At 51.7% G+C, this 57,671-nt stretch carries 44 protein-coding genes and 1 pseudogene (1 of these 45 running past the window's edge); 17 read left to right on the forward strand and 28 right to left on the reverse strand.

Annotated elements, in window-relative coordinates:
* Positions 1–473: 473 nt before the first annotated feature.
* From ACS5NO_RS23275 to ACS5NO_RS23290, 4 genes are all read left to right on the forward strand, one after another.
* Positions 474–860, forward strand: a complete 387-nt coding sequence (locus tag ACS5NO_RS23275) for a hypothetical protein (protein WP_439417356.1) — start codon at positions 474–476, stop codon at positions 858–860.
* On the forward strand, positions 857–1,408 hold the full coding sequence (locus tag ACS5NO_RS23280) for a hypothetical protein (RefSeq protein ID WP_439417357.1): 552 nt from the start codon (positions 857–859) through the stop codon (positions 1,406–1,408). The genes ACS5NO_RS23275 and ACS5NO_RS23280 overlap by 4 nt, the downstream gene beginning before the upstream one ends.
* A 29-nt stretch (positions 1,409–1,437) precedes the next feature.
* Positions 1,438–1,965 carry a hypothetical protein gene (locus ACS5NO_RS23285; RefSeq protein ID WP_439417358.1) on the forward strand — a complete coding sequence of 176 codons (528 nt, stop codon included), beginning with the start codon at positions 1,438–1,440 and terminating at the stop codon, positions 1,963–1,965.
* A 222-nt stretch (positions 1,966–2,187) separates the two neighbouring features.
* Positions 2,188–2,841: a hypothetical protein gene (locus ACS5NO_RS23290; RefSeq protein WP_439417359.1), complete on the forward strand. Its 654-nt coding sequence runs from the start codon at positions 2,188–2,190 to the stop codon at positions 2,839–2,841.
* A gap of 55 nt (positions 2,842–2,896) precedes the next feature.
* Here ACS5NO_RS23290 and ACS5NO_RS23295 read toward each other — a convergent pair whose 3' ends face one another.
* The 15 genes from ACS5NO_RS23295 to modA form a co-directional block, all read right to left on the reverse strand.
* Positions 2,897–5,308 (reverse strand): M43 family zinc metalloprotease, encoded by a 2,412-nt coding sequence (locus tag ACS5NO_RS23295; RefSeq protein ID WP_439417360.1) that lies wholly within the window; start codon positions 5,306–5,308, stop codon positions 2,897–2,899.
* Positions 5,309–5,377: 69 nt separating this feature from the next.
* Positions 5,378–5,893, reverse strand: coding sequence for a hypothetical protein (locus ACS5NO_RS23300; RefSeq protein ID WP_439417361.1), 516 nt, complete (start codon positions 5,891–5,893; stop codon positions 5,378–5,380).
* The gene (locus tag ACS5NO_RS23305) at positions 5,893–6,762 is read right to left on the reverse strand and encodes a DUF4843 domain-containing protein (RefSeq protein WP_439417362.1); all 870 of its coding nucleotides are present in this window, start codon (positions 6,760–6,762) and stop codon (positions 5,893–5,895) included. Before ACS5NO_RS23305 ends, ACS5NO_RS23300 begins: the two co-directional genes overlap by 1 nt.
* Positions 6,763–6,835: 73 nt before the next feature.
* A complete protein-coding gene (locus ACS5NO_RS23310) occupies positions 6,836–8,215 on the reverse strand; it encodes a RagB/SusD family nutrient uptake outer membrane protein (protein ID WP_439417363.1) in 1,380 nt (459 codons plus the stop codon).
* The gene (locus ACS5NO_RS23315; RefSeq protein ID WP_439417364.1) at positions 8,212–11,256 is read right to left on the reverse strand and encodes a SusC/RagA family TonB-linked outer membrane protein; all 3,045 of its coding nucleotides are present in this window, start codon (positions 11,254–11,256) and stop codon (positions 8,212–8,214) included. The genes ACS5NO_RS23310 and ACS5NO_RS23315 overlap by 4 nt, the downstream gene beginning before the upstream one ends.
* Before the next feature lie 345 nt (positions 11,257–11,601).
* Positions 11,602–12,999, reverse strand: coding sequence for a RagB/SusD family nutrient uptake outer membrane protein (locus ACS5NO_RS23320; RefSeq protein WP_439417365.1), 1,398 nt, complete (start codon positions 12,997–12,999; stop codon positions 11,602–11,604).
* 12 nt (positions 13,000–13,011) lie between these two features.
* A complete protein-coding gene (locus ACS5NO_RS23325; RefSeq protein WP_439417366.1) occupies positions 13,012–16,017 on the reverse strand; it encodes a SusC/RagA family TonB-linked outer membrane protein in 3,006 nt (1,001 codons plus the stop codon).
* A gap of 508 nt (positions 16,018–16,525) precedes the next feature.
* Entirely contained in the window at positions 16,526–17,302 is a 777-nt protein-coding gene (locus ACS5NO_RS23330) for a LytR/AlgR family response regulator transcription factor (RefSeq protein ID WP_439417367.1), read from the reverse strand.
* The gene (locus tag ACS5NO_RS23335) at positions 17,274–18,470 is read right to left on the reverse strand and encodes a sensor histidine kinase (RefSeq protein ID WP_439417368.1); all 1,197 of its coding nucleotides are present in this window, start codon (positions 18,468–18,470) and stop codon (positions 17,274–17,276) included. Before ACS5NO_RS23335 ends, ACS5NO_RS23330 begins: the two co-directional genes overlap by 29 nt.
* A gap of 21 nt (positions 18,471–18,491) precedes the next feature.
* A complete protein-coding gene (locus ACS5NO_RS23340) occupies positions 18,492–20,954 on the reverse strand; it encodes a TonB-dependent receptor (protein ID WP_439417369.1) in 2,463 nt (820 codons plus the stop codon).
* 71 nt (positions 20,955–21,025) lie between these two features.
* Positions 21,026–21,838: a patatin-like phospholipase family protein gene (locus tag ACS5NO_RS23345; RefSeq protein ID WP_439417370.1), complete on the reverse strand. Its 813-nt coding sequence runs from the start codon at positions 21,836–21,838 to the stop codon at positions 21,026–21,028.
* A 197-nt stretch (positions 21,839–22,035) separates the two neighbouring features.
* The gene (locus ACS5NO_RS23350) at positions 22,036–22,875 is read right to left on the reverse strand and encodes an MBL fold metallo-hydrolase (protein ID WP_439417371.1); all 840 of its coding nucleotides are present in this window, start codon (positions 22,873–22,875) and stop codon (positions 22,036–22,038) included.
* 591 nt (positions 22,876–23,466) lie between these two features.
* On the reverse strand, positions 23,467–24,342 hold the full coding sequence (locus ACS5NO_RS23355) for a sulfate/molybdate ABC transporter ATP-binding protein (RefSeq protein WP_439417372.1): 876 nt from the start codon (positions 24,340–24,342) through the stop codon (positions 23,467–23,469).
* Entirely contained in the window at positions 24,327–24,998 is a 672-nt protein-coding gene (gene modB, locus ACS5NO_RS23360; protein ID WP_439417373.1) for a molybdate ABC transporter permease subunit, read from the reverse strand. The genes ACS5NO_RS23355 and modB overlap by 16 nt, the downstream gene beginning before the upstream one ends.
* Positions 24,995–25,732: a molybdate ABC transporter substrate-binding protein gene (gene modA / locus ACS5NO_RS23365; protein ID WP_439417374.1), complete on the reverse strand. Its 738-nt coding sequence runs from the start codon at positions 25,730–25,732 to the stop codon at positions 24,995–24,997. Before modA ends, modB begins: the two co-directional genes overlap by 4 nt.
* An 86-nt stretch (positions 25,733–25,818) precedes the next feature.
* On the opposite strand from modA, the gene ACS5NO_RS23370 reads away from it, so the two are divergent.
* The 4 genes and pseudogenes from ACS5NO_RS23370 (at position 25,819) to ACS5NO_RS23385 (ending at position 30,062) form a co-directional block, all read left to right on the forward strand.
* Positions 25,819–26,370: a hypothetical protein gene (locus ACS5NO_RS23370; protein ID WP_439417375.1), complete on the forward strand. Its 552-nt coding sequence runs from the start codon at positions 25,819–25,821 to the stop codon at positions 26,368–26,370.
* 65 nt (positions 26,371–26,435) lie between these two features.
* Entirely contained in the window at positions 26,436–27,044 is a 609-nt protein-coding gene (locus tag ACS5NO_RS23375; protein ID WP_439417376.1) for a Uma2 family endonuclease, read from the forward strand.
* A 21-nt stretch (positions 27,045–27,065) separates the two neighbouring features.
* Positions 27,066–27,908, forward strand: a pseudogene (locus tag ACS5NO_RS23380) (leucine-rich repeat domain-containing protein); the annotation flags it as partial.
* 6 nt (positions 27,909–27,914) lie between these two features.
* Entirely contained in the window at positions 27,915–30,062 is a 2,148-nt protein-coding gene (locus tag ACS5NO_RS23385; RefSeq protein ID WP_439417718.1) for a COR domain-containing protein, read from the forward strand.
* A gap of 10 nt (positions 30,063–30,072) precedes the next feature.
* On the opposite strand, the gene ACS5NO_RS23390 is transcribed toward ACS5NO_RS23385, so the two are convergent.
* The 5 genes from ACS5NO_RS23390 to ACS5NO_RS23410 all read right to left on the reverse strand — a co-directional run bounded on the left by ACS5NO_RS23390 (position 30,073) and on the right by ACS5NO_RS23410 (position 34,475).
* Positions 30,073–30,276 (reverse strand): hypothetical protein, encoded by a 204-nt coding sequence (locus tag ACS5NO_RS23390; protein ID WP_124907399.1) that lies wholly within the window; start codon positions 30,274–30,276, stop codon positions 30,073–30,075.
* Positions 30,277–30,519: 243 nt separating this feature from the next.
* The gene (locus ACS5NO_RS23395; RefSeq protein ID WP_439417377.1) at positions 30,520–31,572 is read right to left on the reverse strand and encodes a sugar phosphate isomerase/epimerase family protein; all 1,053 of its coding nucleotides are present in this window, start codon (positions 31,570–31,572) and stop codon (positions 30,520–30,522) included.
* Positions 31,573–31,619: 47 nt separating this feature from the next.
* Positions 31,620–31,994, reverse strand: coding sequence for a four helix bundle protein (locus tag ACS5NO_RS23400; RefSeq protein WP_439417378.1), 375 nt, complete (start codon positions 31,992–31,994; stop codon positions 31,620–31,622).
* 43 nt (positions 31,995–32,037) lie between these two features.
* Complete coding sequence (locus ACS5NO_RS23405; protein ID WP_439417379.1) at positions 32,038–33,186, reverse strand: Gfo/Idh/MocA family protein; 1,149 nt, start codon at positions 33,184–33,186, stop codon at positions 32,038–32,040.
* A gap of 152 nt (positions 33,187–33,338) precedes the next feature.
* A complete protein-coding gene (locus tag ACS5NO_RS23410) occupies positions 33,339–34,475 on the reverse strand; it encodes a Gfo/Idh/MocA family protein (protein WP_439417719.1) in 1,137 nt (378 codons plus the stop codon).
* 268 nt (positions 34,476–34,743) lie between these two features.
* On the opposite strand from ACS5NO_RS23410, the gene ACS5NO_RS23415 reads away from it, so the two are divergent.
* The 3 genes from ACS5NO_RS23415 to ACS5NO_RS23425 all read left to right on the forward strand — a co-directional run bounded on the left by ACS5NO_RS23415 (position 34,744) and on the right by ACS5NO_RS23425 (position 38,852).
* Positions 34,744–35,976: an MFS transporter gene (locus tag ACS5NO_RS23415; RefSeq protein WP_225309382.1), complete on the forward strand. Its 1,233-nt coding sequence runs from the start codon at positions 34,744–34,746 to the stop codon at positions 35,974–35,976.
* A 212-nt stretch (positions 35,977–36,188) separates the two neighbouring features.
* Positions 36,189–36,434, forward strand: coding sequence for a hypothetical protein (locus tag ACS5NO_RS23420; protein WP_439417380.1), 246 nt, complete (start codon positions 36,189–36,191; stop codon positions 36,432–36,434).
* A gap of 150 nt (positions 36,435–36,584) precedes the next feature.
* A complete protein-coding gene (locus ACS5NO_RS23425; RefSeq protein ID WP_439417381.1) occupies positions 36,585–38,852 on the forward strand; it encodes an NADP-dependent malic enzyme in 2,268 nt (755 codons plus the stop codon).
* Between the two features lie 96 nt (positions 38,853–38,948).
* On the opposite strand, the gene ACS5NO_RS23430 is transcribed toward ACS5NO_RS23425, so the two are convergent.
* Complete coding sequence (locus ACS5NO_RS23430) at positions 38,949–39,443, reverse strand: DUF4385 domain-containing protein (protein WP_439417382.1); 495 nt, start codon at positions 39,441–39,443, stop codon at positions 38,949–38,951.
* A 146-nt stretch (positions 39,444–39,589) separates the two neighbouring features.
* Between ACS5NO_RS23430 and ACS5NO_RS23435 the strand changes: the two genes are divergently transcribed.
* From ACS5NO_RS23435 to ACS5NO_RS23445, 3 genes are all read left to right on the forward strand, one after another.
* Positions 39,590–40,078 carry an RNA polymerase sigma factor gene (locus tag ACS5NO_RS23435; protein ID WP_439417383.1) on the forward strand — a complete coding sequence of 163 codons (489 nt, stop codon included), beginning with the start codon at positions 39,590–39,592 and terminating at the stop codon, positions 40,076–40,078.
* Positions 40,079–40,089: 11 nt separating this feature from the next.
* Positions 40,090–40,716 (forward strand): hypothetical protein, encoded by a 627-nt coding sequence (locus tag ACS5NO_RS23440; RefSeq protein ID WP_439417384.1) that lies wholly within the window; start codon positions 40,090–40,092, stop codon positions 40,714–40,716.
* Between the two features lie 350 nt (positions 40,717–41,066).
* Complete coding sequence (locus tag ACS5NO_RS23445; RefSeq protein ID WP_439417385.1) at positions 41,067–43,637, forward strand: TonB-dependent receptor; 2,571 nt, start codon at positions 41,067–41,069, stop codon at positions 43,635–43,637.
* Between the two features lie 84 nt (positions 43,638–43,721).
* On the opposite strand, the gene ACS5NO_RS23450 is transcribed toward ACS5NO_RS23445, so the two are convergent.
* Positions 43,722–44,642 carry an ROK family protein gene (locus ACS5NO_RS23450; RefSeq protein ID WP_439417386.1) on the reverse strand — a complete coding sequence of 307 codons (921 nt, stop codon included), beginning with the start codon at positions 44,640–44,642 and terminating at the stop codon, positions 43,722–43,724.
* A 121-nt stretch (positions 44,643–44,763) separates the two neighbouring features.
* On the opposite strand from ACS5NO_RS23450, the gene ACS5NO_RS23455 reads away from it, so the two are divergent.
* The 3 genes from ACS5NO_RS23455 to ACS5NO_RS23465 all read left to right on the forward strand — a co-directional run bounded on the left by ACS5NO_RS23455 (position 44,764) and on the right by ACS5NO_RS23465 (position 47,649).
* Positions 44,764–45,501, forward strand: coding sequence for a class I SAM-dependent methyltransferase (locus ACS5NO_RS23455; protein ID WP_439417387.1), 738 nt, complete (start codon positions 44,764–44,766; stop codon positions 45,499–45,501).
* A gap of 172 nt (positions 45,502–45,673) precedes the next feature.
* Positions 45,674–46,267, forward strand: a complete 594-nt coding sequence (locus ACS5NO_RS23460) for a TetR/AcrR family transcriptional regulator (protein ID WP_421830308.1) — start codon at positions 45,674–45,676, stop codon at positions 46,265–46,267.
* 107 nt (positions 46,268–46,374) lie between these two features.
* A complete protein-coding gene (locus ACS5NO_RS23465) occupies positions 46,375–47,649 on the forward strand; it encodes an amidohydrolase family protein (RefSeq protein WP_439417388.1) in 1,275 nt (424 codons plus the stop codon).
* Positions 47,650–47,651: 2 nt separating this feature from the next.
* Here the strand turns inward: ACS5NO_RS23465 and ACS5NO_RS23470 are convergent, their stop codons facing one another.
* The 6 genes from ACS5NO_RS23470 to ACS5NO_RS23495 all read right to left on the reverse strand — a co-directional run.
* The gene (locus ACS5NO_RS23470; RefSeq protein ID WP_439417389.1) at positions 47,652–49,163 is read right to left on the reverse strand and encodes a sulfatase family protein; all 1,512 of its coding nucleotides are present in this window, start codon (positions 49,161–49,163) and stop codon (positions 47,652–47,654) included.
* 68 nt (positions 49,164–49,231) lie between these two features.
* Complete coding sequence (locus ACS5NO_RS23475; RefSeq protein ID WP_439417390.1) at positions 49,232–50,647, reverse strand: arylsulfatase; 1,416 nt, start codon at positions 50,645–50,647, stop codon at positions 49,232–49,234.
* Between the two features lie 106 nt (positions 50,648–50,753).
* Positions 50,754–51,701, reverse strand: coding sequence for a glycerophosphodiester phosphodiesterase family protein (locus tag ACS5NO_RS23480; RefSeq protein WP_439417391.1), 948 nt, complete (start codon positions 51,699–51,701; stop codon positions 50,754–50,756).
* A 208-nt stretch (positions 51,702–51,909) separates the two neighbouring features.
* A complete protein-coding gene (locus ACS5NO_RS23485; RefSeq protein ID WP_439417392.1) occupies positions 51,910–53,562 on the reverse strand; it encodes a RagB/SusD family nutrient uptake outer membrane protein in 1,653 nt (550 codons plus the stop codon).
* A 26-nt stretch (positions 53,563–53,588) separates the two neighbouring features.
* The gene (locus ACS5NO_RS23490; RefSeq protein WP_439417393.1) at positions 53,589–56,927 is read right to left on the reverse strand and encodes a TonB-dependent receptor; all 3,339 of its coding nucleotides are present in this window, start codon (positions 56,925–56,927) and stop codon (positions 53,589–53,591) included.
* A gap of 173 nt (positions 56,928–57,100) precedes the next feature.
* Positions 57,101–57,671: the 3' portion of a FecR family protein gene (locus ACS5NO_RS23495; protein ID WP_114407001.1), read on the reverse strand. Its footprint extends 512 nt past the window's final position; the window shows 571 of its 1,083 coding nt (coding positions 513–1,083); its start codon lies off the right edge, out of view — the gene reads right to left on this strand; its stop codon occupies positions 57,101–57,103.

The raw sequence follows: 57,671 nt of genomic DNA on the forward strand, positions 1-57,671 counted from the left end.
AGCTCCGGAGGAGCGGCCTGAAGATGTTTTTAGGCCGCTCCTCCGGAGCTACCACTAGCCGATGTAGGCGATTACCTATTGACAGGACAGGCCTCCGGCCTTAATTTAAACTCTTCTAAGCATTATTTATTTAAAAAGAGGCTGACCGGCTATTTAGAGATAGTCGATCTGCCTCTTTTCGATTTTTAACCAGATCCCGCATTCAGTACACCTTAAGTACCCTCTTTCACTTCGAATGAAAACCTGTTGTTCCCAAAGCTATTTTCTCGTAAACAAATTACAATTTACCAATATTTTATATAACAAAACATAAAAATATTTCTTGGAAAATACTTGGATGAATGTGGTTTGCTGTCTTATAATTGCTTGCAAATAAATATTACACCTTCTATTATTCAAGGATATGGATGTTTATAGAATTTAGATATAAGTCAATGCTGAAGTTTTTTTGGCTCATAATATCATTGTGTGCTTTGTTTTACCAAGAAATCCTAAGCAAATCACACAACAACGAATCTAGTTTTTCAAGGACCGATACTATAGCTAGTATTCAAACCGCCCTAGAAGATGTAAAACTCGGTTCAATCTTTAAAATGTCATTTCCAGGGAAGGAACTTAAGTTAGTACGTAATCAGTATGTTAAAGCGGACTACAAAGTGATCTACCGGGGAAAGCAGACGCTACTTATAGAGTATGACTCCTCGTATTATCACCCATCCAATGACCCAAAAGCGGCTCGCTTTTTTGGGGTTGTCAATCTGTTTAAGAGCATTTCGAAGGATCAGGCTAAAGTTGTATTGGTATTTCACGGTATAGGAATCGTAGCTGACTTTTTGGTTGATCGAGTAGATGAAAAATGACAGGTCAGCAAACGTGCATTGAGTCGGATTTAACACCATCAGTCGTTGGACACATCCTGAATGTCTTTCATTTTCATAACGAGTTAATGTTAAGATTGTCGAGAACTTTTGTATTGATTTGTTCCGCCTTTTCCTGGTATTCTTGCCAGGAAAAGGCGCATACTGACAAGATAGGTTTTACTCAAAAAGACACAATCGCAGTTATCGAAATAGCACTGGCAGATAGTACACTAAATGCAATCTTTCTTGAATCATTTCCGGGAAAGAACCTGAAAATAGTTAGTAATGAATTTGTGAAGCCTGATTATAAGATTGCTTTTAAAGATAAGCAGGTCCCGATCGTCAGCTATGATTCGACCCTCCACAATCCAACTTTTTACCCTATTCCAGCTCGTTTTTACGGAGAAGTCTTTCAATTTAAAGTACTTCCAGATCAACAAGTTGCTGTTTATTTATTATTTCGCGGCACCGGCCAAACTGCTGATTATACTGTAAGAAAATCAAATGGTAAATGGCAGATAACAAAACGAGTTTTTGGGAAAATTTAACGGTAGTTCAGGTTGCTTGATCAATCACTATGCAACAATTCTTTTTTACCTTGCTGATTTTGTTCGGCATCGGTCTCGGCACCAAAGCCCAATCAACACTTCAAGGGTTGAGAAAGTATGTGGACTTCAAACCAATCCTGCAAAGTCATTTGAAAGAGATGAAAAAGCTCAAAAAAGGCGGTTGGACTCCGGTTTCCGCTTTGCTTATCCGATCTGATACTTCTGAAGCGGTCATTTATTTAACATCAATAGCACTATTAAGTGAGTTAGAAAAGCACTTGCCTGCCAGCTATGAATTTATTGAAGGCCACCCTTTTATCATTTATGATGGATCCGAAAGATTGATCTCAGATACATTGAGCTGGTTCGGCGAATTGAAAAGTAAGATTGGCTACCGGCTCTGTGATAATGTAACGTATCTGGAAGAATATAAAAAGCCTGGTCCGAAGGAAGTCAAAATACCTTGCTCTTTTTTTTACGATTCACCGATCGAAAGGTTTACATTCAGAAAAGGGAAATTAATCGAGAAAAAAGTAGTAGCAGCGATGCCGTTTTAGAACAACAAAAACCGACTAAATGCAGTGCTTTATTTGATGGAGAATAACAATTCAAATGCCGGATGGAATGGTCTACTAACCACTTTACTGATCGGTATCGGAAGAAATAAACACGATCCATCACCTCTTATGAATATACAAATACCTTTTTACAAAATAGTTTTTGTGTTTCTGTTCGCAAGTTGTATAAATCAGGAAAAGCAGACTTCCACTCAAACACCCGTGCGGGATTCCACGACGTTCAAAGAAGAAATCGCCGTGATCAACCAGAGTCTGCGCTATCTGAACCCCGACGAGCCTAAACCCACGTGGGATTCTCCTTACCGTGGAGTCATGAGTCAGGGTCTGGACGGGGAACCGGTTTGGGTTGGCTTTATGTCCGGGGTTTTCATGCCGCCACCCGCTCATTTTAATGAACGGGTGGCACGAATGGAAGCGGACTGGAACAAGCGGTTCAAAGGGCTTGATACGGCCTACCGGGCGGTTTTCCGCAACTTGCTGGATTTCTGGAATCCTGACTTCCCGCCCAATCTGGATTCCATACCCGTCGATCAATTACCGCAAGGGGGACCTGATGATGTCGTGTGGCGGCATTGGAAAGGCTTCCCGGCATCTGACACTTACAGTATCTATGCCTTTGCAACCCCTTCCTGGCTGGAGTTACATGCGCTATCAGATGAAAAAATCCTTGGTTTCCCCTACCGGAAGTTAGGCACACTAAGCGTCTCTCATGTAGCTTTTTCACAGGATAAACAATTGGCCTGCTTCCTCTACGACATGTGGGGGTATTCCGTGCATCGCTACGGCGTTGTGTTTGCCCGGAAAGTCAACGGGAAGTGGAAAGCAGATGGCGATTATTACCTATCGATCAGCTAATGTAATTTCGATCAACTACCCTGTCAGGGTCTCCGACCGCTGACAGGGTAATTCTCTAATATTTCACCACCTTCTTCCGCACCACCTGCGACCCGATCCGGACCTCGACCAGATACAGTCCGCCCGGCACCGTTCGGAGGTCGAGCGTCCGTTCAAAACCATCGTCGATTTTCTGGTACTGCTGTTTCAGCACCTCCACCCCGGCCACATTCCGGACCGACAGCGTCAGGATGCCCCGGGACGGGTTTCGGAAGGAAACCGCCGTTAAACCGTCGCTGGGGTTGGGAGAAACCGTCAGGGCCTCATCCGGCAGCGCAGTAGGCACGCCGGTGATCGTGCCGGGTTGAACGTAAATCCGGGCCGTCGCTGTCGCATTGCACAGATCCAGACCGGAACCCGTCACGGTATACGAGGTCGTTTGTGTGGGCCGGGCAATGACCTGACCGCCCAGCGTACTGCTCAGATTCTGACCCGCCCAACTGAAAATACTGGCGCCACGGGCATTGAGCGTGACCGGTTCGCCCGGTAAAATAAACTGTTTGGATGCCGTCAACTGGACGGACGGTTTCATGCCGACCCGGGCCGTAATTTCGTGGGCAACGTTGAGCCCCTGGCGAACCCGGTACCGCTCCCATTCGCCATTGGCATTCTGCTCCCAGGAAGTTCCCAACAGCGATTCGCCGTCGCGGGTTGTGGTCAGGGCCACCGTATCTCCGGCCACATAGGTAAGCTCGATGCCGATGTGGAACGGCAAACCGCTCAACGGAACGTTCCGGTCGAAGACAATGCTGGTGGCGCGGTTGTTGGCCACATCCTCCAGAATGGTTCGGAGCGGCACTTCTTTCGTTTCCAATACCGCACCCGGTCCGTTCTGAAAACCACGGGCATTCCAAACGGTTACGGTGACGATGGATTCGGTTTGGGCACCCTGAGCGGCTTTCGCAACCCCAAACCGGAGCGAGGCTCCGTGCATGTTGTTATAACTCAGTGAATTGTCGAAGAATTCGGAAACCGCCCGGGTTCTTCGGCTGTTTTGCCCCGCTACATACCCGGTTCCGCCCGGTTGGCGCAAGACGGTTCGGGTGCCGCTGAAATTGGTCTGGTCAGCACACAGGCCGACGTTCAACACTTCGATGTACAGTTCTCTGACAAACGGGGCCGACGAACCGGCGGCATTGGAAGCCACCAGGGTCACCCGGAATTTGCCCGGCTGATTATAGGTTACTACCGGATTTTGTTCCGTCGAGGTCGAGGGCGTTCCGCCTTCGAACGTCCAGGTCCAGCTCGTCGGGAAGTTGGTCGACAGATCGGTGAAACGCACCTGACCACCCAGCAGAACCCGGAGGTTTTCGGCCCGGAAATTCGCCGTCGGACGCGCTACGACGGACGTACCGCAGACGTTGGCGTTCACCAGGTTGGCCCGACGAAGGGCCACTTCCATCACCGCCCGCATGCGGGTTTTCTGGCCGCGCGTGAAGATGTTGAAACAGGCGTCGTCGGAATAATCCATGTAATTTTCGACCATGTTGGTACCTCCGCAACTCACGCGCCCTTTCTGGCAACCCCGGCTTTCGGATGCCTGTGTCGGCGTGTCGTCCACAAAGTCATTCCCGCAGTTGGCGTCTCCCCAGATGTGAATTAAGCCCAGCCAGTGGCCCACTTCGTGGGTCAGCGTCCGGCCCAGGTTGTAGGGAGCCTGCATCACCGGGAAGTTGCCTTTCTCGGCATTGCCAAACGACTGATACCGGATTACCACGCCGTCGGTGCTGCCAGCCCCCGAATTGGGCGACAAACCCGGCAGGGTCGACTGGCTCGGAAACTGCGCGTATCCCAGCAGACGGTCGTCGGAGGCCGCGAAATCGACTACCCAGATGTTGAAGTATTTTTCGGGGTCCCAAGACGTGTTCGGTTTTAAAACGCCGTCGATATCCGCTTTGCTCCAGGTCGATTTGCCAAAATTAGACGCACCATTTACCCGGTCGATCCCCCGTTCCGTAATCGTTCCGCCCGTGGGGTTGATGGCGGCCAGGCAAAATTCGATTTCGATGTCGGCACCGTTGGGGTTGTCGTTAAAACCCCGGGTACCCGGTTTCCGGCGAAAGTCTTCGTTGAGCGTTTCCAACTGGGCTTTTACCTGCGCTTCGCTGATGTTACGACCGGTTCCGACGGCTTCGCCCGCGTGTACGACGTGGACCACCACCGGAATGGTCAGCACCACATCAGCCAGCCGACCCGTCCGTTCCAGTTTTTTGATCTGTTCAATGCGTTCCTGGAGTGTCTTTTCAAAAGCCGCCCGGCTACCCATTTCGGGATATTTTGCCCGTAAAGCACTGTCCATCTGCATGGTAGCACATTGCTCCCGAGCCGGCTGACTGGCCAGTTGCTGCCAGGCCGGGATTTGCTGGGCCGATCCGGGGTAGAATCCGCAAACAAGTAGGGCAACCGAAAAAAGTATACGTTTAAGCATAAAAGCAATCCAGTTAGGTCGGTAATCGATCTGGCGGTTTAGGCCGAAATTCATCACCGTATTTCTCCTTTATTTTGTGGTAGAATTGAACGTAAACCGGTAACTGGCGTCAATCGGTTCGACGTAAATTTTGTCGTAATAGATTTCCACTGTCATCGACGTTTCCGTCAGATTCTTGATGGTAAAGGGCAAAATGCTGCCACTGAAAACCGGAATGACAAATTCCAGGGTAGCGTTAGAATTGATCATCGTCCAGCTATCTTCAAAAAGCGTATCGGCTTCGGTCGTGCTGCATTTGGTAGTCCCATTGAGGTATTCGAGTTTGTGAGACTCGTCGGCATAAAAAACGTACCGATCGTCGCTCCGGCAGGGATCAAGTGCATTTTGAATTGGTATTACCCCGGATTTTTCGCCCTGATCCACCACTTCGAATGACACCAGCCGCCAGATTTTCTTTTCAGTTCCGGTCAGCAACTGGCTGTAGGTAATGGGTTTCGGTTCCAGCTTTTCGGAACACCCGGCAAACAGCCCCACCAAGCCTGCTGATAAAACCAGAAATCGGATAGATGTTTTGATGCTTTTCATTATTGTGGCGTATACGTGAGCGGAAACGTAATGGTCCCTACCGAATCCTGGCCGGAGGGGGTATTGAAAGTGGCTCTCCAGCGCAGACTCAGGGTGATCTGACGGTTTTGCGGATTCCATGAACCCGTACCCGACAGCGTATCTCCGCCCAGATCCGCATTGGACTGAACCGGAATCGTCAGGGAATTATCCCCGTTATCGACAAAAGTGAAGGTGGGTTTGATGGCGTTGAATCCAAAAAAATCAGCCATCCCGATGTTCCAGTTTCCGATGGTGTAGGTTTTGCAATCGAGACTGGAAATGGCAATATCGGGTAAGGTAGCGGTGTTGGTCGACAGTTGCAGGATGTTCACGTAAGCCCCATTTTGCCGGGCACCCGAATAGGTCCCGCTGAACAGACAATCATCCTCGATGGTGAACGTAATGCTTTTTCCCAGCAGCCCTTCTTTGCCAAAACCCACCCGCAGCGACGAAGGCTGCACGTCGGTCAGCGTAAACACCACCGTCTGGGATTCCAGAATGTTGTTGGCGTTGTTGATCAGCTTCAGATTGATGGTTCCCGAACTCTGCTTGGCCGGAATCGTCACCGTGCCTCTGGTGCCTTCAATGGCGTAATCCTTGCCCTCGCGGGCGGTTCCGCTGATGACGTAATTGATTTTAATGGCCTCGTCCAACTGCGGTCCGGCATTGTGAACCTTGATAGCAATCGTTTTGCTGTAACTTTCCTTGTAGGTCAGCGACGAGTCGGTAAACCGCACAAAATACGGTCCTTCAAACGTTCGGTCGATGTCCTGTTCCTCACAGGCCACCACCAGCCAGCCCGTGGCCAGAGCGATAATACAAGTCAGTAGGTATTTATAGTGTCTCATTTTCGTCAGAATTCAACCCATGCCGACAGTTCGACTAACTTTTAACTCTTAATTCTTAACTCTTAATTCAGACTCAGTATCCCGGATTCTGTGCGTCCTTCAACGCCGGATTGCGTTGAATTTCGCCATTCGGAATTGGCCAGCGGTCGTAAGTGGCTTTCCAGTTGGGCGAAAACGCCGTCATGACAGCCTGCAACCGGCCCGTCCGGATGAGGTCGAACCAGCGGTGGCCTTCAAAAGCCAGTTCATACACCCGCTCCCGCTCAATCGCCGAAATTGCTTCAGCCTGATTGGCAACCGACACATTCGGAGCTTTCGCCCGGGCCCGTAACACATTCAGGTCGGCAATGGCCCCGGCGGTTCCGGTCAGTTTGTTTTGCTGCGCCCGGGCTTCGGCCCGAATCAGGTACATTTCAGCCAGCCGAATCAGTACAATATTGTTATTATCGTTGTCTGCCGTGCCGTATTTCTGCATCGTCCAGCCGTTGTCGTCGCCCTGCAAATTTTGGGAATTAAACGCTACCGTGGCCCGGCGCGTCCCCGATTCGGTCGACAGCAGGGAAACCACCACCTGATCCGAAGGAATGACTTCCCGACGTCCCACAAAAAGGTTGGTCAACCCAAAGTTACTGGTTCCGGGGTCGTCGGACAGCCCGTAGCCGACCTCCAGAATAGACTCTCTCGTAAAATCTTTGCTCACAATGTCTTCGAAGTTGGTTTCCAGCGAATACACTTTGGCATCGATCACCCGGGTCGCATACACCTCTGCCTGGGCCCAGTTTTTCTGGTAGAGGTAATACCGGGCCAACATGGCCTGGGCAGTTATTTTGTTGGCGTAGGTGCCGTTTACAACCTGTGCCGTCGAACCGGCTTCGATGGTGGCCAGATCGGTTTCAGCCGCTCTGAAATCCTCCAGCACCGACGCCAGAATATCGGCCTTGGGCGTCCTCGGAATGTTCCGGTTGGTTCCCTGATCGGTGGTGGTTACTTTGGGAATATCACCGAACGTATTGGCCCCAATGAAGTTGGCATAGCCGCGTAAAAACCGCATTTCGGCCAGCACCTGCTTTTTGGTAGCGGCAGAAACGCCACTGATGGGTGGCAGCCTTTCGAGCACAAAGTTGGCAACGTAGATGGTCCGGTACAGGTTGCTCCACAGGGAAGCCGGTGCGCCGTTCGAGGAGGTAATCTGCTTGGTGCCCAGTTCGCGGTAATCATTGAAGGTTCCGTTGTGCCGGATGTAATCGGCCGTAAAATCACCAGCCATTATGTTCGTGGCCGCCATGCCCCGGAGCGCACTGTAGGCACCGATTCGGGCCGGTTCCACATCGTTGGGTTCGTTCAGAACCAGGTTATCGACCAGCAAATCGACCGGTTTGGGTTCCAGCACGGTCGTACAGGAAGCCAGCCAAACCGTGGCCAGAATGGCCGTATAGCGAATGAATCGGATCATAGATTTAAGGTGATTCCCACCATCATGGTTTTGTATTGAGGAATGGTGAAAAAGTCGATACCCTGAGCGGTGGTCGAACCGTCCAGCGTGCTCACTTCCGGATCGGGACCCGAATACCGGGTGAGCGTCCAGAGGTTGGTGGCCGAGGCAAAAATGCGGGCGGTTGACACAATCCGAAAGCGCTCGACGTATTTTTTGGGCAGGTTATAGCCCAGCGAAACGTTTTTCAAACGCAGATAAGAGCCATCTTCAATAAACCGGCTGCTGTGGTAGTTGTTGTACGTATTCTGGTAGACATACCGCGGTACACTGGTGATGTCACCCGGTTTTTGCCAGCGTTCCAGGGCCTTCCGCGACTGATTACTCTCCAAATCCGCCCCGGTGTTGATGCTAGACGTACTGGTAAAGTTCAACATCTTGTTGCCATACGAACCCTGAAAGAAGACGTTTAGATCGAAACCCTTGAAGGCAAACCGGTTGGTCAGACCGCCAAAAAGTTTGGGTTGGGCATTGCCAATCACCTGACCGTCATCGCTGTTGATCCGGCCGTCGCCGTTGAGGTCATCATAAATGGCATCGCCCGTCGCCGGATCAACCCCCAGGAACTTCAAGCCCCAGAACGTACCCAGCGGGTGCCCCTGCAAAACCACGTTTGTATTCCCGACCCCATTGGCGGTATAGCCCCGAAATAATGGACCATCGTTGGCCAGTTCAACCACCTTGTTGATGTTCCGTGATAAGTTTAAGTCCGTACTCCATTTAAAACCGCCCCGGTCGAAGTTGACCGTCGATACCATCAGTTCAATTCCCCGGTTCGAGATTTTCCCGATATTGCCCTGCAAGGTTCCAAAACCGGTCGTCGACGGAATGGGCTGGGCAAACAGCAGTCGATCGGTGAGGTTGTCGTAGACATCGAAACTGATACTGAGCCGTCCATTGTAGAGCGAAGCGTCCAGCCCCAGGTTGGCTTCCCGCGTCCGCTCCCATTGCAGGGTTGGGTTGGCCAGGGCCGCCGGGCCTAAGCCCGTTGCGCCACTGTAGGTCACCGAAGCCCAGGTTCCCAGAAACTGGTAGTCTCCAATCCGTTCGTTCCCCGTAAAACCGTAGCTGGCGCGGAATTTCAGGTCGTTCAGAAACCGGAACGATTCCATGAATTTCTCCTGCGAAATCCGCCAACCCACGGAGGCCGACGGAAAGAGCCCGAATTGCCGATCTTGACCAAAGCGGGATGAGCCGTCGTAACGGGCCGTCAGCGTCGCCAGATACCTGTCATCATAATCGTATCGCACTTCGCCGAAGGTGGAGATCAGCCCGCTTTTCAGCAAATTGGAAAAACCGTTATCGACAATACCGGCCGAGGTGATGTACGTAAAGTCATCGCTTGGAAATAACCGGCCCGTAACACTCCCCGACCGTTCCTGCCGTTGGAGAATTTCAAACCCCGCCAGAAAGTTAAACCGGTTTTTTTCGTTCAGCAGAACGTTGTAGGTCAGGGTGTTGGTATTGATAAAGGTGGTATAGGTTCCCGAAGTAAAGACCCCGTAGCCGCGCCCGCCCACGCTTTCCAGATACCCGCCAATGGCGGTTTGCGACGACTCGAACTGGTCTTCCGTCACCTGGTTGTAGTCGATGCTCACCTTGGACCGAAACCGGAGATTCTGGAGCAGTTCGTATTCGGCCCAAAGACCGCCCAGCATTTTTACGGTATAGGTGTCGAACCGGGGCAACAAGGCTTGGGCCACCGGATTGAAGTTTGGAAAACCGGCGTAATTCGGATCGTTGGGGCCATACAATTTTCCCTGTTCGTTGTAGGGCGAGTGAAAGGGCAGTGATTTGAGGGCACCGGAATAGACCCCATCCAGAAAGTTATCGCCCTTGACCCGCTTGTTCAGCGTTCGCGATAACGAAATATCCGTTCCGAACGACAGTGCCGAATTGGCTTTGTGATCGAAACTGAACTTGCCCGACATCCGGGTCAGGCGGTTGTTCAACTGAATCCCTTCCTCATCCCGGTAATTCCCACTGATGTAAAAATGGGTTTTTTCGGTACCGCCCGATGCCGAAAGCTGGTATTGCTGGTAGAGTCCTCTCCGCAAAACCGCATCGACCCAGTCCGTATTGATGCCGTCGGTGACGCCCTTGATCAACCCCAGTTTGTCGGGGTCCTGCCCGGCATTGATCACGGCTTCCCGTTGCAGATCAAGTAACTCGCTGGAGTTGAGCAGATCAGGTCGGCGGACAATTTCGGTCACCCCGCGCTGCACTTCGGCCGCGAATGTCGTTTTCTGATTGGCCTTTCCTTTTTTGGTGGTTATCAACACCACCCCGTTGGCGGCCCGCGACCCGTAAATGGCTTTGGCGGAGGCATCTTTCAACACCTGCAACGACTCGATGTCGTTGGGGTTGAGGAGCGAAAATGCATTGTCGTTTTGGCCCCCGAAATCGCGCGACGACAGCAAACCGTCTTCGACCGGCACGCCATCGACAATGAACAGGGGGCGGTTGCTGGCCGTGATGGAGGTGCTGCCCCGAACGCGGACGGTGATGCCCCCGCCCGGTGTTCCCGACGACTGGGTGACCAAAACCCCTGCCGCCTGGCCTTGCAGGGCCTGGTCGAAACTGGTGACGGGAATCTCCTTGAATTTGTCGGCGGTTACGGAAACCATCGATCCGGTAATGTCTTTCTTCTGCACCGAGTTATACCCGGTCACCACCACCTGCGCCAGTTCGTTGACGGCTTCGGCCATCTGAAGATTGATGACCGAACGGTTGTTGACCGGAATGTCCTGAGAAATCAGGGCGATGGATGAAAACGTCAGGATGTTTTTGTCATCGGGGACGTTGATGCTGTAATTGCCATCGGCATCGGTGCTGACGCCTATGGTGGTTCCCTTCACCACGACGTTCACGCCCGGCAGCGTCGATCCGTCCTGTACTGCGGTTACCCGCCCCGCTACCCGACGGGTCTGCCCAAAGGCCAGATTTCCCGACAGAATAATGAATAAGAACCAACAACTTAAAAAAGTATAACGTTTTCTCATCTACAAATACTGGGTGTTAGAACGAATCTCATGGGCAAAAACCGGTTACTTCTCATCCCCTTTGAAGGGTCAATATACTGATTTTTCAAACTATTAAACGCTGAACCAGGGCTAATCTATGTATACCAAATAAAAAAATATGTAACATATACCATGACGCTTTTTTTTTGTGCAGCGTTGTGCTTCTGCCAAATAAAAATGCCGTACCCAGTGGATACGGCATTTTTAAATAGAGTATTTCAAAATGTTGAATATCAAATGATAAATAATAAATGCAAAAGTACGCGGACGCTCCCACTTTTACATTCAACATTCATCATTTGATATTCGTCATTTTATATCACGTTAATACCCCGGATTCTGAACCAGCAGGCTATTGGCGTCGATTTCGCGTTTCGGAATGGGCAATACCAGCTTCGGATCGTTCCAGTTGAGGGTGCCGGTCATGCCTTTCGTGCGCTTGATGTCGTGGATGCGCAGGCCTTCGAAGGCCAGTTCCAGTTGGCGTTCCTTCAAAACCTGAGCCAGGGTAGGCGCGGCAATCGGAGCCACTCCGGCCCGCTCGCGAACGGCGTTCAGATCTTCAGCGGGTGTGGCCCCCGTGGTGGTCGAAAGCCGCAGGTTACACTCGGCGCGCGTCAGCAGCATTTCCGACAGACGAATCACGGGAATGTTGGCGTAAAAATCCGCCCATTTTCCGGTGTAATACCGGGTTCCGGCTCCTTTCACACCGATGTAATACAAATCCGTCCGGCGTGCATCCGTCGAATCATACGACTCGACAAAGCTGTTCAGCACCTGAACATCCCCCCGGCCAACGGCAGCCCCCCCCGCCGGAATGCTGGCGTACAGGGTTGTTAACCCATCATTGGTCGTTCCGGGGTTGTTCTGCGTATTTTCCTGAATCTCGAAAATACTTTCGGCCGTATTTTTGTTCCGGAAAACCGTCGTCACGTTGGCATTCAGTTGGTAATTCCCCGATTCGATCACCTGATTAACCGCAGCAAGGGCTTTCGCATAGTCGGACTGTTGCAGGTATACCCGCGACAGAAACGCCAGGGCTGCAAATTTAGACGCCCGCAACCCATTGTCTTCCGGCATCAGCGTCGTTGCCTTCGTCAGGTCATCGAGTACCTGCGTATACACCTGGGCTACGGTATTGCGCGCCCGGGTTTCGGCGGCCTGTTCCTGCCCCGTTGTGGCCCGCAGCACCAGCGGAACCCCCAGTTGATCATTGGCCGCCGTCGCTCCCCAGGGCAGGGCAAACAGGCGAACCAGCTCAAAATACATGATGCCCCGCAGGAACCGCGCTTCGCCTTCAAAGGCGGTTTTCTGGTCGGCATCCGTCACTTTGTCCAGCGACTCCAGAATATTGTTGGCCACGTTGATAACCTGATAGGCCGTAATCCAGGTGCGTTGCGCTTCGACGTTGGTGGCCAGCATCTGCCGGTTGGTCACTTCCCGATAGCTCGCAAACGTTCCGCGCCAGGATACTGAATTATCGGAAGCCAGCAGTTCAGGAACCAGGTTCAGGTTGGTTCCATACAACTCGCCATCGGCCAGCCCACCCCCGGTTCCGGTCAGAACGCCATAGGTTCCAATCAAGGCACTTTCAATGTCCTGCGCCGTCGATAAAGCCGTAGCAGCATCGACCGACTGGCGGGGCTCAAGATCCAGTTTGTTGTCACAGGCGGTTATGCCCATTATCATGGCCAGACTTACGGATATGATTATTTTTTTCATGTTCAGTTTCGATTAAAAGCCAAGATTCACACCAAACGTAAAGGTTTTCGCCTGCGGAGGAGTATAAAAGTCGTGCCCTAACGCAATGTTGGCCGTCTGGTTGGTCGAGTTGATGTACTGCGTGTTCACCTCTGGGTCATAGCCGGTATACTTCGTAAACGTAAACAGGTTCAGCCCCGAAACGTAAATCCGGGCGGTTTGAATGAAGGCTTTTTTCAGGAGTGAACTGGGCAGATTGTAGCCCAGTGAAGCGGTTTTCACCCGCAGAAACGAACCATCCTGCATCCAGCGGGATGAAATACTGGTTCCGTTGGCCGCGCCGAATTCAGCACGTGGAACATCCGTCACATCACCCGGTTTCTGCCAGCGATTCATCTGGTCTTTGGTCTGGTTATCAAAATAATCACCATTCACCGACTGGTAAATACCCGCTACGTTGAAGAGATCGTTGCCGGAAACAAACTGAAGCAGAACACTCAGGTCGAACCCTTTGTAGGAGAAGTTGTTGTTCAAACCGCCCGTAAAATCCGGGTTAGGATCGCCCACAAACAATTCCGGAGCCGAAGCGTAATCGTTCGTGGGTTCCCCGTCGGCCCCCTGATACAAGGCATCGCCGTTGGCCGGATCGACACCTACGTATTTCTTGCCGTAGAAAATACCCAGCGGCTGGCCCACCGTCACGTAGCTCAGGAAGCGGGAATTGGCCCGGATGGGCGACACATCCAGCCGCGTCACCTTGTTGCGGTTGAACGAGATGTTGAAGTTGGTTGACCAGCGGAAAGCGCCAACCAGGTTTTGCGAGGTAATGCTGAATTCAAGACCCCGGTTGCGCATGCTGCCGATGTTGCGGGCAATCGTTGAAAAACCGTTGATGGCCGGTTGCGGCACGTTCAGCAGCAGGTCGTCGGTGATCTTGTTGTAGAAATCAATCTGGCCGTTGATGCGGTTATTGCGAAAACCAAACTCCAGACCCAGGTCAAACTGCGTCGATTTTTCCCAACGCAATGCGGCATTGGCCACCTGCGACGGACGAATACCGACCTGGTCGCCATAATTGATGGTTCCGTACAACCCGCGTGAATCGAAGTTGCCGATTTCTGAATTCCCGGTCAAGCCGTAGCTGGCGCGCAGTTTCAGCAGGCTCAGAATCGGCAGGGCATTTTTGATAAACGGCTCATCGTTCAGAATCCAGCCCACCGAAGCCGAGGGGAAAAACCCGTAGCGATTGTCGGCCCCAAAGCGCGACGAACCGTCGATCCGGCCCGTAAAGCCCACCAGATACCGGTCTTTAAATTTGTAATTGGCGCGGGCCAGGTACGAAAGGATGCTGAAACCGGTTTCGGTCGAGCTGGCATCCGTTTTCTGGCTGGCACTGGCGAGTTCCTGAAACTTGTCGTTCGGAAAATTCCGGCCCGTAGCCGACACCACCTGAACATTCTGCTCCTGATACGTCATCCCGGCCAAAATATCGATCGTGTGGTCGGTACCGATGTTTTTCAGATAGCTGAGCGTGTTGTTGGTGGTCCAGTTGTTCACCCGCGTCATGGCCTGATAGCCGTAGCCGGTCGGAGCACCATCTTCCGTAACCCGGCCCTGGTAAATTTCTTCCTGCAAATTCAACACATCGAAACCGTACTCGCTCCGGAAAGTCAGTCCCGGCAGAAGCTGGTACTGCCCGAAAATATTTCCGAACGTACGGAAGGTGCGGGCGTAGTTGGAAGCGTTGTCGAGCTCCACCAGGTTGTTATAATACAGCGTCGAACGGTTATAGCCCGTCGGATCGCTGGGGTTGTAAATGGCCTGCAGGGGTGGCAGGGCGTTCAACTGAATCGGGTTTGAGAAGGCATTATCGCCCGATACTTTCTTGTTGTTAATGGCTGAGAAGGCAATGCTGGCGCCCACACTCAGCTTCTTGCTCACCGTGTGATCGACATTCAACCGCATGTTGTTCCGGCGGAAGTTGTTACCGATGATGAAACCAACCTGTTTGTTGGTCGCACCGCTCAGGCTAAACCGGGTTTTATCGTTCCCGCCGTTGATGCCGAAGTTGGCCTGATTGACGGCTCCCTGCCGGAAAGCCGCCCCCGCCCAGTCGCTGTCGATGCCGGAGTTGGGGTCAATCCCGTAGCCCGGAAAACCGTCGCTCGGATCGTTCGGATCGATGCCGGCGTTGGTGAGCGACTCCGTAAACAGTTCCTTGTATTCGGCCGAATTTAAAAACTCCCGTTTGCGGGTTGCGTTCGTGATTCCGGTGTAATAGCCAATCTGGATATTGGTCCGACCGGCTTTTCCGCGTTTGGTCGTAATCAGCACGACCCCGTTGCTCGCGCGTGATCCGTAAATTGCCGAGGCCGAGGCATCTTTCAGAATCTCAATGGATTCGATGTCGTTCGGGTCGATGTCGGCCAACGGGCTGAACAGTTCGGTGTCGGTTGTGTTGACATCCTGCGAGGTAATGGGAATCCCGTCCAGCACATACAGCGGTTCGTTCCCGGCGGAGATCGAAGCCGCGCCCCGAACCCGGATCTGCAAGGCCGAACCGAGTTTGCCACTTCCCTGCGTAATCTGAACCCCTGGTGTCCGGCCCTGCAACGCCGTTTCAAAGGTTTGTACCGGAAGCTTGGCAATATCGTCGCCTTTCACCGTCAGTTGAGACCCCGTCAGGTCACGGCGCTGTTGCGTTCCGTAGCCCACCACAACCACTTCACTCAGGGCGCGGGTGTCGTTCACTAGCTTCACATCGATGGTGCTGCGGTTGCCAATTTCTACTTCCTGCGTGGTCGTTCCAATGAAACTGAAAACTAGCGAACCACCCGATGTCGGTACGCTGAGGGCATAATTACCACTGGCATCGGTCTGGGTTCCCCGCTGGGTTCCCTTCAACTGAATGGATACTCCCGGCAAGGCCGACCCGTCCTCGGAGGAGGTGACCCTTCCAGTCACCTGCCGATCCTGCGCCATCGCCGAAGCCCACACCAGGGTGATTAGCAGACAGCTAAACAGTAATGATCTTCTCATACAAATAGGTTTGGTTTGTTGAAAAAATGAAAATGAAAAAAAACAATCCCCCGGAAAATGGGAATTTACTTAAACGCAATTTAATGCAATTCGGGTGATATGCAGAACCATATCATCAAAAAAAATGTATGCCTGCATACTATTTACCAGGTAATTTAGAATCCGGCAATCCATTCCCAATCACCAAAAATACAATAATTGCCTAATAATCAAAAGATTACCCATTTTTTCTGATTTATTTAAAATACCTTCCTGCGGCACAGGCAGGATCGGGTATTTACTCCGGTCAACTTTCCCAATGGGTGACTCCCGGCATCGATCCCTGGTTGGAATTACACTCATAATCCTATTAGAAAGATTAAATATTTTATTTAATCTTTACCAAAGACCGGTTAAATCGGAAGGTGTGCTTCCGATTTAACCGAATTGCCAGTCATAGAAACACTTAGTTTATGATTATCGATATTCAGTAACAAAGGAAAGCTGGAATACCCCGAACGCCGTTGCGTCAGACCGATTTGGAATAAAACGCTTTCAGGTTATCGCGGTAATTGCGTGTCCACTTCAGTTGCTGACCGGTTTTAAGTTTAACGATGTATTCCCCGTTGAAATAAGTTTCAACCTCGGCGATGAAATTGAGGTTGACGATGTAGGAGCGGTTGATTCGCACAAAGTCGGTCGGATCAAGCCGTGTCTCCAGGCTCGTCAAGCTGTCGTAAATCGTGTGCCGCTCCTGGGCCGTGTGCAGGGTAATGTAATTGCCATCGGCGTCCAGGTAACTAATGTCGTCGGCCTTCACCAGATACATCCGGCCGGTTTCTTTCACCAGAATCCGGCGCAGATAGGCCCCGCTGGGTTGCGCAGCCTGTTCGCTCATCAACTGACTCACCAAGGCCTCGATTCGGGGCTGGGTCCGTTGCGAAAGCCGCTCCTGCACCCGCCCCAGTGCCTGGTGAAAGCGCACTTCATTGAACGGTTTCAATAAATAGTCGATGGCGTTGACCTCAAAAGCCCGCAAGGCGTACTGATCGTAGGCAGTGGTGAACACCACAAACGGCTGGTGGTGGGGCCAGATTTCTTTCAGCACCTCAAACCCGTCGAGTTCGGGCATCTGAATGTCCAGAAAAATCAGATCGGGGCGGTGTTGAAGAATCTTGATGACGGCTTCGGTGCCGTTGCCCGCTTCGCCCAGTACCGTAACCGACGGATCGGCCTGCAAAAAGGTGCGAATGACACTCCGGGCCAGCATTTCATCGTCAATGATGAGCGAGCGATAGGTTTTCATGCGTAGAGTTGGTGAGCAAACGAGGTTCGCAGGGAAATAAAAGCGTTACGATGGTGCTGCCACCCTGCGGTTGTTCGATGGTAAAATGAGCCGCATCGCCGTAGGCCTGACGGAGTCGCAGACGCGTGTTATTCAGTCCAAGACCGCCCCCCTCCCGTCTTTTCCGGCGATGGCCCATCCCGTTGTCAAAAATCGAAATCTGGATTTCGCCGGGATGTCGGCGGGTGCTGATGCGAATCAGGGCGTCGGTGGTGAGCCCCGAAATACCGTGCGTCACGGCGTTTTCGACCAGCGGCTGTAGCAGCAACTGCGGAACCGGACAGTTTTCGGTGGACGGGTCAATGTCATATTCGATCCGGAGCCGATCCTGAAACCGGATTTGCTGAATCGCCAGATATTGTTGGGTCAGCGTCAGTTCCTGCCGCAACGTCAGAAAATTCGAATCCTGGTGCGCCAGCACGCCCCGCAGCAGATCGCTCAGGGTGGTGACCATGTCGATGGCTTTCCGCGTGTCGTTTTGGAGCATCAGACTCACAATAGCATGGTGCGTATTAAATAGAAAATGGGGATTTAACTGCATCTTGAGCGCCTGAAGCTGGGCACCCGCCAGTTGTGTCTTCAGTTGTTCATTGTTCAATTCATACGTTAGATTCTGTTCTTTCAGTGCCTGGTAGCGATGGGTGTAGGAAATAATGCTGTACCCGACGACAACCAGCAGGTAGTTGGTAACACGCAGTGAATACGACCAGAAAAACCAGAAAGGAATATTTTCGGGGCCAATCGGCTTTCCAATTTCGTAGGCATACAAGGGCGAAACGAGCAGATACGCGACACTGGAAACCAGCAGCGAAAAACCCGAGGCAATGAGCACGTGAATGGACAACGATTTGATCCACGCGCCTTTGCGTTCCAGCAGCCGGATCGGGAAACGCTGTGCGGCTTTCAGAATCAAGGGCGTAAATCCGAGCCACATCAGATACGTAATGAACCATTCGACCGATTCGGCGATGTACATTTTCGATTTACTGCCCAACAACCAAACCAGCGTACTCTGAACGTACGAGAATAGGGCCAGAACACCCCAGAAAACCAGCGAATAACGCCAGAACTGGCGGCTGGTAATCGGGATGCTGGCCTGCTGCAAAAGTTTATTGATGAAGTTTGTCATTGGGATTCGTATAGGTACGGGTTAATTCATCCGGCGTTGTTCCTCCTCAGAAACCGTCCGGCGGTTCCCGGCTCCTTTTAATTCCCGGTTTCCAAAATGGTAGGTGAACGTCAGGCGGGCGACGCGGGTTTCGGCGTAGGATGCAAACCGGAAATCCATTTGCTGGAACTGCAGCGTTCCCCGATAGCGCTGCGTCTGAAACAGATCGCCCCAGTTGAAACGCAGAACGGCTTTTTTCTGCCACAAACTTTTCTGGAAGCCGATGCTCACCTGACCATACGCCCGCATTTTGTTCTGGCTGTAGACGTACGGCGAATTATAAGAGGCCGCCAGTTCAGCCGACAGGCCGTGCGGAAAAACGAACGTATGGTGGCTGGTCAGATTGGCCGACGTCCAGGTCGTGTTCAGTGGTGTTCCGCCCACCCCGGATTGGTAGGAACTGTACGACAGATTAGCGGTATTGCGGGCCGACCACCAACGGGCAAATCGCACAGGCGTACTCAGATTCAGCCCCAAAACCGTTTGTTTCGCCAGATTGACGAGCGTAACCCGCGTGACGCCGGTGGTGTCATTCTGTTCGTTGATGTCGGCTATGACGTCCCGGGTCTTTGCATAACTCACACTCACCGTCGTTTCGTCCTTGTAGCTATAACCGAGCTGGAAAGCGTCGGTATATTGCGGTTTCAGGTACGGGTTGCCCTGCTGGTACATATACGGACTAAAAATCCGGATGAAGGGGTTCAGAAACTGGTAATCCGGCCGGTCGATCCGGCGGCTGAAGGTATACTGGAACTGGTGGTTTTTGCCCACCTGGCGGGTCAGCGATACATTCGGAAACAGGTTCAGATACGACCGCTTTACGGTATGATGGGCCGTTACGGAATAGGCTTCGGTTTGGGTCTGCTCCAGCCGAAGACCCACTTGCAGGGTCCAGTTAGCCCAGTTTCGGCGGCCCGTCAGATAGCCGGCGTGGATCGTTTCGCGGTATTCAAATTGGTTCGTGCGGCTGGTGTCGAGCTGCCAGGGTATGGTTTGTCCTGCCTCCGCGCGTTTGGTCTCGAACCGCAGATCATTTTTGAGCGTCACAAAACTGCTTTTCCAGCCGCCTTCCACGGTGGTCCGCCGGTCGACGGGATGCACGTAATCGGCTTTGGCAGCCCGGATCAGGGCTTTCGATACGGTATGGAGTCGCTGAAAATCCCGGGGACCGGTTTCGACGCCCTGCGGGTTCAGGTAGCGGTTTTCAAACTGTTCCAGCGGCCGAAACGAGGCATCGGAATAATCGACATCCAGCAGCAATTCGCGTCCCTTGCCACCCCGGCTCGTTGTGTCGAATCGATGGCGGTAATTCAGGTTGGCCGCCAGCCGGTCGATGTTGCGTTGGTTGTCGTTCCCGGTTTCCTCGGTAGAGGTCAGAATGCCGGCTTTGTACAGCACACTGGTGGTTCCGCCCTGCGAGCGGTTGCCAACGTTCATGCCGTTCAACAGCAATCCGATGGTCGAATGGCGGTTGGGCGCAAAATCGGCACCAAACCGAAACGAGTGGCTGGTGTTTTGAATGGGTCGGTAGGTATCCTGCCGGATCAATAATGGCTGTCCGTCCGGGGCCAGCCGCCGGTCAATGTTGGCCACCGACCAGTAGTCGCGCTGATCGAATGCGTAGGTACCATACCAACTCCACGGGCCAGTCCGGGCATTGAGTATCAGGCCCGTATTGTATTTCAAAAACCGCCCCTGACCCAATCCGGCAGTCAAATTTCCGTTGAGCCGTTGGGCCGACCGGTTGCGTTTCAGACGGATGTTGATGATACCAGCATTGCCGGCGGCATCATAGCGGGCGGGCGGATTCGGGATGAGTTCAATGGCTTCGATGGTGTTGCTGGGCGTGTTCCGGAGCAAATCCATCACCTGGGCCGCCGACAGATAGGTGGGCTTGCCGTCGATCATCACCAGCACATTGTCACGCCCTTTCAGGCTGATTCGGTCCGACTGCCCATCCACCACCACGCCGGGTGCTTTTTCCAGCACTTCAAGGGCCGTCCCACCCGTGGCCACAAGGCTGTTCTCAACGTTGAGAACCGTTTTGTCAAGTTGCTGCTCGATGAACGGTTTTTGGGCCTTCACCGTCACCTGGGACAATTGCCGGGTTTCTTCACGAACCACCAACGACGGCAGTTGGGAGTTCCACTGGATTTCGCCTACTGTAAAGACACGGGAATAGGTTTTCTGAAACCCTACCAGCGAGGTCGCCACCAGATAAGTTCCGGCAGGAATGGTCTCAAATTCATACACGCCCTGCTGATTACTCACCGTCCCTTTCACCAGGGTCGAGTCGGTCGCTTTCAGCAACAGCAAGGTCACCAACTCCAGCGGACTGCCCCCCGAATCGTGTACCAGACCCGTCACCCCGCCGAATTGCGGAGGCTGGGCCGTCAGGCCACCGGAAACAAAAAGAAGCGCAACAATCAGAACACGTTTCAACATTACGGTGCATGGAAAGCTGTTTTCTGATGAAAACTACGACTTCCCGATGCGTCTTCCCAGACTCAATTGGCTCAACCGGGGGTTTTATTGTTTGAATTGGGCGAGATCGTATCTGAAATGAATGCCGACTCCAGCGTCCTGATCAACTGGGGTTTGATCGTCTGGGTGTATTGATAGCCAATCCGGAAAAGATCCCGGGCGCGACGCCAGTCGAAAACATCGTAACGGCTCAATTCGGGCGGTTCGATCAGCAAGTGGCATTTGGCCAGCCGCTCCCGGGTTTTGCTGCGGACGGCCAGAATGAGACTGCGTTCCAAAACGCCTTTGACGGATGTAATCGGTTTTTGGGTTGCGAACGGGTTGCAATGAATCCCGACGATGAAATCGACTTTGTCTTCGATCACTTCAACCGGCATGTTGTTCAAAACCGCCCCGTCGACGTATTGGCGTTTGTTGATCAGGTAAGGTTCGAAAATACCGGGCAAACTGCAGGAAGCCAGAATGGGCCTGACGAGTTCGCCGGTATGGAAAACCGTCAGAACACCTTCGGTCAGGTCCGTCGCTACCACATGCATCGGGATTTGCAGACTTTCGAAGCAATCGTGCGGTAGATATTTCCGGTATAATTCCTCCGCTTTGTCGAGCCGCAACAGCCCCAGCCGGGTAAACGCGGGTCGAACGTGGCGATAAAAGGGCGTTGTCTCGATAATTTTCAGGATTTCGTCGGGCGTATAGCCATTGGCGAATAAAGCACCGGCAATGGCCCCCGCACTCGTTCCCGCAATCTGATCGAACACAAACCCTTCTTCCTGTAAGCCCTTCAAAACGCCCAGGTGCGCAATTCCCCGCGCCCCTCCTCCGGAAAGCACCAAGCCAATTTTCATTTTTTTACGACGATGACTTCACTTTTGCCCGTTCTTTAGGGGAACGGGGCAAAAGCGAAAGAATAAAGAATTAGTAGACGTATTAATGACGTTCAAATTCGAAAAATTGCGGAAAACCAAACTGAACTTCCTCTTTCAGGTAACGAAGCGCATGCTGGTTTTGCTACGGGATGTTACATATAAAATCTCGTTCCGGTTCATTCCAATAACGCGGCCAACTCTCCTTTCTCCCGGATTCGGATGCCTTTCTCAGTGGCTTCGACGGTGGCGGCTTCAACAACCGGATCGTGTTCGAACACCAAAATCCAGTTTTCTTCGGCCGCCTGCTTTAGCAAACGCGTTTTTTCTTCCATCGTCAACAGCGGGCGGACGTCGTAACTCATAATCCAGGGCAGGGGAACGTGGGCCGACGACGGAATCAGGTCGGCCACATAGGCCACTTTCCGGTTGCCGACCTGAAAAACCGGCAGCGTCATTTTCTCCGTATGACCATCGACCTGCACCAGTTCGACATTCGGAAAGGAAAAACCGCCCTGGTCGACAAACTTCAACTGCCCGCTCTGCTGCAAGGGTTCGATGTTTTCCTTCAAAAAAGACGCTTTTTCACGCGGATTCGGATTTGTGGCCCAGTTCCAGTGCGCACGGTGGCTCCAGTAGGTTGCGGATGGAAAGGTAGGTACGAGTTGATCGGAAGACCGGGAAACCGCCCCACCCACATGATCGAAGTGGAGGTGGGTCAGCAAAACATCCGTGATGTCCTTCTCGGAATACCCCGCCTGCCGAATGGATTTCAGCAGAGATGCCTCTCCGTGAGGTTCGTAGTGACTAAAAAACCGGGCATCCTGTTTGTCGCCCAGCCCCGTGTCCACCAGCAGCAGCCTATTGCCTTCTTCCACCAGCAAACAGCGCATCGCCCAGGTGCAGAGGTTACGCTCGTCGGCCGGGTTGGACTTGTTCCAGAGTGACTTCGGCACAACACCAAACATAGCCCCACCATCTAATTTAAAAAAACCGGTATCGATCGTTTGTACAGTCATAGTAAGGTCGCAGGGTTCTTGGAAAATGAATAATCAGACTTCTATATACACTATTATCGGCATACCATGTCCCATTGGATAAAGAATGGGTCATTAAAATGACATTAAACAGCACTATTTTATGCATTATAAACTAGATTTGCTTTGTATTTATCAGACATATTTAATACTTTTAGGCATTGATTGAATACTCAACGTGTATGAACTTAAAGAATCTCACTGCATACTGCACTCTCCGGGCAGGTAAGAACGCTGCCGTTTTTGGTGCTGCTGGTTTCGATAATTCATCCATATCCATCGTACGTTATTTGTTCCGTTTCGGGTTGTAAATAACCCTGTAAATGCAGGATGGATTCCTGGATTCAATGATATATAAAATTTCGCTTGCAAATAAGTGATCAACCGGAAAGTCCGGTATAGAGGTTCCTTCTATCTGTTTTCGGTTCGCCGAAGCGGTTGCATGGAATGGTTATACTGATCTTTTTTTGAGCCTTACTCTTAACCGGGTAAGGTAGGTAGGACAGAGAAAAATGGTAGCAAAGATCCCCGTACATTTCGGGGATTTTTCTTTTTAGGGCTATTCAGCTTTCTTTAGTCGGCTCTTCGGGTCAGCGTTTGGGGATTGATGTCTACGACTATAGTTTCTCCAATCTGCCATTGCTGCGTCCCTGAAGGCACATTGAGTACGACAAGGTTGTCTGTCAACCGAATCCGAAGCTGCGTTGTCGTCTCCTCAACCTGAACCTCCTGTATGGTACCCATAATGGGAACAGGCGTTATTTTTCCTGCAACTGAAGGGCTTCCAATATCCGTCACCTTTCCCTGGTTCAATTCCAGGATGCGGTCGGCAACCCGTTGAATTTCGTCCTGATGGTGACTCACCAGGACCGTTGTTGTGCCAAACTGCCGGTGTAATCGAACCAGTTCGTTGAGCAATTGCTGCCGGGTTTCGTAGTCCAGGGCCGAAAAGGGTTCGTCCAGTAACAAGACGTCCGGCCGACGCGCCAAAGCCCGGATCAACGCCACCCGCTGGCGTTGCCCCCCCGAGAGGGTTGCCGGTTTGCGATCGGCCAGATTAACCAGATTGACCAGTGACAATAGCTCATCCACCAGTGAATCCCGGCGATTTTCGGCCGCAAACTCAACGTTTTGTCGGACAGTCATGTTGGGAAATAGCGCAGCATCCTGAAACACCATGCCGACTTTCCGTTGTTGCACCGGCAACTGAATCCGTTCCGCCGTATCGAGCCAGATCCGGTCGCCCACCCGGATCAGACCGCTTTCCGGCATTGTCAGACCCGCCAGAATCCGCAGGAGTGTCGTTTTTCCCGAACCCGAAGGGCCACACAAACCGGTCAGGCTCCCGGTCGTCAGCTTAAAATCGACATCGAACAGAGCCGGACCGGTGGCAAACAACAAATTCATCCGGGCCTGTAGATGGAGCATCGGCATCAGAATATTACCCATTTTTTGTTTATTGCGTAAACTGTCAGCAGAATACCGAAGGAGATGACCAGCAGCAACAAGGCGTAGGCATTGGCCGCTCCGTAATGCAGTAATTCGACTTCGTCGTAAATCGCCACGGAAGCCACGCGGGTTTGTCCGGGCAGATTGCCTCCAATCATCAGCACCAGGCCAAACTCACCGATGGTGTGAGCGAAAGACAATACCAGGCCCGTTAGCAGCGACGGTTTGATGTTGGGCAGCAAGACACGGAAGAAGGTTTCCCGGCGGGATTTCCCGAGCGTATACGACGCTTCCCGCAACGACGCCGGCAGATTTTCCAAACCGGCCTGTACGGGGTGAACCATGAACGGCAGGCTGTAAAAAATGGATGCCACCACCAGCCCTTCAAACGTAAACAACAACCGCAGATCGAACCAGGCAAGCAATTTTTCGCCCAGAAAACCGGTCGGATTAAAGGCCAGCAAAAAGTAAAAACCGAGTACGGAGGGCGGCAACACGAGCGGTAAACTGATGATGGCTTCGACCACCGGTTTGAAACGGAAGCGGGTGAAGGCCAGCCAACCCGCCAGTGGAATCCCCACCAGCAGCAACAAAAGCGTTGTGGTGGTGGCCAGGCGAAACGTAAGCAGCAGGGGTTGCCAGTCGAAATCAGTCATCGGCGGGAAGGCAGTTGGTAGCCGTATTGTTGGAAAATAGCCCGTGCTTCCGGCGAAAATAAATAGTCATAAAATTTCTGCGAACCGGCGGTGGCTTTTTTGAGCAAAACCACGCCCTGCGCAATGGGTTTTGCCCCTTTCACATCCGCCCAGCGGCCTTTGCCCCGCAAAACCGGCTCCAGCACCACCGATTTTGCCGTAAACCCCGCATCGACCGCACCCGAAACCAGGTATTGGTTGACCTGTGAAATGCTTTCTCCGTAGACGATTTTAGATTGTAAGCTTTTCAGCAGGTTCTGCTGGGTCAGTGTGTTTACGGCCATGGCCCCATAGGGAGCGGTTTTGGGGTTGGCAATGGCAATCTTCGTAATGCGTTTGTTGGCCAGAACGGCCAGTCCTTGGGCGGGATCGATGTCGGCCCGCGTCCAAAGCACCAGCAAGCCATAGGCATACGTTGTCGGTTTCGCCTGCGCCAGCCCGGCCCGAAAAACCAGTTCGGGATAGTGGAGATCAGCCGACAGAAAAACGTCGAACGGGGCGCCATTCTGAATCTGGGCCGTGAGCTTCCCCGATGAGTTGACGATGGATTCGATCGTCAGACCGGTTTTGGTTTCAAAACCCGCTTTCAGTTTTTCCATGACAAACTGCGCATTGGCCGCCACCGCCACCCGGATTTTCTGGGCAGTAGCCGGGAGTGTCAATACAATAAAAAGCAGGATCAACCGGTGGCGCATGAACGATCGTTATAGTCTGGCAAATATAACGAGTTATTGGAAATATGAGCGGGAATAAGTAGGTTTATATTCCTTACAAAACAACCATGAAACATCTTTTATTTTTACTCGCAGGGTGTCTTTTTAGCTTCAGCGGCCAGGCGCAGAAACAACTGGAATGGGTTGGAAAACCGAATCCGGCATGGAAGGCGGAGGTAGTCAGCCTGCATCAGAAAGGAAGCTGGTTAACGGGTGCTGGCCTTACGGTTTTGGGCACGACCGCCAAAGTCGGTTATTTTGCCGCCAACCGGTGGTGGATTGGGGCAGAGGGAGAATTGCACAATTTGTTATCGACCCGTCTGGAAGGCGGTTTATTCGCCCGGTATTACCTTTGGAATAGCTCGCTCCTGAGCGGTTTTGCACTGGGTGGCGTATCCTACGGTCGGTTTCAGGGATGGGATTGGGACATTGACTTCGAAACGCCCGGTTCGCCAACGCGGTATTCCAGCGCCAAATTGAATGCCGGACTAGGTCTGGAAATGACGCTTTCCCGGCGGTTGGCGCTTGAAGGCGTCGGGAAGGTGGGCAAACTCACCGATGCGGGCTGGTTTCAACCCAGTGTTCAGATGTCGCTCAATGTGTATTTAGGTCGGCGGTAGAGCCCATCTGGCTTGAAAGTGCCGATTAAAATACGTAGTATTGATTTTATTGGATGAATAAGCGCATGGCAATACCCATTGTCTTCGAGGAGCCCAAACGCCGGAAACGCGTTCCCTCCTATCTGGTTTACGAAACACTCAACGGAAAGCCTCTGTATTACAAAGGCTACAAGGACGTTTTGTCAGGCAAGAAAACAGCCGCCGAGATTATGGGAAGCAGTTCGTTGCAAGCGGCCATTGTGACTGCTATTGTCATGTTTATAGGTCGTACGATCAATCGGAAAAGATATTTAGTCGTTTCAAATGAATCCGGCCTTCATGTCGATCATGGGAGTAATTTTTCGAATGATGTAGCCATTTTTGAAAAAGAAGGGCTCATTCTGACAAATAAATATTTCGATGTACCGCCTAAAGTTGCCATTGAAGTTGATGTACAGATTGATCTGGAGAATTTTTCGGCCCGTGAACAGAGCTACATTTACGCAAAAACCGAGCGGCTTCTCGACTTCGGCGTTGAACGGGTAATCTGGATTACGACTCAACCTCAAAAGATACTGAGTGCCAATCGCACTGGCGACTGGATTACCCACAATTGGGATATCGATGTTCCGGTACTGGATGATTGTGTACTGAATCTGGCGGAATTGCTGCGGGAGGAAGGGATTGGCTTATAACGCTTACGGTTTCTTCTTTTTATGACTCCCCCCGAAGCCCTACAACGCATTAATGAATGCAAAGCGAAGCGGGCAACCAGCCTGTATCTAAACGGACTGGACCTAAAGGAAATTCCGGCAGAAGTTTCCAATTTGAACTGGTTGACGGAATTGTACCTCGATTCGAATCAGATCAGTGAAATCAAAGGCCTTGAAAAACTCACCAACCTCACAAAATTATACCTCTCTAATAATCAATTAAAGGAAATCACAAGCCTTGAGACCCTTACTAACCTGACGGTATTGTACCTCTCTTCCAACCAACTTACGGAAATCAAAGGCCTCGAAAAACTCACTAACCTAATATTGTTGGACCTCCAATCGAATCAAATTGCGGAGATTAAAGGCCTCGAAATGCTCACCAACCTGATAGCGTTAGCACTTGGAGAGAATCAAATTGTTGAAATCAAAGGCATTGATACGCTTACCGGCCTGACGTTATTGTCTCTACCTCAAAATAAACTAACTGAAATCAAAGGCCTTGAAACGCTCATCAACCTGACGATATTGTATCTCTATTTAAATCAACTAACTGAAATCAAAGGCCTTGAAACGCTCACCAACCTGACAAAACTGTCACTATGGCACAATAAAATAACTGAAATTAAAGGCCTCGAACCACTTACCAAACTTGAAAAATTAGACCTCTCTCATAATCAAATTACGGAAATCAGCGGTTTAGAAGCTTTTACCAACCTGACGGAATTGAATCTCTCAAAGAATCAACTGACAGAAATTAAAGGGCTAAGCATAAAACAACTGGAAAAAATGACTACCCTTAAGTTAAATGAAAATCCAATTCAGGGAGTTTCATTAAGTGACTTTTCAGACTTGCAAGGAATAATTGGTTATCTCAAAAGTAAAGAAACCGATAAGTTGGTTAAAAACCGTCGTTTAAAGGTCAATATTCTGGGCAATGGCCGGATCGGGAAAACGCAGTTGTTGAATTTTTTTGAAGATCAGACCTTTCAAGAGGATGACCTGCCAACCCACGGAACAAATCAGGTGGCCTATGCGATACCCAACAGCGCCTACCGGGCCAAAGTCTGGGATTTCGGCGGGCAATCCTATCACCACGGTTTCCATTACCTGTTCCTGCGTCGCTCCGACTTTTACCTGGTGGTCTGGCGCAACAGTCACGTACAGCCATCCGACTACGGTTACTGGCTCGGTACAGCCCGGGCCTTTGCGCCGGAGTCGCCACTCCTGCTGCTGCAAAACTGCTGGGTAACGAAAAGCGAGCAATACCGCCAAAATATTCCCGACGACCGTCAGCCCGACGAAGTGGCTTATCCCGCCAGCGAGCGGCTGCAACGGTACGGGCTTGGCTGGTCGGATGTATTTGCCTTCGATGTCCGGCAACTCCCAAAGCCGGGTGCCCGCGAAACGTATTTTTTGACCGAACTGCACCACCGGATGCGGTTGCACGCCGACTCGTTTGGCGACATTTCTGAAAAATGGGTGAACGTCGCGGAGCGATTGGAAACAGAACCGTTGGATGCCATTTACCAGAAAAAAACCGCCTTTCAGAAAAAATATGCAGCCGATTTTGACGAACCGGCCTTCGAGGGGCTGCTCAACTTCCTGGAATTTACTGGAACAATTCTGTATTTCAGAGACCGTCCGCTGTTAAAGAACTATGTTTTTGCGAACCCGCCCCGGTTATCCGAATGGATTTTTCAGTTGGTTCGTGACAAATCCTATCCGCAACAGCAAACCGGAAAAATCAGCCGAAAAGAACTCCAGAAGGTACACCGGAAAGAAAAAACCGATGTCTTTTTTGCGTTGATGGACGAATTTCGACTGATTTTCGAGCAACATCACCGTGATGAACACGACGACCCAACGGATCAGTATTACATCATTCCGCAATTTCTACCCGAATACAAACATAGTTTCAAGCAGGTTTTGCTCGAATTATTGCCGTTTACGTTCAGTCTCCAGTTTCCGGATTTCATTCACGAGGGCCGGATTTTTCAGTTCATAGCCTCTTATGGAAAATACGCCAAAGACAACACCGGCTACTGGAAATACGGTTTATTGTTTGGGTATGAAACCAACCGGCAGCACCCCGGTAAAACACCCGAACAGCGGGACCAGGATACGTTGCAGGTGTTGGTCTATTACCTGGATGAACTCCGGCAGTTGATGGTACACATCGAAGACGGCAAAGGCCGCAGTGAAGTGGCTCGGGAAATATTCGATTATTTTGTTTTTGATTTCCAACCGTCCCAACCCGAAGATGAACCGACGAAAAAACCGGGTATAAAACGAAAAACCGAACCAGAAGCCGAAGAGCTGGATAAAAAGCGGTTTCTATCCCATCTTACCCGCCGAAACCGGGACGCGAAAGAACTGAAAACCGTCGTGTATCTTTCGACCAGTCGGCCTTACTTCATGGATGTGGCCGACACCATGCAGAATATCGAAGCCAAAAACTATTTCGGTACCTGCGTCGAAACCCGAAAACGAATCCCACTAAATTTTATGGCTATCAATCTGCTTTCAAAAGACGACAACCGAAAACTTCGGATTTTCTTTTCGTATTCTCACAAAGACGAAGTATACCGCAAGGAACTGGATGTACACATGGCCATGCTCAAACGTTCCGGACGGATCGAAACGTGGTATGATCGGGAAATAAAAGCGGGTGAAGAATGGAATGATAAAATTAAAGAGCAACTTGAATTAGCCGATATTGCTCTACTCATGATCAGTGCGGATTTTTTGAATTCCGATTACATCTGGGAACAGGAACTGGGGATTCTGCGAAAACGGCTGGAACAAAAAGACGGTATTGTTGTCATCCCCATTTTTACCCGTCCCTGTGATACAACTGACTTTGACATGATGCGTTTTCAGGGCGGACAACGGGATCACCAAAGCCGATTGCCCTGGATTTCTTCCAGTTCAGATAAAGATGAGGTCTATTCCGGTATTGTGAGTGAAATCCGAAAAACCATCAACTCAATGCGATAACCGCAAGCCCTTAACTCCCCGGATTAAACCGGGCCGCATCAATAATCGACCACAGGTGAATCAGCCAGCCGAGCAGAAAAAACCAGAGGACACCGGCCAGCACAAACTGAATGATTGCCATCAGCAACCGCCCTTGCAGCAACTGACCTAAACCGGGAATGAAGAAACTACAGAGAGCAGCCAGCACGTTGCCGCCCGATCCTTGACCTGCCATTGTTTTTGAGCGTTTAAAGTACGATTTCCACCGAAAAGTAGTGTGGTGGCGGATCAATCCGTTCGGTTTATGACAAACGGTGATTCCTGTCCTTTAAACTGCCAAAAGCCGGGTCCGGTTTTGAAAACTTCGCATCCGTTTCGTTCCGGCAGGGCCATTAACCGCCATTCTGAGATGACGATAAAAAAAACCTGCAAGGTCAAAAAAGACCTTACAGGTTTCGGAGCGGTTTCAAACCAGACTTTATAAGCCCAGTAATTTTTTGTTAAATTCCTCATCAGCGCCCGTTCCGGCGAAGTCGTCGAAGGCGCGTTCGGTGACGCGGATGATGTGACTTTCGATAAACGGTGCGCCTTCAGCCGCGCCCTGCTCGGGGTGTTTGATGGCACACTCCCACTCCAGAACCGCCCAGCCGTCGTAGTCATACTGCGACAGTTTGCTGAAAATCCCGGAGAAGTCGACCTGACCGTCGCCCAGCGAGCGGAACCGTCCGGCCCGTTCAACCCAGCCCTGGTAGCCGCTGTAAACGCCCTGTTTCCCCGTCGGATTGAACTCGGCATCCTTGACATGGAAGGCGAAAATCCGGTCATGGTAGAAGTCGATGAATTGCAGGTAATCCAGTTGCTGCAGCAAAAAGTGGCTCGGGTCGTAGTTGATTCCCGCGCGTGGGTGACCGCCCACGAAGTCGAGGAACGTCTCGAACGTCACGCCATCGTGCAGATCTTCACCGGGGTGCAATTCGTAGCCAACATTTACGCCGGACTCATCGAACGCATCCAGAATGGGCTTCCAGCGGTTTCCGAGTTCCTGGAAAGCCGTGGTGACCAAACCCTGCGGACGTTGTGGCCACGGATACATGTACGGCCACAGCAGCGCGCCCGAGAATGTTACGTGCGAGGTCAGGCCGAGGTTCTGGCTGGCTTTGGCCGCCCACTTCAGTTGCTGCACCGCCCATTCCTGCTGTTCTTTCGGTTTGCCCGCCAGTTCGGCCGGACCAAAACCGTCGAACATCGATGCATAGGCTGGATGAACTGCCACCAGTTGCCCCTGCAAGTGGGTTGACAGTTCGGTAATTTCCACACCGATGTCTTTCAGTTTGCCCTTCAGCTCATCGCAATAGGTGGTGCTTTCGGCGGCTTTTTTCAAGTCAATCACCCGGGGGTCCCAGGTCGGTAGCTGAATGCCTTTGTAACCCAGATCCGCCATATATTGGGCAATGGAATCCAATGAATTAAACGGGGCGGCATCACCCAGAAACTGCGCCAGAAAAACGGCGGGTCCTTTGATGGTTTTCATGATAATTGAGTGAGTTAGTGATTGAGTGATTGAGCGAAGAATATTCGTTATTTTTTGACACTGTTCCTGGATTTGGAAAGCATCTTCACTAGTTGAACTCCTTCACTTAGCAAATCACTTAACCGGATTTCTGTTACAATTTCGGTATCAATTAAAGTTTCAAGCCAAAAGAGCGATTCGTCTAATTCTTCAACAACAATGCTGATTTTAGCGAAAAACTCATTTTGACTTCGGGCTCTTCGCACCGCCCGATAATTGGCGGCTGACGAAGATGAACTTCGTAGAAGTTGTTTCCCAAAATGTTGTGCTTCAAACGAATCAGGCAATGAGCGAAAAACCTGAACACATCGTAACATGAATCCCTTCAGGCGTTTTTCTACACTATCTGCAAATTCGCCTTTATCAATCCGAATCGGCTCCATGTTCTGGCGGGACGGTTTTTCACTCAATCACTCATTCGCACATTCACTCAATGGTTACCCACGCCTGTTTCTTGTTCGATTCCAGAATCTTCTCGCAGATCAGCAGTTCGCGGTAACCATCGGCGAAGGTGGGGTACGTTGGATTTTCGGGCTGTTTGCCAGCGGCAACGGCTTCGTAGACTTCCTTGAACATCTGCTTCGAGGTGTCGGGAAAACCTTCGTTGTGACCGCCGGGGAACGAAATCACCGAGCGTGCTTCGGAATACATCAGCGACGGGTCGCGCATCAGGCTTTCGTTGTAGCCGTCGCGGTTTCCGATCCACATTTCGTTCGGCGCTTCGGAGTTCCAGGCAAACGTTTTTTTCGAACCAGCAATCTCCAGTTTCATCTGGTTTTTGCGACCCGCCGAGACCTGCGAAACCGTAATAACCCCCTTGTTACCGTTGTCGAACCGCAGCAACACGTTGGCGTGGTCTTCGGTATTGATGGGCACATCGGCGTAATCTTCCGGTTGCAGCATCTTGCCCGAATACGTTTCCACGGCTTTGAGCGGTTTTTTCCGGGTTTTGTGAATGGTATTGAAATCGGCCAGAACGGCCACGGTTTTCAGTCCGGTGATGTATTCCAGGATGTCCATCAGGTGGGAGCCGATGTCGGCAATGGCCCGCGAGTCGCCCGACTTATCGGGTTCGAGCCGCCAGTTGTAATCCGTTTCGTAAAACAGCCAGTCCTGCAAATACGACCCAATCACGGAATACACTTCGCCCAGATCGCCTTTCTCCCGCATCACCCGCATTTGGCGGGCCAGTGGGTAATACCGCAAATTGAAGTGAACGGCATTCACCAGGCCGGTTTTGGCCGCCAGTTCTACCAGTTCCTCGGCTTCTTTCAAATCTTTGGCCAGCGGTTTTTCGCAAACCACGTGTTTCCCTGCTTCCAGGGCGGCTTTCGATTGCGAATAGTGCAGGAAGTTGGGCGTACAGATGTGAATACACTGGATGTCGTCCTGTTTCAGCAATTCGTCAAAGGTGTAGGAACGGGCAATCCCCAGCGCGTCGGCTTTCTGTTTGGCCAGTTCGGCGGTGACTTCGCAAAGCGCGGCTACTTCGACGTTCGGAAGCCGACGCAGGGCTTCAATATGAGCCGGACCAATAAAGCCCGTACCAACTACACCAACTTTGATTTTTTCCATTTTTGAGAGTTAAAGAATGTATTTAGAGTTAAAAAAGAACACCGTGCAGGTTATTACACAGAGTTAATCAGAGAACATCAGAGGAAATCAAAGTTTCTCTGTTTACCTCTGATGTTCTCTGATTAACTCTGTGTAATAACATTTTCAATTTCTCATTCCACGAATTTCGTCCACTTTTCATTGGACTGGTTCGACTGGAGCACGGTTTCGATAAAAGCCAGCCCGCGAATGCCGTCTTCGGCAGAGGGGAAATCGGCGTAGATCGGGTCGGGTTCCTTGCCTTCCAGGACACTCCGGAGCGTGACGGCGAAATTGCGGTACAGATTGGCAAACGCTTCGAAAAAGCCCTCGGGGTGACCAGACGGAACCCGGATGTGCGCCTTCGCGGCTGCGGATAATTCGCCGACGGCCGGGCGGAAAACCCGCTGACCTTCCTGCGTTTTGTAAATCAGTGTGTTCGGCTCCATCTGCCGCCATTCCAGGCCACCGAGTTCGCCATAAATCCGGATGCTCAGCGCATTTTCTTCGCCGTTGGCAATCTGGCTGGCGTGCAGAACTCCTTTGACACCGTCTTCAAACCGCAGCAGTACGTTGCCGTCGTCGTCCAGCTTCCGACCCTCTACGAAGATCGTCAGGTCGGCACACAATTCAGTGATTTTCAGACCGGTAATGTATTCCGCCAGGTTCTCCGCGTGCGTACCGATGTCGCCCATACAACCAGCCGCGCCCGACTGGGCCGGGTCGGTCCGCCAGATAGCCTGTTTGTAGGAGGTCGCTTCTTCCAGCTTCGAAAGCCAGCCCTGGGGGTATTCCACCACGACTTTGCGGAGTTTGCCCAGTTTGCCGCTCCGCACCATCTCGCGCGCTTCTTTCACCATCGGATAGCCGGTGTAATTGTGCGTCAGGCAAAACAGTTTGCCGGTTTCTTTCACAATCTGAGCCAGTTCCCGAGCTTCTGCCAGGTTGAGCGTCATCGGTTTATCGCAAACCACGTGAAAACCGTTTTCAAGAGCCAGTTTTGCGGGTGGAAAGTGCATGTGGTTAGGGGTCACGATCGACACAAAGTCCATCCGTTCGCCTTCCGGCAATTCCTTTTCTTTCAAAATCATTTCCTCAAAACTGCCGTATACACGTTCGTCGGGCAGATAAAGAGCGTAGCCAGTGGCTTTTGATTTTTCCGGATTGGAGCTAAAAGCCCCGCAGACCAGTTCGATTTCGCCGTCGAAAACAGCGGCCCGGCGGTGGACGGCCCCAATGAAAGCTTCCAGGCTTCCGCCAATCATGCCCATCCGAATTTTTCTGTGCGCCATACTATTGTTGAACTGAAGGTTTGATTAGTTTGGTTGATTCTGACCGGATATTTTGGGTCTCTAAACGGGGAAGATTCAGAAAATCAGTTCCTACTACTCCCCGGTTAAAAATCTAAAAATATAAAATCAGAAGAATTTGGCCGGGAAATTAGCAGGTTTACTTATTTTTCGGAAATTTTGTATATTTCCATTCAATAAAACTTAGCTTTAACCACAAATTTTTCAACTAAACCCCTACAATACACTTATGGCGACACTCACGGCGACAATGCCTGTCAACCAGAGCCGACTTTTCAATGCCAGTTGCTTTGCGCTTATCACCACGGCCTTTTCCTTCAGCATCCGGGCCGGGATTCTGCCCCAGTTAGGAACGGAGTTCGGGTTGACAGCCACCCAACTCGGTGTGATCAATTCCATGTTCTTTTTTGGCTTCCCCATTTCAATGATCATTGGGGGTCTGGTTTATCACTCCGTTGGTCCCAAAATTATTATGATGGTGGCCGTGATTGCCCACACCCTGGGTATTCTGCTCACCATTTATTCCGGCGGCTACATCGGTTTGCTGGTCTCCACCTTCTTCATTGGATTCGGGAACGGTTGTACGGAAGCCGCCTGCAACCCCATGATCGCGGACATGTATACCGGATCAAAAATGAACAAAATGCTGAGTCGGTTCCACATGTGGTTTCCGGGCGGAATCGTGTTGGGTAGCTTAATCTCTAAATTCATGACGGATGCCGGCCAACCCTGGCAGGCGCAAATCTGGGTCATCATGATCCCAACGGTTATTTACGCATTCCTGTATTTCGGACAAACTTTCCCGCAACCCCGCGTCGAAGGCGTTACGTCACTCGGCAAAAATTTCGCGGCCATGTTGACGCCCCTGTATATCTTCATCTTCTGCTGCATGGCTTTGACCGCCATCACCGAATTCGGTCCACAGCAATGGGTCGGTTTGATCATGGCCAAAAGCGGTGCCAGCCCGATGTTGATTCTGGCTCTGGTGACGGGTTTGATGGCCATCGGCCGGTTTTTTGCGGGTCCCATCGTTCATAAATTCGACCAAACCGGCGTCTTGTTAGGTTCTGCGGTTTTTGCCACGATCGGTATCTACCTGTTCAGCACCCAAACCGGAACGTCGGCTTACATTGCGGCTGTCTTCTTCGCGATTGGCGTCTGTTATTTCTGGCCAACCATGATCGGCTTTGTCGCTGAAAACATTCCGTTGAGCGGAGCGCTTGGCATGTCCATCGTTGGGGGCGTCGGGATGTTGTCGACTTCCATTTTCCAAACCATCATCGGAGGCTGGATCGATGCTGAACGGGCCGAAAAATCAGCAGCCGGTCTGTCGGGCGATGCCCTGGAACTGGCCGCCGGGCAAGCCACGCTGGTCAAAATGACCACTTTCCCAATCATTTTGATCGTTGCGTTTACCTTGCTTTGGTTCTGGATGCGCAGTCGCAAAAAGAGCCACGCCTAATTTGCAACGGGACGAAAAAAATCCTACATTGATAGTGAAAAACTTCCAGCCTTGATTCGCCGACGGGCTGGAAGTTTTTTTTAGTAATTTTTAGAGAAAAATTGGCATTATTTATTAATTGTTTTTATTTTTGAATCAACTATAAAAAGCACCGATAAATAAGGTATTGACCGTAACACGACGTATTTTCCCTAAACCTTACCCTATCGCCAATGAATCAAGTAACCCAAACCCGTAAATGGCCTACTTTGAAATTATCGCGCTGGCAGATTATTCAGCTTTCGGTACTTTCACTCCTGATTACCGCAATGTCTTTCTGGAGGTTTCAATATGAACAGGTGCTGCCGAGAATTAACCCAGTCCAGATGATGATGATGCAGGAACATGGTGACTTGAATGGTCAGACGTTTGTCAAGAACACGCTGCCCCAGCCCCCGGTTTCTAAAGTCCAACTCTAAATTCTCCGATCCGATTTGACGTAACTTTACTACCTTCTCTGTATATCCGATGACCCGCCAATACAGCGGGTCATTTTTTTAGTTTTATTCTTACCTTAGCGCCCCAACAACGCTTCCGACTACCATCTATCACACTTGACCTTATTGTTTATGGAGAAGAAAATCCGCCGGGAAGATGCCCTCGAATACCACGCCAAGGGCCGTCCGGGCAAAATTGAAGTCATTCCAACCAAAGAGTACAGTACACAACGTGACCTTTCCCTGGCCTACTCCCCGGGCGTAGCAGAACCCTGTCTGGCCATCGCCGAAAACGTCGAAGACGTCTATAAATACACCGCCAAAGGCAATCTGGTGGCCGTAATCAGCAACGGAAGTGCGGTTTTGGGTCTGGGCGACATTGGCCCGGAAGCCGGCAAACCCGTCATGGAAGGCAAAGGGCTGCTGTTCAAGATTTACGCCGATATCGATGTCTTTGACATTGAGCTGAATACTAAAAATGTGGACGAGTTTGTCCGCACCGTTAAAATCCTGGAACCCACATTCGGGGGCGTCAACCTGGAAGATATCAAAGCTCCGGAATGTTTCGAGATTGAAGAGCGGCTCAAAAAAGAGCTGAACATTCCGGTGATGCACGACGACCAGCACGGCACGGCCATCATCTCGGCGGCCGCCTTGCTGAACGCACTGGAAATCATCGGCAAAAAGATCGATGAGGTTAAAATCGTGGTGAACGGGGCCGGAGCCTCCGCCATTTCCTGCTCGAAACTGTACATCGCACTGGGGGCGAAAATCGAAAATTTCGTCATGTGCGACAGCAAGGGTGTCATTCGGGCGGATCGCGCCGACCTCGACGAACGCAAAAGTCTGTTTGTAACCACCCGCGATCTGTACACACTTCAGGAAGCCATGACGGGTGCTGACGTGTTCATCGGTTTGTCGAAAGGCAACGTCGTTACGCAGGATATGGTAAGGTCGATGGCCAAAGACGCGATTGTGTTCGCGATGGCCAACCCGACGCCCGAAATTTCCTATCCCGAAGCAGTAGAAGCCCGTCCGGATATTATCATGGCGACCGGTCGTTCCGATTATCCCAACCAGGTCAACAACGTGCTGGGCTTCCCGTTCATTTTCCGCGGGGCGCTCGACGTTCGGGCCACGGAAATCAATGAAGCGATGAAACTGGCCGCCGTTCACGCCCTGGCCGATCTGGCGAAAAAATCCGTTCCTGATCTGGTCAACCTCGCCTATGGCGAATCCAACCTGATGTTTGGCCGGAAATACATCATTCCCAAACCGGTCGATCCGCGTCTGCTAACCACCGTGGCCCCCGCCGTGGCCCAGGCTGCGATGGATTCAGGCGTGGCCAAACACCCGATTACCGACTGGGATGCCTATGAACAGCAACTGGCGCGTCGTTTGGGTCAGGACAACCAGATTTCACGGGTCATTCTCAACAAGGCGAAGTCGGACCCCAAGCGGGTGGTTTTTGCCGATGCGGAAAATCTGAAAGTACTGAAAGCCGCTCAACAGGTTCGCGATGAAGGCATTGCCTTCCCTATCCTGCTGGGTGAAGTCGATCGGATTCGGGCTCTGATTACTGAAAACAACCTCGATTTAGCCAATGTCCCGATTCTGGACCCCCGCGCTCCGGAGCAGGACGAGCTGATCCAGAAGTTTAGCGAGCTGTATTACGAGAAACGCAAACGCAAGGGCAGCAACGCGATGGAAGCGAAAAAGCAGATGTATTACCGGAATTATTTCGGGGTGATGATGGTGGAAGCAGGTGAAGCGGACGCCGTTATCTCCGGTCTGACGCGCAACTACCCCGACACGATCCGCCCGGCTTTGCAGGTGATTGGAAAAGAAGTCGGCGTGAAAAAAGTGGCCGGAATGTACATTCTGCTCACCAAACGCGGTCCGCTGTTTTTCTCCGACACAACGGTTAACTTTAATCCGACGGTCGAAGAAGTGGTTGAAATCACGGAATTGACGGCCAAAGCCGTCGAACGGTTTAATATCAAACCCCGGATTGCCCTGGTTTCGTACTCCAACTTCGGAAGCGCGAAAGGCGACGATGCCCAGAAAATGAACCAGGCCGTTGAGATTCTGCAACGCAAACACCCGGACCTGATTGTCGATGGGGAGATTCAGGCCCACCTGGCGTTCAATACCGATCTGCTGAAACTCAATCATCCGTTCAGCAAACTGGTGGAAGAAGGCGCCAATACCCTGATTTTCCCGAACCTGTCGGCATCGAACATCGCCTACAACCTCATGACAGAGTCCGCCGGTTTCGACGCCATCGGCCCCATTCTGCTCGGTCTTCGCAAACCGGTTCACGTCCTGCAATTGGGCAGTTCCGAACGCGAAATCGTCAACATGGTTGCCATCGCGGTCGTCGAAGCGCAAGGGAAATGAATTAAGAATTAAGAATTAAGAGTTATGAATTAAGAGTTGGCTGACGCACGCTTCCAATTCGATTTTGTGCGTCAGCCAACTCTTAATTCATAACTCTTAACTTTCTTCCCACTCTTTCCGCATTCGCTGGTAGTCCGGGTCTTCGCGGGCGAGCAGGTATTTTTCGCGGAAGATGGCCGCGCATTCGGCTTTGACCGGATCGACATCGAGTGGTAACTGATCACGGCCGTGGCTTCCGCTGCGGCCTTTTTTATCGTCAGGAACCGGACCATCATATTTCTGACCGGTTCGGTGGTTGGCATAACGCCGGGAACGTGTCACGCCCATTTGCAGGAACTTCCGGGCCATGTCCATGCCAACAAAATCACCATTTTTTTTGTAGTCCAGAAACAGCGCGTAAATCTTGTCCGAAGATTCGCGGGCAATTTCCGGGGTTTTAAACCGCCAATGCGGCAGAATCTCCGATTTATACGGTTCTACCAGCAAAACGCCCTGTTCGCCAATTCCGACGCGGTACAACTCCGGACGCTCGCGCAGGTTCAATTCCTTATAGTTCAAATCGTAATCAAATTTCTTTCGCTCGTTCTTCATGAGGTGTGAAACAGGGAACAGAACCCAATACGAGTTGAATAAACCGCAACCGCTATTTTTAGTTTTTTTTCTTCTTTTTCGCTACCACTGTAATAAACCTCATCTTCCCGCGACTAACACCGTGAAAGCCTAACGATGTAATCCCGATGGAAAAGGAATTTGTCAGCCTGTTGAACCGGCACCCCGGTATTCTCTACAAGGTCTGTTCGCTGTATTGCAAAGATCGGGACGACCGGAATGACCTTTTTCAGGAGATCGTACTCCAGCTCTGGAAAGCCTATCCAACTTTCAAAAACGAGTCGGCGGTGTCGACCTGGATGTACCGGATTGCGCTGAACACCGCCATTTCAAATTTCCGGAAGAAGTCTGGAAAACCGCAACCCGTTTCGTTCTCTGATCTGGAGATCCAGATTCCTGATTTAAGGGAAGACATTGCTGACGAAGAAATCAGCCTGCTTTACGCGTCCATCGAACAGCTTTCTCCCGTCGAAAAAGCCGTCATTTCGCTCTACCTGGATGACAGAAGTTACGACGAAATGGCCACAATCCTGGGCATTTCCAAATCCAATGTGGGCGTCAAATTGAACCGCATCAAAACCAAACTCGAAAAACTCATCAAATCAACAACCCGTTAATTACCAAGACCATGAACTTAGAGGAACTCAAATCAACCTGGAAAGCCTACGACGAAAAAATACTGGCCAGCCAGAAATTAAGCGAACGCGTGGTGTTTATGATGATCAAGGACCGCTCGAAAAGTACCCTGGCAAAAATGGAGCGGAACCTAACGGGTGCCGGTCTCCTTATGACTGCCGTCGTGATCTTCTTCGCAGCCGCCATTGTTGGTAACGCCTTCGACTACACAAGTTGGTATTTCTACATTCCTTCGGTGCTGTACATCGGTTTAGCCCTCTTTGCCATCACCGTCGTTGTAAAAAATTACCGCCACCTCAGCCGGGTATCGCTCAGCCAGCAGAATCTGTATGATAGCCTGACAACGGTTTTGCAATGGCACGTAAAAACCCAGGCAGCGTTAGCCCGAGTCTGGCTTCTGTGCATGATGTCTGGTTTTCTGTTCGGCGTATCGATGGTGGCCCGGAAATTTGAAACCTACGGAACGACAAAAGTAATCCTGATGCTGGGTGGACAGGCGCTGATGATCCTGGTTCTTTACGCACTGGCTCGCTGGGTATTTGCTGTTTTTGAAGACCGGCTCGGGAAGGAATTGAAAGAAAATATTCAGGAACTGGATCAACTGAAAGCCATCTCTTAACGGATTCCCTTCCCACTCGTCCGGCTAAGAATCCGTCCAACCCCGACGCCGGATTTGCCCGTATACCCTACACCAAAATACGCAGTGTTTATCCCCAAAAAACGGCCATTCATCGAATATCCGGCCTGAAACCCTCTGCTTTGCCGTACTTTTGAGCGTGATTTATTAAAAATCACATGCGATCCATTCATCCATTTTCCGTACCATCCGCGGGCTTGATTTTACCGTTCCACATTTTCAGTCGAACAACGGTAAACCCGGTTGTCTTATGGATTGAAGTTAGCAATATCTTTGTTTAATTCTATTCGACCCCGCTATTTCCGCTTCCAACAGACTACATTCCCAGAATTATGAAAAAGTTTATACTTTTTGGTATTATTTTATGCTCCACCCTATCGTTCGCCCAGCCTCCCGCTGGCAATCCGCAGGGGGGTGCCCGTCCGGCTCCGGTGATTCCCGGAACGGTAAATCCCGACGCCCCGCGCGGCAACGGTAAAATTTCCGGCGTCCTGATCGATTCCACGACGAACAAACCGGTCGAATTTGCCACCATTGCCCTGTTAAGCATGCAAACCGGAAAGCCCATCGACGGTACTACCAGCGATGAGAAAGGTAAATTTGCGCTTACAAAACTCGTGCCGGGCGAATACCGGCTGCAGGTGTCGTTTCTGGGCTATAAAAACAAGGAAACCGGTAAGCTGAAAATCGAACGCGGGTCAGACATCAACGTCGGGAATGTCGCACTGGCACCGGACGTAAAGACTTTGCAGGAAGTGAACGTAGTCGGCCAAACGCAGATTGTGGAGGAAAAAGTAGACCGGCTGGTTTATAACGCCGAAAAAGACATCACCAACAAGGGCGGTGACGCGTCAGAAGTGATGCGGAAAGTGCCGATGTTGTCGGTCGATCTCGATGGCAACGTGACTTTGCGCGGGAGCAGCAACGTTCGGGTTTTGATCAACAACAAACCGTCGACGATTGTGGCCGCCAGCGTGGCCGACGCCCTCAAGCAGATTCCGGCGGATATGATCAAGTCGGTGGAAGTCATTACGTCGCCGTCGGCCAAATACGACGCGGAAGGGTCGGCCGGTATCATCAACATCATTACGAAGAAAAATACCTTGCAGGGACTAACCCTGAACATGGACGCGGGCGTCGGAAACCGGGGCTCCAACCTGGGTCTGAACGGAAATTACCGGGCCGGAAAAATGGGCTTTTCGCTGGGCGGTTTTGGCCGCGCCAACTACAACATCAAAGGGGGTTTTGAGAATACCCAACGCAGCTTTTTCGATGGCGTAACGACCGAAACCCGCCAGATTGCCGACACGAAAAACCAGTTTATTTTTGGCAACTACCAGCTCGGTTTCGACTACGACATTGCGAAGAACCAGAGCATTACGGCATCGTTGCGGTATGGTGCCCAGAATGGCAAAACGTCGCAGAATCTGGCTACGGTTTTCTTTCCGGGCGGCATCATTCCCGGACAAACCACCCGGCGCGATGTCGACATCAAAAACCTGTCAGGAACCGTCGATTTAAATGTCGATTATACGAAAACCTTCAAGAAACCGCAGCAGGAATTCAGCATTCTGACCCAGTTCAGCCGCAATAACCGCACAAACGATTACGAAGCCGATCTCTTCGGCAGTTCGTCGGACATCACGGGCCGCGACCGGAACGATAACCTGAGCTACAACCAGGAATCCACGATTCAGATCGACTACCAAACCCCCGTCAAAGCCAATCAGTTGGTGGAATTTGGGGGGAAAGGCATCTTCCGGCAAGTGGACAGCGACTATAAATACTTTATCTCGACCGGCCCAACCGGTGAATACACCCAGAATCCTACCCGCCCCAACAACGGTCTGGATTATGACCAGAATGTAGCCGCAACCTATTTTTCGTACACCTACACATCAAAAACAAAGTATACGATCAAGGCCGGTGCGCGGTATGAATACACGATGATCAATGCGAATTTCCGCTCCGAAATACCGGGGCAATCCATCGATATTCCGAGCTACGGCAACCTGGTGCCGAGCATCAACATCTCGAAATCACTCAAAGGTGGCAAGACAATTAAACTTGCGTACAACCGGCGGTTACAACGTCCCGGTATTCAGTTCCTGAACCCGAACATCAATGCGGCCAATCCGCAGAACATTACCTTCGGGAACCCGTATCTGGAACCGGAACTGACCGACAATGTTGAACTTAGCACGAGTGCCTACATCAAGAAAACGTACCTAAACTTTTCGTTTTTTGCCCGCCGGACCGATAATTCCATCGAGAGCGTTCGGACCACGAGCCAGGACGGGGTGATCACGACGACTTACCAGAATATTGGCCACAAGGAGAATTACGGAGCCAACGTGTTCGGGAACATCAGCCTGTTTTCGAAATGGCAGATCGGGGGCGGTGCCGATGCCTATTATTCGTACATCACCAACAACAGCCCCACGCCATCGCTTAACGCGAGCAATTCCGGGGTTGTGGTAACGGGCCGGATGTTTACGAGCTTGAGCCTGAAAAAGGGCTGGGGTGTGCAGGGTTTTGGGTTCGTTCAGGGCCGGAGCGTGCAGTTGCAGGGCTATCAGACCGGTTTTGCTTTCTACAGCCTGGGAATCAAGAAGGACATCAAAGACGACAAAGGCCAGACGAAGGGCAGTCTGGGTCTGGCGGGTGAAAACTTCCTGACCAATCCGTTCAAAATGCGGACGGAACTCAGCTCACCGACTTTCCAACAGAGCAATATCAACTACTTCTACAACCGGGGTATCCGGTTGACGTTCAGCTACCGGATCGGAAAAATGAGTTTCGACCAACCCCAGCGCCGGAAAAAATCCGTCAACAACGACGACGTAAAAGACGGCGGTGATGGCGGTGGACAACCCGCCGGCGGAGCAGCCAAGCAAAAGTAGTTAAGAGTTATGAGTTAAGAATGCAGAGTTTGCAGCCCAAGCGGTTAGCTGATCAACTCTTCATTCTTAACTCATAACTCTTAACTACAGCATCGCTGCGCCGAAAACGCCAGCGCTGTCGCCCAGTTTGGGTTTTAGGAAATGGGTGCTGAGACGGCCTTCGTTGAAGACGTATTTTTTGGCCCGTTCAACGCCTTCGGTATACAACAGGTCGATGTTGCCAACGCCCCCGCCCAGCACAATGGCGTCGGGATCCAGCACGTTGATAATGACCGAAATCGCTTTTCCGAAGTTTTCCAGCAGCCGGTCGATGGTTTGCGACGCGTAGGGATCGATGCCCGCCAGATGTCGGCTAACGATCTCTTTTAGGTTCCGCTTTTCGCCACTGATGTCGCTGTAATACCGTTGCAGGGCCGGGCCGGAGAAAACCTGCTCGTTGCAGCCGCGTTTGCCGCAATAGCACGGGTAACCGTTTTCTTCCAGCGTGATGTGGCCCCATTCGCCCCCAATGCCCTGCAAACCGTTCTGAACAAATGGCTGGCCGTCTTTTCCGCGAAAAACAACCCCGCCACCAACGCCCGTTCCCATGATGACACCAAAAACCGCCCGGTAGTCCGGCACGATTTCCGGCACCGCCCCCAGCGTGGCTTCCGCGAGGGCAAAACAGTTGGCGTCGTTGGCAATGCTCACCGGAATGCCCAGCACTTTCTCCAGTTCCTGGGGCAGCGGCATGCCGTTCAGGCAGGTGGTGTTGCAGCCTTTCATGACGTGCCGGGCCGGGTCGAAGGTTCCGGGCGTTCCGATGCCGATGTGGTCGGGTTGGTAACCGGTTTCGGCTTTTAATACCTTTACAAGGCTGGCGATCTGATTGACGATGTGTTGATAGCCTTTATCCGCTTCCGTATCGATGCGTTTCCGAATCACAACGGCGTCGGGGGAGGGTGCCGACAGCACGACTCCTTCAATTTTGGTACCGCCCAGGTCGATACCCCAATAGGTTTGCATGGAGATTTAAGAATTATTCTTCGCGAATTACGATAAAAGAATTAAAAGTTATGAGTTATGAGTTAAGAATTGGCTGACGCATTCTACTTTTAACTCATAACTCTTCATTCTTAACTCCCTTATGTGGTACGAGAATTTTTTCTACGGACTGGTTCAGGAAGCCTGGAAAGCCGGTCAAACCGACGAGCAAACGGAACTGGAATGCGATTTTCTGCACGATACACTGGATGTGCAACCCGGTGGACGTGTACTCGATATTTTCTGTGGTCACGGCCGTCATGCGCTCGAACTCGCCCGGATGGGCTATTCCGTCACAGGTGTGGACATTTCAACTGAATCCATCGGCGAACTCCGGGCGAATGCCAAACGGCAAAAACTACCCTTAGAAACCATCACCGGCGATTTTATGACGCTTCCAATCGAGGGTGTTTTTAAAGCCGCTTACTGCCTGGGCAATAGTTTTAGCTTTTTTCCGCACGACCAAATGCTGTTTTTTTTGCAAAAAATAGCCGGATTATTACCGGTGGGCGGGCGGTTTGTGGCCGACACGGCCATGATTGCCGAATCGGTCTTGCCCGATTTTGAGGAACGAAGCTGGATGCAGATCGGCGATATTACATTTTTGATGGAAAACGAATACGACGCCCGCGAGAGTTGCATTACGGCTCACCTGACCTATCTGCGGAGCGGCCAGACTCAACGCCAAAAGTCGCGGCATTACATTTACACCGTGGCCGAATTGCATCGTCTCTTCCAGAAAGCCGGGCTAACCATCACCGAACTACTTGGTAATCTGGATGGTTCCGATTTTTTATTGGGCGACGAACGGCTACTGCTGGTTGCCAAGAAAAAGAGATGAACTGATGAACAAAGCGGTTTTAAGCTACAAATTCCGGACGGCGGAACGATTAACTAGACAATTTATTGCAAAAATTGAATATTTGGAAGAATAATTGAGCCAGCGTTAGATCGTTTGCCTAGTAATGTGTAGTTTAACGCCGATTTAACACTGTTAACTTGATGTAAACCGTATGGAGACACTTGAGCGCAAGCAACGCAGCCGGGAGCAAACCCGCGCCGGAATTGTTTTGACCGCTAAGGACATCGCTCGCCGGGAAGGTTGGCAAGCCGTTTCGATCCGTAAAATTGCCGATGCCATTGACTACAGTGCCCCGATTGTCTATGAATATTTCGATAGCAAGGATATACTGCTCGACGAAATCCGAAACGAAGGGTTTCGTCATTTACGACAGGAATACGACCGTATAAAAAAAGTATACCGTGACCCGGAAAAACGCCTATTCGAAATGTCGGTGGCCCAGTGGCAGTTTTCCCTGGATCAGCCCGAGATTTACCAGGTCATGTATAATTTGAACGGTGCCTATTGCACCATTCCCGTTTGTGATTCCATCGAAATGGAAGATATCAGCAATATTATTCGGGAAATTATCTTCTCTTTCATTCCCAAATCGAAAGAGAGCATTCAGAAATTGTATTTCGAGTGGTGGTCGTTGTCGCACGGCATGATTACCCTGGCCATGATGCTCCGGGATCACCAGCCACTGGAACAGTCCGAGCAGGTGTACCGCGACTCGATTCGCCGGTTTGTCCGCGGGCTTCGCTAGATTAATCCTAAAAGCCTGACAATGAACGATGACTATCCCACTGCTTCGGCCGGGTCGATGGTCATCGTTCGTTTTTGTTTTCCCTAACCGACCCACCCGAAATCTGCATGCGCTGCCTATTTTCCTGTTTATTTCTTTTCATTTTTACTACCTCGCAGGCTCAAAAATCCAAGCAGTTCCTTTTTATCAAAGCCGGTAAATTATACGATTCCGAGAAAAACGTTTTTCTGATCAATCAGGACCTAGTCATTGAAGGTGATCGGATTGTTGCGGTGGGCAGTGGTTTGAAAAAACCGAAAAAAGCCCGGTTGATTGACCTCCGGAACAGCACCGTCACCCCCGGTTTGATCGATGCGCATACGCATCTTTTGATCAATCAGAAAATCACGAAGGATGGTCTGGAAGTCGCGTCGAAAGTTCCCGCCGACGAGCGAATGAAACAAGCATTGGGCTTTGCCAAAGCGAGTTTGATGGCCGGGTTGACCACCGTTCGGGATGTCGGCAATTCCGGGCAATTCCTGGATGTCAGGCTGAAACAGGAACTTGACCGGAGCGAAGTCCCCGGCCCTCGCCTGGTGGTTTCCGGGCCGATTCTGAGTCCGCCGGGTGGTCAGTTTGGACGTTTGTTTCCCGCCGACAGTTTCCTGATCAACCAGGAATACCGCGTGATCAAAGGAGCCGAAGATGCCCGAGCCGCCGTTCTGGCGCACATTCGGCGGGGAGTGGACGTGATCAAAGTCTGCATGAACACCGACAACCGGGTGCTGGCTCCCGACGAAATAAAAGCCATTGTTGAAACTGCCCACCAACAGAAAATTCCCGTCACCGCCCACGCCACCTACGACGAATCAGCGCGGGATGCAGTTTTGGCGGGAGTGGATGGCATCGAACACGGCTATTCCCTGTCGGACAGCACCTTGTCGATCATGGCAAAACGCGGAACGTACCTGGTGCCCACCGATGTCTCCCGCGAGCAGGGCAAGCTGCGCGTAGCGGCCATCGGGATGAAAGGTAAAGAGGGCGAAGATTATCTACACGGTGCGCTGAAAGGGTTTCATGACCGGCTTAACCGGGCCGTCAACCTCGGCGTCCCCATCGTCTCGGGTTCAGATTATTACAACGACATCCCCGGTATAGATCGCGGAAAAGGCTCGGTCGATGTGCTGCTTTCGTACGCCGAAGCCGGAATCCCCATTCCGACAGTACTTCGGTTTGCCACCCTGAATGCCGCCAAAGCGTTGGGGATTTCGAATCAAACCGGCACCTTAAAAAAAGGGATGAAAGCAGACTTGGCGGTTTTTAAAGGCGACCTGGAAAAGGATTTCTCAACCGCCCTTTTCGCCATCGAAATGGTGATTAAAGACGGTAAAGTCTACCCCTAGTTTCATTTCCCTTCCTTCACCGTCTTGAGCAAAGCCACCATTTCGGCGACGACCTGCGGGTTCTGTCCGGCGACGTTTTTCGTCTCTCCCAAGTCCGTCTTCAAGTTATACAGTTGGGGTTGAGGATTGTTCCCCAACTCGGTGTTGGTGTTTTTCTGTACCGCCGGTCCCTGGCTCGGTTCGATGTATTTCCAGTTTCCTTTCCGGATCGAAAGGGTGTTGTTCAACGCGTGTTCAATGACGTAATCGCGACCTTTCGGGTCTTTCCCAAGCAAGGCATTGAGGGTATTGAAACTGTCGGTGGCTTCCCCCTCGCCCACTTTCTGGCCCGTCAAAACCGCCAGCGAAGCCAGCAAATCGACCTGACTCAGCAGCGCATCGGAGGTTCCTACTTTCACCTTTCCCGGCCAGCGGACAATGAACGGCACCCGCGTTCCGGCATCGAACGCGCTATATTTCCCCCCGCGCAACGATCCCGCCGGGGTGTGCCCGCCCAGTTTCGCCACGGCCTCATCCCGGTAACCATCGTCCACCACCGGGCCATTATCGCTGCTGATAATCACCATCGTCTGGTCTTTCAGGCCCAGTCGTTCCAGGGTTTTCATAACCTCTCCCACGCAATAATCCAGTTGCAGAATGGCGTCGCCCCGCGGCCCCATACCACTTTTGCCCACAAACCGGGAGTGCGGCATGCGGGGAACGTGAATATCGTGCGTCGAAAAGTAGACAAAAAACGGGCTTTTCTGATTCGTTTCAATAAACCGATTCACTTTCCCGGTCAACACATCCGCCATTTCTTCATCGACCCAGCGCGCCGATTTGCCCCCGCTCATATACCCAATCCGGCTGACGCCGTTGATGATCGTCTGGTCGTGGCCATGGGAATACATCATCTTGAGCAGTTCCGGGTTTGCTTTGCCGGTGGGTTCGGTTCCAATCGGATCTTTGTAACTCACCTGAACCGGATCGCTGGGATTTAATCCGACAATGCGGTGGTTTTCCACGTACACGCAGGGAACACGGTCGCCCGTTGCGGGCAGCAAAAACGAGTAGTTAAACCCGATTTCCAGCGGCCCCGGTTTGATGTCGCCGTTCCAGTCCGGCCCGCCTTTGGGTCCCAGGCCCAGGTGCCACTTGCCAACTACGCCGGTTTGGTAACCCGCCCGCTGTAACATCCCGGGCAAGGTTACGCGGTTGGTCGGAATCAGCAGGGCCGCATCACCGGGGGCAATTCCCGTTCCGGTTTTTCGCCAGGCATATTGGCCGGTCAGAAGCGAATACCGCGAGGGCGTGCAGGTGGCCGATGCGGCGTGGGCGTTGGTAAACCGCAACCCTTCGGCGGCAACCCGGTCGATGTTCGGTGTTTTAACTTTCGTTGCGCCGTAGCAACTCAAATCGCCATAACCCAAATCATCCGCATAAATCAGCACGACATTGGGTTTCTGCTGTGCCTGAGCGGCCAGTCCGGCAAAAACGAAAATACTGCAAAACAGGGAAAAGAATCTATTTTTCATCGGTTTAGGAAGCTGATTGCGTCAGGCATTGCACCATCGGCCGCGCTCAAAGTAGGGAATTCCCGGTTTTAATACAACGCTTTGCGCTTCGTCAGCGGAAATTCCGGGTGTTCGGTCCGGGTTTTGGTCATGAAAGTCTTCATTTTTGCGACAATTTCCGGATGTTGATCGGCCAGGTTCGTCTTCTCGCCGATGTCATCGGTCAGGTTGTACAGTTCAAAAGGTTTTTCGTACAACTTGATACCTTTCCACGGCCCCATCACTACGGCCTGAATCGGCCCTTCCCGCTCGTTGATTTCCCAATACAAAGCATCATGAACCTGCTGGTTTTTCGGTTTTCCCAACAGCGTCGGCAGGCACGAAATTCCGTCAATTTTAGCGGTCGGTTTAATTCCGGCTACTTCACAAGCCGTTGGCAGAAAATCCCAGAACGCACACGCATGACCCGACACCGACCCGGCTTTGATTTTCCCCGGCCAGCGAACCACAAACGGCACCCGAATACCGCCTTCATACAATTGCAGTTTCCCGCCCCGAAACGGGCCGTTGCTGTCGAAGAAGCCGTTGTCGAAACCGGGTCCGTTGTCGCTCGTAAAAACGACCAGCGTATTCTCATCCAGCTTCTGCTTTTTCAATTCGGCCATGATCTGCCCCACGTAGCGATCCAAGCGCGACACCATACCGGCATAGGCAAGATTACCGTCGGGATCGTGGTGATAGTGAGCCACTTTCATGGGTCGCTGGGGCCAGCCCAGATTCTGGTAGGGCTGTTTGGAATCGTCGGGTACGGTTAGCTCATTGTGTGGCAGCGTGAACGGCAGGTACAGAAAAAACGGCCCGTTTTTATGTTCCTGAATGAAACCCAGTGTCTGACTGACAAACGAGTCGTTCGAATACGTCCCAACTTTTTTCGCACAGTCATTGTCCGGCAACAGCACCTTTTCCCGGTTTTGCCAGATGTATTCGGGGTAGTAATGGTGCGCTTCGCGGTGGGTTTTGAAACCGTAAAAAACATCGAACCCCTGATCCAGCGCATGGCCCGTCGTGCCGCCTTCGTCCAGCCCCCACTTGCCGATGATGCCGGTTTGGTAGCCCGCCCGCTTCAATTCTTCGGCCACCGTCACATCCGTCGGAATCAGATTGGCCGGTTTTCCGGTCAGGCTCCATTCCGAGAGTTCGCGCACGGTGGCGTGGGCGGTGTGAATGCCGGTCATCAAAGCCGCCCGCGACGGTCCACAAACGGAGGTGCCGCAATACTGCTGCCGAAAGTTCATGCCCTCGGCTGCCAGTCGGTCGAGGTTCGGCGTTTTGATTTTGGTTTGCCCATTAAATCCCACATCGCCGTAGCCCAGATCATCGGCCACGATCAGAATGATGTTCGGTTTTTTCGGGGCGTTTTGTTCGGTTGGTGTAAAGGAAAGGAAAACCAGCAACGGCAAAACCGCCCCCAAAGCCACTAGTGAATAGAGTTTCATATTTTTCATGTTAGTAAGGCTTTCGTTTGTTGCCCCCAACCCCCTAAAGGGGGCTCAAACATCCGGATTTGAAAGCCCCCTTTAGGGGGTTGAGGGCAAAAAGCGAACGTACTGATTACCTGAAATAAGACGCTTTGGAAGAAGAACGAGCGGTTTGCAGCGGTTTCAGCGCCATGCCGGCTTCGATGGCGAGGTCAGCTTCGATAATATCCGCTCCGCTGTCGATGATGCCGAGGTAACCTTTCGTCAGTTCGTCGGTGGTTTTGATGGTGCCTTTGGTATACTGGATGTCGTAGTTGCGCGAACTTCCCACCATACACATCGCTCCTCGTTTGTGAATTTCCCGGAACAGTTCCGGATCTTTCCCCAGCATGTGGCTCACAAAAACGACGACGTTCTGCCAGGGCACCCCCGTTTTGTCGAACTCCCGGACTTTCTCCATCGTCCCCAGCATCACTTCCATCAGAATCGATTGATTCAGTTGGTAACATTTCACCGCGTCTTCGTTGCTGTACGCCATCACAATCGCGTTGGCTTCGGCCCGGTGTTCAACAATTTTTCGAACCCGGGCTTCAATAGGAACATCTTTCATGTCCAGCACCAGCACGGTTTTGCCTTTCGCCCATTCCAGCGCTTCGTCGAGCGTCGGCATCGCGTAGGGTGTCACATGGCCTTCGGTATCTTTCAGTTTCAGACTTCTCAATTCGCTCAGGGTGAAATCCGAAACCTTGCCGTGGCCGTTGCTGGTGCGGTCGAGGGTGGCGTCGTGCATGAGCACAATGGCGCTGTCTTTGGTGTAATGCGGATCGATTTCCAGAATGGCGTGCACCTGCTTGAGCGTATTTTCAAACGTAGGCAGGCAATTTTCCGGAAAGCCTTTTCGCGCCCCGCCCCGGTGGGCGCTGACAAACGGAAGCCGGTCGGGCGAATAGGCAAAGAAGGTCTTTAAATCCGCACTATTTTTAGCCCGAATCGTATGAAAACCAGGTGCCGGATCAATCAGTGAAAAACCGCATAACCCGGCGGTAAGGATTAGGGATATGACGAAGAAGGAATACCTCATGGAATGTTTTTTTTAAAATGAAAGGCGATAGACTAGGCTTTTGCCCCTAATCCCCTAAAGGGGACTTTCAAATCCGGATTAACCGCGTCCAAGTCCCCTTTAGGGGAACGGGGCAAAAAGCGAAAGTCATAAATAGACCAGAGAAGCCAGACAATAGAATACCATTCGTCTTGCGTCTCACTTCTCTGGTCTTTACTCTACAAAAACCTCAATACCCCGGATTTTGAACGATTTTCGGGTTCTGGTCGATCACCGCCTGTGGAATCGGCATCAGGTAGTTTTTGGCTGGATCGAACTTGATCGTGCCACCACCTACGTTGACGACTTCATACGTCAGTGCCCCATTGACCGTCGAAATTTTCATGGCTTTCAGCGGTTTGCTGAACACGTCGGGTGCAATCCGCCACCGCCAGAGATCAAACAGCCGCTTGCCTTCGAACGCCAGTTCCACCCGGCGTTCCCGGCGAATTCGCTGGCGCATCTGCTCCTGACTCAGGCCTGTGGGCAGGTTTGGCAAGCCGGCGCGGGTACGGATTTTATTCATCGCATCATACACCGTCTGATCCGGCCCCGACAGTTCATTTTTCGCTTCCGCGTAATTCAACAGCACCTCGGCGTAGCGGAAAACGATGGAATTGGAACCGCCCGTGGCATTATTAAGGTTATCCCGGCTGGGCATGACGGCCGGATCGAGGAGCTTTTTCAGGAAATAACCCGTCCGGTTTTTTCCGCCCGAGCCCGACGCATCGAAGGCATTGTTGTTATTCGCGATCCCCAGCCGGGTGTAAATCACCTGTCCGCCAATCCAGGGTGTTCCGTCGTACAAAATGGAAGCCGCAAACCGCTTGTCCCGGTTGGCGTACGGATTTTTTGGATCGTACTGAGCCGAACCCTCGGCGGCCGTTTTGCCATCCAGAAACTCGTAATCATCCACCAGATTCTGCGTTGGGTTGACACTGCCCCAGCCCAAACCGTTCGTCAGCATCGTTACGCCCCAGTACGTATCCCGCGCGTGGCCTTTGATGTTCGGCGCATACTGCACATCGAAAATCACCTCTTTATTGTTCTCATTGGCCGAATAAAACAACCCGCCGTAATCCGCAAACAACTCATAAACATTCAGTTGCATGATTTGCTGATTGGTAGCAGCGGCATCCGCCCATTTGCCCGCGTAGAGTTCCAGCTCACCTTTCAAGGCCAGAGCCGCACCTTTCGTAACTCTTCCCAAGTCCACACCAGCAACGGTGGCGGGCAAATCAGCGGCCGCTTTCGTGCATTCTTCCTGAACAAACGTGACGCATTCGGCGTACGTATTTCGCGGATAATTGATATCCTCCTCCGCATTCCGGTTTAGGACTTTCGTGATCAGCGGAACCCCGCCGTAGAGATTGATCAGGGACGTGTAGAAATACGCCCGTAGAAACCGGGCCTGCGCCAGCATCGATTTTTTAGTAGCCTCATCGAACGACGAAACCGCTACTTTTTCGAGAAACAGGTTGCACTTGCGGATGTTGGCGTACATCCGGCTCCATTGCGGGCCAAAAATCTGCGCGTTCGGACCGTAGGTATTGTTGGCAAACAGCGTGTACGATGGAATACCGGCCAGGTTTCCATTCACCGAATTATCGGAATAGTTGTCCAGCGGGTCGTTGCTGACTTCGGTGGGCACGTTGGTAAAGACCGACGACCAGGGCCCGGCGTTCAGCGAATTATAGACGTCATTTAAAAACAGACTGGCATTTTGGGGCGTGCTCCAAACCGTTTCGTTCGTTAGCTGGTCGGTCGGCATCACCTCCACCGTCTGGTCGCTGCACGACAGGCAAGTGAGGAGGACAAAACAGGAAATCAGTATTTTTTTCATGGTTGAATAGGCAAGTTGAGCATGCGTTAAAAACCGATCGTCAAGCCGACCGTATACACCTTTTGCTGGAAATAATACCGCGCCCGGTTGCTGGCCAGTTCGGGATCGAGAAAGGGCACTTTCGAAAACGAGAGCAAATTCTGACCGGAAACATACACCCGCAGCGTCTGGGCGTTCAGTTTGCTGAGAACCGCTGGCGAAAAACTGTAGCCGAAATCCAGGGTTTTTAATCGCAGGTAACTGCCATCCCGAATCCAGAAGGACGACACCTGGCTGTTGTTGGTCGTCGGTGAAGGCGTCACGCGCGGGTAAGCCGCATTGGGGTTTTCGGGTGTCCAGTAATCCAGTTGCTCCCGAAACACTTTGGCCCCGTTGAAAAACGGCAATTGCGCTTCGTTTTCCAGCAAAAGCGTGCTCGATGCGGCCCCCTGCCACAACAGATTCAGGTTGAAGCCCTTCCAGGTCAGATTGGTCGTTAAGCCCAGAATCATCTGCGGCTCCAGCGGTTTTCCGATAAATACCTCGTCGTTGCCGTCAATTTTGCCGTCTTTGTTGATGTCTTCGTACTTGATATCACCCGGTTTTAGCGCGCCGAACTGCGTGGCCGACGCCTTGATTTCTTCTTCCGACTGGAAAAAACCGATGGCCCGGTAGCCAAACCGCGCGTTGTAGGGCCGCCCCGTCCGGCGTCGGTTGGGATTGTTGAAAGTCGAGGCATTCTCGAACGTCTGGACAAGTTTGTTGGCGGCATACGTAAAATTGAAGGTCGCGTCCAGCTTCAGACCACCCCGGAACGACTGCCGGGTGTTGATCGACAGATCGACCCCCCGGTTGCTCATTTCACCCGCGTTGACCTGCGAAATACCGATGCCGTATTCCACCGGAACCGTTTGGGCAGGCGACACCAGCATGTTCGACCGGCGTTCGTGGAAATAATCCGCTTCCAGGTTCAGCCGACCGTTCCACAACGACGCTTCGAGGCCGATGTCAAACTTTTTGGCGGTTTCCCAGGTAATGTTCGGGTTGGCTTCGTTGCGTTCAAAAACACCCTGCGTCTGGTAAAACTGGGTTCCGCCAAACACGTAGCTGTTCGCCAGTCCGTAGGTACTCAGGTACTGAAACGGACTCCCCGCCAGATTGCCTGATTTGCCGTACGACGCTCTGATTTTCAGGTTATTCACCCACAAAATCCGGTCTTTGAAGAACTTCTCTTCCGAGATCCGCCAGCCTAAGGAAGCCGCCGGAAAGAAGGCAAACCGCTGGCCGGGCGCAAAATAATAGTGTCCATCGTACCGCCCGGCCAGTTCGACCAGGTACTTTTCGGCATAATTGTAACTGGCACGACCCACAAAACCGACCTGCTTACTCGAACTGGCCGATCCTGAATTGTCGTAATTGGTTTTGTTGGTACTACCCGTCGAGAGCTGATCCAGATACACCGCATAGTTCAGCCGGGAAGCCGCAAAGTCATCATTCTGGCCGTTGCGCTGCTCAACGACACCCAGCACGTTGACCGCGTGTTTGCCGAATGTATTTAGGTAGGTTATGTACCCTTGCAAAGTCGTTTTCGGACTTTGGCTGAAGGCCTGTGACAACTGCGGAGCGCCCACGCCCCCTTTGGTGGTCACAAACTGATCCTGGGCATTCAGCGTATAATACGTAAAAGGCGTTTGCCAGATCTTGGAGAACGAGTAGTTTTTATCGTAAGCAGCCACGCCCTTGATCGCCAAACCGGGAATGAACGGCAGTTTCTGCTCGATGGTCAACTGCGTAAACAGGATGTTGTTGGTCATCTTGTTGTAGCCGCTTTCGTAGATCGACGGCAGCAACTCGTTCCCCGGCAGGCCATTGCTGAACGACAACTGATTGACCAGCAGGGGTGGATTTTTGGTAACCGACGTAAAAATACCGGTGCCGCTCGATGACCCGGGGTTGTTGGTATTCTCCAGCGTGCCCTTCACATCCAGCGAAATCGTGGTGGTCGGCGTCGCATTCACATCAATGTTGGAAGCCAGGTTGACCCGCGAGAAATTGATGGTTTTCACCGCCCCCTCCTGATACATGTAGCGCAGTGATGTAAAAAACCGCACCTTGTCGGAACCGCCCGCCAGCGTCAAATCATGGTTGGTCATCGGTGCCTGAAAATTGATCACTTCCCGAACCCAGTCGTGATTGGGGTAATGGTCGGGGTCGGAGCCATCCCGGTATTTCTGCAATTGCTCGTCGGTGTAGGTGGCCGGCAAACCCGCGTTTTTGTTGGCAGTATTCAACAACGAGGCAAACTCATACGAGTTCAAATAATCGGGATAGCGCGTTGGTCGCTGCATACCCACCCAGCCGTTGTAGCTCAACGAAATCCGCCCGGATTTACCGCGTTTGGTCGTCACCAGAATAACGCCGTTGGCACCCGCCAATCCGTAAGGAGCCACCGCTGCGGCATCTTTCAAAACCGTAATGCTCTCAATTTCATTCGGGTTCAATTGCGCAAACGGACGCGGAATGCCGTCGACAATCGTTAGCGCCCCGTTTTGCGACCCGGTGGTTCCGAGGCCCCGCACCCGCAGGGTCGACGCATCTTTCCCCGGCTCCCCGCTGCCCTGAAACGACAACACCCCGGATACACGCCCGCTGATGCTGTTGTTAATGTTGGCGACCGGCGCGGCTTTCAACTCATCCCCTTTGACGGTCGAAACCGCAGCCGTGGTCGAGGTTTTGCGTTGCGTGCCGTAGCCCACCACCACCACTTCGCTCAGGGCTTTGATGTCGGGTTTGAGCGAAACCGCGATGGTCGTGCGGTTGGCAATGGTCACTTCCTGTGGTTCATACCCGACAAAACTGAACACCAGGGCCTGATCGGCGTCGTCGACGCGCAACGAATAGAGGCCATTCCCGTCCGTGGCCGTGCCTTTGGTGGTGCCTTTGACCACAACCGTCACGCCCGGAATGGGCTGCTTGTTTTCAAAATCCGTGACCGTACCGGTGATCGTACGCGCCAGAGCTTCCAGGGCAATAGGTTTAGTTCGAAGTTCCACCTGCCCGGTTTCCGGAGCTTTGTCCAGCAGAATCTGCTTCCCTTTTACTTCATAACTGACATTCAGCGGTTTCAGCAGGCTGCTGAGCACGTCGGCCAGCGACTGATTCGTCACGTTCAGCGACACTTTCCGGTTGGCCGGAACCACCTGCGGGCTGTACATAAACCGTACATCGGCCTGTTTTTCAAGCTGCCGCAAAACCGTCTTTACTTCCTGCTCATCGACCTGCAGCGAGATTTTTCGGTTGAGCAAATTCTGGGCAACCACGTCCCCGGCGTAGGCCATACCGGCCAAGGCTGTTATCAGGACAAGTTGAATGAAACTGACACGCATGATTTGGTAGGTCAAAGGGTGCCTGCGTATTCTTTTTTTCATACTTTTGACTGTTTGGTTAGTTTTCAACTGGCAAAACAATCCCGCCCTCTCTTCCGAAGAGGTCTTCACAGGCAGGCGGGTACTTTTCGGGTCGGTAATGCTGGTACCATTACCGACCTTTTCTACGCGTACTACTTACATCCTTTACTATAAATAACGATTTGTGTATCAATCACTTCGTAAGTGGCATGGATACTGCGACAAAGCAAATCGAGCTTCTCGAATAAGGATTCGTCGGCCAGCGTTGCCGTAATCTGGCAGTGCTTCAGCAATTCGTCGTCATACAGAATGTCGATCCCGTAGGTCTGACTCAGTGCCTGAAAAATCTGCGGTGCCGGGGTTTCTGCATAGCTGATTTCCGATGGCTGACCGGCGGTTTTAATCGGCACCGGCTGGGCAATGAGCGACTTTGCGAACCGGTTATCGGCTTCTGTCAGGGCCACCTGCTGATTCGGCGTCAACACCACGCCTTCCGGTTTGGCCTGCTTTTGTTCCAGATCACGCGTCCGAAACACCGACACTTTACCGGTTTTGACAATCACCCGACTCTCCGGCATCCCGGCCTCCGCTTTCACCCAGAAACTGGTTCCCAAAACCCGCGTCACCAATTTTTCCGTGATGACCAGAAAAGGCCGGGCCGGATTGCGCGCGACTTCAAAAAAAGCCTCCCCTTTTAAAAAAGTCCGGCGTTCCGTTTCTGTA

Source organism: Larkinella fluvii (genome assembly GCF_051857545.1).
Taxonomy (GTDB): Bacteria; Bacteroidota; Bacteroidia; order Cytophagales; family Spirosomataceae; genus Larkinella.

Excerpts from the sequence above, each read along its gene's own strand:
- ACS5NO_RS23455 (WP_439417387.1), top strand. The coding sequence starts at position 44,764 with ATGTGGTACGAGAATTTTTTCTACGGACTGGTTCAGGAAGCCTGGAAA.
- ACS5NO_RS23400 (WP_439417378.1), bottom strand. The coding sequence starts at position 31,994 with ATGGAGCCGATTCGGATTGATAAAGGCGAATTTGCAGATAGTGTAGAA.
- ACS5NO_RS23295 (WP_439417360.1), bottom strand. The coding sequence starts at position 5,308 with ATGCTTAAACGTATACTTTTTTCGGTTGCCCTACTTGTTTGCGGATTC.
- ACS5NO_RS23435 (WP_439417383.1), top strand. The coding sequence starts at position 39,590 with ATGGAAAAGGAATTTGTCAGCCTGTTGAACCGGCACCCCGGTATTCTC.
- ACS5NO_RS23330 (WP_439417367.1), bottom strand. The coding sequence starts at position 17,302 with ATGAAAACCTATCGCTCGCTCATCATTGACGATGAAATGCTGGCCCGG.
- ACS5NO_RS23340 (WP_439417369.1), bottom strand. The coding sequence starts at position 20,954 with ATGTTGAAACGTGTTCTGATTGTTGCGCTTCTTTTTGTTTCCGGTGGC.
- ACS5NO_RS23420 (WP_439417380.1), top strand. The coding sequence starts at position 36,189 with ATGAATCAAGTAACCCAAACCCGTAAATGGCCTACTTTGAAATTATCG.
- ACS5NO_RS23300 (WP_439417361.1), bottom strand. The coding sequence starts at position 5,893 with ATGAAAAGCATCAAAACATCTATCCGATTTCTGGTTTTATCAGCAGGC.
- ACS5NO_RS23285 (WP_439417358.1), top strand. The coding sequence starts at position 1,438 with ATGCAACAATTCTTTTTTACCTTGCTGATTTTGTTCGGCATCGGTCTC.
- ACS5NO_RS23370 (WP_439417375.1), top strand. The coding sequence starts at position 25,819 with ATGAAACATCTTTTATTTTTACTCGCAGGGTGTCTTTTTAGCTTCAGC.
- ACS5NO_RS23320 (WP_439417365.1), bottom strand. The coding sequence starts at position 12,999 with ATGAAAAAAATAATCATATCCGTAAGTCTGGCCATGATAATGGGCATA.
- ACS5NO_RS23395 (WP_439417377.1), bottom strand. The coding sequence starts at position 31,572 with ATGAAAACCATCAAAGGACCCGCCGTTTTTCTGGCGCAGTTTCTGGGT.
- ACS5NO_RS23490 (WP_439417393.1), bottom strand. The coding sequence starts at position 56,927 with ATGCGTGTCAGTTTCATTCAACTTGTCCTGATAACAGCCTTGGCCGGT.
- ACS5NO_RS23440 (WP_439417384.1), top strand. The coding sequence starts at position 40,090 with ATGAACTTAGAGGAACTCAAATCAACCTGGAAAGCCTACGACGAAAAA.
- ACS5NO_RS23310 (WP_439417363.1), bottom strand. The coding sequence starts at position 8,215 with ATGATCCGATTCATTCGCTATACGGCCATTCTGGCCACGGTTTGGCTG.
- modB (WP_439417373.1), bottom strand. The coding sequence starts at position 24,998 with ATGACTGATTTCGACTGGCAACCCCTGCTGCTTACGTTTCGCCTGGCC.
- ACS5NO_RS23350 (WP_439417371.1), bottom strand. The coding sequence starts at position 22,875 with ATGACTGTACAAACGATCGATACCGGTTTTTTTAAATTAGATGGTGGG.
- ACS5NO_RS23355 (WP_439417372.1), bottom strand. The coding sequence starts at position 24,342 with ATGGGTAATATTCTGATGCCGATGCTCCATCTACAGGCCCGGATGAAT.
- ACS5NO_RS23460 (WP_421830308.1), top strand. The coding sequence starts at position 45,674 with ATGGAGACACTTGAGCGCAAGCAACGCAGCCGGGAGCAAACCCGCGCC.
- modA (WP_439417374.1), bottom strand. The coding sequence starts at position 25,732 with ATGCGCCACCGGTTGATCCTGCTTTTTATTGTATTGACACTCCCGGCT.
- ACS5NO_RS23445 (WP_439417385.1), top strand. The coding sequence starts at position 41,067 with ATGAAAAAGTTTATACTTTTTGGTATTATTTTATGCTCCACCCTATCG.
- ACS5NO_RS23335 (WP_439417368.1), bottom strand. The coding sequence starts at position 18,470 with ATGACAAACTTCATCAATAAACTTTTGCAGCAGGCCAGCATCCCGATT.
- ACS5NO_RS23425 (WP_439417381.1), top strand. The coding sequence starts at position 36,585 with ATGGAGAAGAAAATCCGCCGGGAAGATGCCCTCGAATACCACGCCAAG.
- ACS5NO_RS23280 (WP_439417357.1), top strand. The coding sequence starts at position 857 with ATGACAGGTCAGCAAACGTGCATTGAGTCGGATTTAACACCATCAGTC.
- ACS5NO_RS23465 (WP_439417388.1), top strand. The coding sequence starts at position 46,375 with ATGCGCTGCCTATTTTCCTGTTTATTTCTTTTCATTTTTACTACCTCG.
- ACS5NO_RS23315 (WP_439417364.1), bottom strand. The coding sequence starts at position 11,256 with ATGAGAAAACGTTATACTTTTTTAAGTTGTTGGTTCTTATTCATTATT.
- ACS5NO_RS23485 (WP_439417392.1), bottom strand. The coding sequence starts at position 53,562 with ATGAAAAAAATACTGATTTCCTGTTTTGTCCTCCTCACTTGCCTGTCG.
- ACS5NO_RS23405 (WP_439417379.1), bottom strand. The coding sequence starts at position 33,186 with ATGGAAAAAATCAAAGTTGGTGTAGTTGGTACGGGCTTTATTGGTCCG.
- ACS5NO_RS23410 (WP_439417719.1), bottom strand. The coding sequence starts at position 34,475 with ATGGGCATGATTGGCGGAAGCCTGGAAGCTTTCATTGGGGCCGTCCAC.
- ACS5NO_RS23390 (WP_124907399.1), bottom strand. The coding sequence starts at position 30,276 with ATGGCAGGTCAAGGATCGGGCGGCAACGTGCTGGCTGCTCTCTGTAGT.
- ACS5NO_RS23470 (WP_439417389.1), bottom strand. The coding sequence starts at position 49,163 with ATGAAAAATAGATTCTTTTCCCTGTTTTGCAGTATTTTCGTTTTTGCC.
- ACS5NO_RS23475 (WP_439417390.1), bottom strand. The coding sequence starts at position 50,647 with ATGAAAAATATGAAACTCTATTCACTAGTGGCTTTGGGGGCGGTTTTG.
- ACS5NO_RS23430 (WP_439417382.1), bottom strand. The coding sequence starts at position 39,443 with ATGAAGAACGAGCGAAAGAAATTTGATTACGATTTGAACTATAAGGAA.
- ACS5NO_RS23450 (WP_439417386.1), bottom strand. The coding sequence starts at position 44,642 with ATGCAAACCTATTGGGGTATCGACCTGGGCGGTACCAAAATTGAAGGA.
- ACS5NO_RS23480 (WP_439417391.1), bottom strand. The coding sequence starts at position 51,701 with ATGAGGTATTCCTTCTTCGTCATATCCCTAATCCTTACCGCCGGGTTA.
- ACS5NO_RS23305 (WP_439417362.1), bottom strand. The coding sequence starts at position 6,762 with ATGAGACACTATAAATACCTACTGACTTGTATTATCGCTCTGGCCACG.
- ACS5NO_RS23325 (WP_439417366.1), bottom strand. The coding sequence starts at position 16,017 with ATGAGAAGATCATTACTGTTTAGCTGTCTGCTAATCACCCTGGTGTGG.
- ACS5NO_RS23415 (WP_225309382.1), top strand. The coding sequence starts at position 34,744 with ATGGCGACACTCACGGCGACAATGCCTGTCAACCAGAGCCGACTTTTC.
- ACS5NO_RS23375 (WP_439417376.1), top strand. The coding sequence starts at position 26,436 with ATGGCAATACCCATTGTCTTCGAGGAGCCCAAACGCCGGAAACGCGTT.
- ACS5NO_RS23345 (WP_439417370.1), bottom strand. The coding sequence starts at position 21,838 with ATGAAAATTGGCTTGGTGCTTTCCGGAGGAGGGGCGCGGGGAATTGCG.